The organism is Pedobacter alpinus (assembly GCF_042684645.1).
Taxonomy (GTDB): Bacteria; Bacteroidota; Bacteroidia; order Sphingobacteriales; family Sphingobacteriaceae; genus Pseudopedobacter; species Pseudopedobacter alpinus.
In genome coordinates this window covers 173,015-230,685 of the sequence record NZ_JBHULV010000028.1, presented here as the reverse complement: position 1 = coordinate 230,685, position 57,671 = coordinate 173,015, and the positions used below count along the sequence as shown (strand labels likewise).

At 32.3% G+C, this 57,671-nt stretch carries 47 protein-coding genes, 1 tRNA gene and 1 CRISPR repeat array (1 of these 49 cut by a window edge); of the genes, 29 read left to right on the top strand and 19 right to left on the bottom strand.

Annotated elements, in window-relative coordinates; genetic code table 11:
• Window positions 1–60: 60 nt before the first annotated feature.
• The gene (locus ACFSSE_RS09865; RefSeq protein WP_379043891.1) at window positions 61–2,217 is read right to left on the bottom strand and encodes a cation:proton antiporter; all 2,157 of its coding nucleotides are present in this window, start codon (window positions 2,215–2,217) and stop codon (window positions 61–63) included.
• A 740-nt stretch (window positions 2,218–2,957) separates the two neighbouring features.
• Here ACFSSE_RS09865 and ACFSSE_RS09860 point away from each other — a divergent pair.
• From ACFSSE_RS09860 to ACFSSE_RS09800, 13 genes are all read left to right on the top strand, one after another.
• A complete protein-coding gene (locus ACFSSE_RS09860) occupies window positions 2,958–5,015 on the top strand; it encodes a BatA domain-containing protein (RefSeq protein WP_379043888.1) in 2,058 nt (685 codons plus the stop codon).
• A gap of 9 nt (window positions 5,016–5,024) precedes the next feature.
• The gene (locus ACFSSE_RS09855) at window positions 5,025–6,287 is read left to right on the top strand and encodes a dihydroorotase (protein ID WP_379043885.1); all 1,263 of its coding nucleotides are present in this window, start codon (window positions 5,025–5,027) and stop codon (window positions 6,285–6,287) included.
• A 15-nt stretch (window positions 6,288–6,302) separates the two neighbouring features.
• A complete protein-coding gene (locus tag ACFSSE_RS09850) occupies window positions 6,303–6,971 on the top strand; it encodes a hypothetical protein (RefSeq protein ID WP_379043882.1) in 669 nt (222 codons plus the stop codon).
• Window positions 6,972–6,982: 11 nt separating this feature from the next.
• Window positions 6,983–7,543, top strand: a complete 561-nt coding sequence (locus ACFSSE_RS09845) for a DUF4199 domain-containing protein (protein WP_379043879.1) — start codon at window positions 6,983–6,985, stop codon at window positions 7,541–7,543.
• Window positions 7,544–7,676: 133 nt separating this feature from the next.
• Complete coding sequence (locus ACFSSE_RS09840; RefSeq protein ID WP_379043876.1) at window positions 7,677–8,633, top strand: glycosyltransferase family 2 protein; 957 nt, start codon at window positions 7,677–7,679, stop codon at window positions 8,631–8,633.
• A gap of 167 nt (window positions 8,634–8,800) precedes the next feature.
• Entirely contained in the window at window positions 8,801–9,769 is a 969-nt protein-coding gene (locus ACFSSE_RS09835) for a glycosyltransferase (protein ID WP_379043873.1), read from the top strand.
• The gene (locus tag ACFSSE_RS09830; protein WP_379043870.1) at window positions 9,766–10,554 is read left to right on the top strand and encodes a hypothetical protein; all 789 of its coding nucleotides are present in this window, start codon (window positions 9,766–9,768) and stop codon (window positions 10,552–10,554) included. The genes ACFSSE_RS09835 and ACFSSE_RS09830 overlap by 4 nt, the downstream gene beginning before the upstream one ends.
• A gap of 22 nt (window positions 10,555–10,576) precedes the next feature.
• A complete protein-coding gene (locus ACFSSE_RS09825) occupies window positions 10,577–12,082 on the top strand; it encodes a GH3 auxin-responsive promoter family protein (RefSeq protein ID WP_379043867.1) in 1,506 nt (501 codons plus the stop codon).
• Between the two features lie 81 nt (window positions 12,083–12,163).
• Window positions 12,164–13,327 (top strand): 1-deoxy-D-xylulose-5-phosphate reductoisomerase, encoded by a 1,164-nt coding sequence (locus ACFSSE_RS09820; RefSeq protein WP_379043864.1) that lies wholly within the window; start codon window positions 12,164–12,166, stop codon window positions 13,325–13,327.
• Window positions 13,328–13,356: 29 nt separating this feature from the next.
• Window positions 13,357–14,682, top strand: coding sequence for an RIP metalloprotease RseP (gene rseP, locus ACFSSE_RS09815; protein ID WP_379043861.1), 1,326 nt, complete (start codon window positions 13,357–13,359; stop codon window positions 14,680–14,682).
• 138 nt (window positions 14,683–14,820) lie between these two features.
• A complete protein-coding gene (locus ACFSSE_RS09810) occupies window positions 14,821–15,351 on the top strand; it encodes an iron-sulfur cluster co-chaperone HscB C-terminal domain-containing protein (RefSeq protein ID WP_379043858.1) in 531 nt (176 codons plus the stop codon).
• A 24-nt stretch (window positions 15,352–15,375) separates the two neighbouring features.
• A tRNA-Leu gene (locus ACFSSE_RS09805) sits at window positions 15,376–15,455 on the top strand.
• Between the two features lie 275 nt (window positions 15,456–15,730).
• Window positions 15,731–16,819, top strand: coding sequence for a glycosyltransferase family 4 protein (locus ACFSSE_RS09800; protein WP_379043855.1), 1,089 nt, complete (start codon window positions 15,731–15,733; stop codon window positions 16,817–16,819).
• Window positions 16,820–16,997: 178 nt separating this feature from the next.
• On the opposite strand, the gene ACFSSE_RS09795 is transcribed toward ACFSSE_RS09800, so the two are convergent.
• Both ACFSSE_RS09795 and lon read right to left on the bottom strand, forming a co-directional pair.
• Window positions 16,998–17,942: a lipid A deacylase LpxR family protein gene (locus ACFSSE_RS09795; protein ID WP_379043852.1), complete on the bottom strand. Its 945-nt coding sequence runs from the start codon at window positions 17,940–17,942 to the stop codon at window positions 16,998–17,000.
• A gap of 60 nt (window positions 17,943–18,002) precedes the next feature.
• Window positions 18,003–20,483, bottom strand: coding sequence for an endopeptidase La (gene lon, locus ACFSSE_RS09790; RefSeq protein ID WP_379043849.1), 2,481 nt, complete (start codon window positions 20,481–20,483; stop codon window positions 18,003–18,005).
• 237 nt (window positions 20,484–20,720) lie between these two features.
• Between lon and ACFSSE_RS09785 the strand changes: the two genes are divergently transcribed.
• Complete coding sequence (locus tag ACFSSE_RS09785; protein WP_379043846.1) at window positions 20,721–21,344, top strand: tetratricopeptide repeat protein; 624 nt, start codon at window positions 20,721–20,723, stop codon at window positions 21,342–21,344.
• A 7-nt stretch (window positions 21,345–21,351) separates the two neighbouring features.
• Here ACFSSE_RS09785 and ACFSSE_RS09780 read toward each other — a convergent pair whose 3' ends face one another.
• Window positions 21,352–22,719 (bottom strand): NAD-dependent succinate-semialdehyde dehydrogenase, encoded by a 1,368-nt coding sequence (locus ACFSSE_RS09780; RefSeq protein ID WP_379043844.1) that lies wholly within the window; start codon window positions 22,717–22,719, stop codon window positions 21,352–21,354.
• A gap of 62 nt (window positions 22,720–22,781) precedes the next feature.
• Between ACFSSE_RS09780 and ACFSSE_RS09775 the strand changes: the two genes are divergently transcribed.
• Window positions 22,782–23,684: a YitT family protein gene (locus ACFSSE_RS09775; RefSeq protein WP_379043841.1), complete on the top strand. Its 903-nt coding sequence runs from the start codon at window positions 22,782–22,784 to the stop codon at window positions 23,682–23,684.
• A gap of 112 nt (window positions 23,685–23,796) precedes the next feature.
• Here the strand turns inward: ACFSSE_RS09775 and ACFSSE_RS09770 are convergent, their stop codons facing one another.
• Window positions 23,797–24,324, bottom strand: coding sequence for a T9SS type A sorting domain-containing protein (locus ACFSSE_RS09770; RefSeq protein WP_379043838.1), 528 nt, complete (start codon window positions 24,322–24,324; stop codon window positions 23,797–23,799).
• Between ACFSSE_RS09770 and ACFSSE_RS09765 the strand changes: the two genes are divergently transcribed.
• Complete coding sequence (locus ACFSSE_RS09765; protein WP_379043835.1) at window positions 24,317–24,475, top strand: hypothetical protein; 159 nt, start codon at window positions 24,317–24,319, stop codon at window positions 24,473–24,475. The two genes, ACFSSE_RS09770 and ACFSSE_RS09765, sit on opposite strands and share 8 nt — an antisense overlap.
• 181 nt (window positions 24,476–24,656) lie before the next feature.
• On the opposite strand, the gene ACFSSE_RS09760 is transcribed toward ACFSSE_RS09765, so the two are convergent.
• The 3 genes from ACFSSE_RS09760 to ACFSSE_RS09750 all read right to left on the bottom strand — a co-directional run bounded on the left by ACFSSE_RS09760 (window position 24,657) and on the right by ACFSSE_RS09750 (window position 26,755).
• Window positions 24,657–24,962: a M4 family metallopeptidase gene (locus tag ACFSSE_RS09760; protein ID WP_379043832.1), complete on the bottom strand. Its 306-nt coding sequence runs from the start codon at window positions 24,960–24,962 to the stop codon at window positions 24,657–24,659.
• Window positions 24,878–25,927 (bottom strand): M4 family metallopeptidase, encoded by a 1,050-nt coding sequence (locus tag ACFSSE_RS09755; RefSeq protein ID WP_379043829.1) that lies wholly within the window; start codon window positions 25,925–25,927, stop codon window positions 24,878–24,880. The genes ACFSSE_RS09760 and ACFSSE_RS09755 overlap by 85 nt, the downstream gene beginning before the upstream one ends.
• Window positions 25,928–26,302: 375 nt before the next feature.
• The gene (locus tag ACFSSE_RS09750; protein ID WP_379043825.1) at window positions 26,303–26,755 is read right to left on the bottom strand and encodes a hypothetical protein; all 453 of its coding nucleotides are present in this window, start codon (window positions 26,753–26,755) and stop codon (window positions 26,303–26,305) included.
• Between the two features lie 192 nt (window positions 26,756–26,947).
• Here ACFSSE_RS09750 and ACFSSE_RS09745 point away from each other — a divergent pair, with 192 nt between their 5' ends.
• Complete coding sequence (locus tag ACFSSE_RS09745; protein ID WP_379043822.1) at window positions 26,948–27,502, top strand: YitT family protein; 555 nt, start codon at window positions 26,948–26,950, stop codon at window positions 27,500–27,502.
• A gap of 46 nt (window positions 27,503–27,548) precedes the next feature.
• Here ACFSSE_RS09745 and kdsB read toward each other — a convergent pair whose 3' ends face one another.
• From kdsB to trpS, 3 genes are read right to left on the bottom strand one after another with little or no spacing between them, the layout of a single operon-like run.
• Entirely contained in the window at window positions 27,549–28,316 is a 768-nt protein-coding gene (gene kdsB / locus ACFSSE_RS09740; protein ID WP_379043819.1) for a 3-deoxy-manno-octulosonate cytidylyltransferase, read from the bottom strand.
• A 10-nt stretch (window positions 28,317–28,326) separates the two neighbouring features.
• The gene (locus tag ACFSSE_RS09735) at window positions 28,327–28,941 is read right to left on the bottom strand and encodes a deoxynucleoside kinase (protein WP_379043816.1); all 615 of its coding nucleotides are present in this window, start codon (window positions 28,939–28,941) and stop codon (window positions 28,327–28,329) included.
• Window positions 28,942–28,988: 47 nt separating this feature from the next.
• The gene (gene trpS, locus ACFSSE_RS09730; RefSeq protein WP_379043813.1) at window positions 28,989–29,984 is read right to left on the bottom strand and encodes a tryptophan--tRNA ligase; all 996 of its coding nucleotides are present in this window, start codon (window positions 29,982–29,984) and stop codon (window positions 28,989–28,991) included.
• A 40-nt stretch (window positions 29,985–30,024) separates the two neighbouring features.
• Between trpS and ACFSSE_RS09725 the strand changes: the two genes are divergently transcribed.
• From ACFSSE_RS09725 to ACFSSE_RS09690, 8 genes are all read left to right on the top strand, one after another.
• Window positions 30,025–30,765 carry a lysophospholipid acyltransferase family protein gene (locus ACFSSE_RS09725; protein ID WP_379043810.1) on the top strand — a complete coding sequence of 247 codons (741 nt, stop codon included), beginning with the start codon at window positions 30,025–30,027 and terminating at the stop codon, window positions 30,763–30,765.
• A gap of 114 nt (window positions 30,766–30,879) precedes the next feature.
• Window positions 30,880–31,170 carry an Asp-tRNA(Asn)/Glu-tRNA(Gln) amidotransferase subunit GatC gene (gene gatC, locus ACFSSE_RS09720; RefSeq protein WP_379043807.1) on the top strand — a complete coding sequence of 97 codons (291 nt, stop codon included), beginning with the start codon at window positions 30,880–30,882 and terminating at the stop codon, window positions 31,168–31,170.
• 66 nt (window positions 31,171–31,236) lie between these two features.
• Window positions 31,237–31,959, top strand: coding sequence for an ABC transporter ATP-binding protein (locus ACFSSE_RS09715; protein WP_379043804.1), 723 nt, complete (start codon window positions 31,237–31,239; stop codon window positions 31,957–31,959).
• A 129-nt stretch (window positions 31,960–32,088) separates the two neighbouring features.
• Window positions 32,089–32,637: a cob(I)yrinic acid a,c-diamide adenosyltransferase gene (locus ACFSSE_RS09710; RefSeq protein WP_379043801.1), complete on the top strand. Its 549-nt coding sequence runs from the start codon at window positions 32,089–32,091 to the stop codon at window positions 32,635–32,637.
• Window positions 32,638–32,714: 77 nt separating this feature from the next.
• Entirely contained in the window at window positions 32,715–32,936 is a 222-nt protein-coding gene (locus ACFSSE_RS09705) for a DUF2795 domain-containing protein (RefSeq protein ID WP_017258669.1), read from the top strand.
• Between the two features lie 178 nt (window positions 32,937–33,114).
• A complete protein-coding gene (locus ACFSSE_RS09700; protein ID WP_379043798.1) occupies window positions 33,115–33,267 on the top strand; it encodes a lmo0937 family membrane protein in 153 nt (50 codons plus the stop codon).
• A 115-nt stretch (window positions 33,268–33,382) separates the two neighbouring features.
• Window positions 33,383–33,616: a CopG family transcriptional regulator gene (locus tag ACFSSE_RS09695; protein ID WP_379043796.1), complete on the top strand. Its 234-nt coding sequence runs from the start codon at window positions 33,383–33,385 to the stop codon at window positions 33,614–33,616.
• On the top strand, window positions 33,613–33,945 hold the full coding sequence (locus ACFSSE_RS09690; RefSeq protein ID WP_379043793.1) for a type II toxin-antitoxin system PemK/MazF family toxin: 333 nt from the start codon (window positions 33,613–33,615) through the stop codon (window positions 33,943–33,945). Before ACFSSE_RS09695 ends, ACFSSE_RS09690 begins: the two co-directional genes overlap by 4 nt.
• Here ACFSSE_RS09690 and ACFSSE_RS09685 read toward each other — a convergent pair.
• Together ACFSSE_RS09685 and queA are read right to left on the bottom strand one after the other, a co-directional pair.
• Window positions 33,935–34,624: a 2-C-methyl-D-erythritol 4-phosphate cytidylyltransferase gene (locus tag ACFSSE_RS09685; protein WP_379043790.1), complete on the bottom strand. Its 690-nt coding sequence runs from the start codon at window positions 34,622–34,624 to the stop codon at window positions 33,935–33,937. The genes ACFSSE_RS09690 and ACFSSE_RS09685 overlap by 11 nt on opposite strands.
• A 52-nt stretch (window positions 34,625–34,676) precedes the next feature.
• Window positions 34,677–35,726, bottom strand: a complete 1,050-nt coding sequence (gene queA, locus ACFSSE_RS09680; RefSeq protein ID WP_379043787.1) for a tRNA preQ1(34) S-adenosylmethionine ribosyltransferase-isomerase QueA — start codon at window positions 35,724–35,726, stop codon at window positions 34,677–34,679.
• 255 nt (window positions 35,727–35,981) lie between these two features.
• Here queA and ACFSSE_RS09675 point away from each other — a divergent pair, with 255 nt between their 5' ends.
• The gene (locus ACFSSE_RS09675) at window positions 35,982–37,229 is read left to right on the top strand and encodes an ABC transporter permease (protein ID WP_379043929.1); all 1,248 of its coding nucleotides are present in this window, start codon (window positions 35,982–35,984) and stop codon (window positions 37,227–37,229) included.
• 259 nt (window positions 37,230–37,488) lie between these two features.
• On the opposite strand, the gene ACFSSE_RS09670 is transcribed toward ACFSSE_RS09675, so the two are convergent.
• The 4 genes from ACFSSE_RS09670 to ACFSSE_RS09655 all read right to left on the bottom strand — a co-directional run bounded on the left by ACFSSE_RS09670 (window position 37,489) and on the right by ACFSSE_RS09655 (window position 40,290).
• Window positions 37,489–37,860 (bottom strand): hypothetical protein, encoded by a 372-nt coding sequence (locus ACFSSE_RS09670; RefSeq protein WP_379043784.1) that lies wholly within the window; start codon window positions 37,858–37,860, stop codon window positions 37,489–37,491.
• A gap of 32 nt (window positions 37,861–37,892) precedes the next feature.
• Window positions 37,893–39,245 carry an MATE family efflux transporter gene (locus ACFSSE_RS09665; protein ID WP_379043781.1) on the bottom strand — a complete coding sequence of 451 codons (1,353 nt, stop codon included), beginning with the start codon at window positions 39,243–39,245 and terminating at the stop codon, window positions 37,893–37,895.
• Between the two features lie 84 nt (window positions 39,246–39,329).
• Window positions 39,330–39,803, bottom strand: coding sequence for a GNAT family N-acetyltransferase (locus tag ACFSSE_RS09660; RefSeq protein ID WP_379043778.1), 474 nt, complete (start codon window positions 39,801–39,803; stop codon window positions 39,330–39,332).
• Between the two features lies 1 nt (window position 39,804).
• On the bottom strand, window positions 39,805–40,290 hold the full coding sequence (locus ACFSSE_RS09655) for a DUF4442 domain-containing protein (RefSeq protein WP_379043775.1): 486 nt from the start codon (window positions 40,288–40,290) through the stop codon (window positions 39,805–39,807).
• Between the two features lie 272 nt (window positions 40,291–40,562).
• Between ACFSSE_RS09655 and rlmF the strand changes: the two genes are divergently transcribed.
• The 3 genes from rlmF (at window position 40,563) to ACFSSE_RS09640 (ending at window position 43,980) form a co-directional block, all read left to right on the top strand.
• Complete coding sequence (gene rlmF, locus ACFSSE_RS09650; protein WP_379043772.1) at window positions 40,563–41,552, top strand: 23S rRNA (adenine(1618)-N(6))-methyltransferase RlmF; 990 nt, start codon at window positions 40,563–40,565, stop codon at window positions 41,550–41,552.
• A 10-nt stretch (window positions 41,553–41,562) separates the two neighbouring features.
• Window positions 41,563–42,786 (top strand): DUF2254 domain-containing protein, encoded by a 1,224-nt coding sequence (locus tag ACFSSE_RS09645; RefSeq protein ID WP_379043769.1) that lies wholly within the window; start codon window positions 41,563–41,565, stop codon window positions 42,784–42,786.
• Window positions 42,787–43,005: 219 nt separating this feature from the next.
• Complete coding sequence (locus ACFSSE_RS09640; RefSeq protein WP_379043766.1) at window positions 43,006–43,980, top strand: sterol desaturase family protein; 975 nt, start codon at window positions 43,006–43,008, stop codon at window positions 43,978–43,980.
• A gap of 459 nt (window positions 43,981–44,439) precedes the next feature.
• Here ACFSSE_RS09640 and ACFSSE_RS09635 read toward each other — a convergent pair whose 3' ends face one another.
• Both ACFSSE_RS09635 and cas2 read right to left on the bottom strand, forming a co-directional pair.
• Window positions 44,440–44,640 carry a hypothetical protein gene (locus tag ACFSSE_RS09635; protein ID WP_379043763.1) on the bottom strand — a complete coding sequence of 67 codons (201 nt, stop codon included), beginning with the start codon at window positions 44,638–44,640 and terminating at the stop codon, window positions 44,440–44,442.
• Window positions 44,641–44,959: 319 nt separating this feature from the next.
• A CRISPR array of direct repeats spans window positions 44,960–57,224; the repeat unit is 46 nt; unit sequence GTTGTGATTTGCTTTCGTTCTTTGCAAAACTGATATTTACAACAAC.
• A gap of 124 nt (window positions 57,225–57,348) precedes the next feature.
• A protein-coding gene (gene cas2 / locus ACFSSE_RS09630) for a CRISPR-associated endonuclease Cas2 (RefSeq protein ID WP_379043757.1) crosses the window boundary here: on the bottom strand, window positions 57,349–57,671 show its 3' portion. 7 nt of this gene lie beyond the right edge of the window; the window shows 323 of its 330 coding nt (coding positions 8–330); its start codon lies beyond the right edge, outside the window — the gene reads right to left on this strand; it ends in the stop codon at window positions 57,349–57,351.

Genomic DNA, 57,671 nt, shown 5'->3' with positions numbered 1-57,671 from the left:
TTTGTTTGAGGGCAACCACAGAAGAGAGGAATATAAAATTGTGTCAACATTCAAAAGAAATCAATTTCTTCTAAAAATTCTGAAAATACCTTTCCTAACTTTCATAATGGTTTCTAAACCTTTAGATAAAGATTCGCCACGCATATCATTGTACTCGTTATAAAGGTTATTATTTTTTTCTGTTTGCGGATAAACCAAAAGTTTATTGTTATCTGGATAGTACTTATCTAACCTGTTTTCAATTCCATCTAAGTCGCTAGCATGTGAAATAGCACCTTTTCTGGCACTAATCATAAAAATTAAATCAGTATTTTTAATTTCAATTTGAAGTGGTAAAATAGCATCCCAATTTACTTGATTATTAAACTTTGCTAATAAATTTTGTTTGTTTTGCTTTAAAAAACTTTGAATATTTTCTTGTGTTCTTTCATTGCAGATAAAAAGCACCGGAATACTTAGCTCCTTAGCAAACTGTGTTACTTTACTAAACCAAACATTAAAGCCATGCTCAAATTCTGATAGTGGTAAGCAAATTACCACTATACGTTTTTGTAATACCAAAGCATGGTTAATTTGGCATGCAAATACATCTTTATTTAAAGAGTCTATAATGCCTTGGGTGTGCCCTTCACCTAAAAATTTATTCAAAAAAGATACTTTTTGAGGCCAACCAGATAGCACTAAATTTGCTGACTTTTCTCTCGACATTCTGGTAATTCCACCTACAACATTATTGTCAATAGTGGTAGCAATATCTAATTCTATTTCGCTTGCAGCCGCATACTTTATCGCTTCGGAAAGTTTTTTCTTAGCTTTTTTAAGGTTAATTTCTGCCGCATCATTATTTTCTACAACAGAAAGTAAACTAATAGGATGATTAGATTTTTTTTGTCTAAATACTGATATTAAATCAATAATAAGTTCTAAATTATCGAAATTAGAAAGAGGTACTAAAACACTTTCATCTCTGTTTTTATCTATTTGCTGTATGCTATCTATGTTTTCATCATGCTCTAAAAGCACAATTTTTTTAGCCGAATTTTCTGTAGTAAAAGAAGCAATTAAACAGGTAATTAAAATTAAAATAATTGTTCCGTTTAAAATATATTCATCTAAAATACCTTCTTTATAACCTACTAAAATAATAGCTAAAGTTGCGGCAGCATGGGCACTACTTAATCCAAAAATAATTTGCCTTTGTGCGCTAGAATATTTGAAAATTAGTTGCGCCACTAATGCCGCAAGCCATTTACCAAAAAGTGCAACAATTGTTAATACAGCTGCTACTATTAGTGTATTAGCACCTTTAAAGATAACGCTTAAATCTACCAGCATACCTACACTAATTAAAAAGAAGGGTATAAATATGGCGTTTCCAACAAATTCTACTCTATTCATTAATGCCGATGAATGTGGGATGAGTTTGTTTAAAGCTAAGCCAGCCATAAACGCTCCAATTATGGGTTCAACGCCTGCAACTTCTGCTAAAAATGCCGCAAAAAACACAACAGACAGTACAAAAATATAATGCGATGTTTTCTCACTTTCTAATCTTGAAAAAAACCATTTTGCAACTCTAGGAATAATTAAAAACATAATGGCCATAAAAATGGCTAATGACGATACTAATTTTATCCAAAACTGAGTGTTTAGGCTACCTTGCTCGGCACCCATTATCACAGCTAAAATAATTAATACAGCTGTATCTGTTAAAATTGTACCACCAACAACTACTGCTACGGCTTCATTTTTTGATATACCAAATTTACTGATGATTGGGTAGGCTATTAAAGTATGCGTAGCAAACATGCTAGCGGTTAATATACTGGTATTGAGTTGGTAGCCCAAAACATAATAACAAATAGGTAAACCAACAGCAATAGGTATAGAGAAGGTGAGTAAGCCAAATATTAAACTTTTATCCCTATTTTTCTTGAAATCGCTCATGTCAAGCTCTAGCCCAGCAATAAACATAATGTACAAAAGGCCAATGGTAGAAAAAAGCTCGATAGCTGATGTTTTTTCTAAAACATTAAATCCATGCGGGCCAATCACCATGCCTGATACGATAAGACCAATTATACCTGGTATTTTAATTTTTCTTAATAAAATAGGCGAAAGTAAAATGATAAAAAGAATGGTAGAGAATACCAATATGGGATTCTTTAAGGGCAAATCGAATTCTGTGAGTAGGTGGTCAATAAACCCGTTATCCATATAGATTTTTAATATTTGCGAAAATACGCTTTGAACATGAATTTAGTTTAAATTTTTAATCAATTTTAAATATTCATTTATTTTGTTTCACTAGCAATAATTCGATTTTTTTTTCTCCCACAGATTTATTTTGTTTATTTCTTTGCTGTTTTTGTGGCTAAGTTTTTTTTCTCCCGCAGACTTCCAAGATTAACACCAATTTATAACCATCCAACTCTGTGATCTCTGCGCCCTCCGTGGTTAAGAAAAAACTTTTAGTACTCTAAGTGTTTAAGTTGTTTTTCTCCCGCAGATTTCGCTGATTTACGCAAATTCCTCACCATTCAACTCTGTGATCTCTGTGCCCTCCGCGGTTAAATAAAAAATCCTTAGGTGTTAAATAGCCTCCACAAATTAATAAAGATTTCAGTCTGTTTTTCTTTGTGCGCTTTGTATTTTTCTTTGAGAACTTTGTGGTTATAGCTCCCGCAGACTTCCAAGATTAACACCAATTTATAACCATCCAACTCTGTGATCTCTGTGCCCTCCGCGGTTAAATAAAAAATCCTTAGGTGTTAAATAGCCTCCACAAATTAATAAAGATTTCAGTCTGTTTTTCTTTGTGCGCTTTGTGTTTTCCTTTGTAAACTTTGTGGTTATATTTTTTTCTACTGCATTTTTTTAAAAAACCATCCCAACAAAAATCAAAAAAACAACAAGCGTATCATCCATCATGTCAAAAATATATATATTTGAAAACAATGAGGTTTCTCTTTCCTGAGTTTCTGTATGCTTTATCTTTAGTTGCCATACCGGTAATTATTCACTTATTCAATTTCAGAAAATTTAAAAAGGTTTATTTCAGCAATGTTAACTTTTTAAAAGAGGTTCAAATACAAACATCAAGCAGTCAAAAGCTAAAAGAGCTTTTAATTTTAGCTTGTAGAATTTTAGCCATCATTTTTTTAGTGCTTGCTTTTGCGCAACCTTATTTCCAAAAAGAATCAGCAGTAAATGCTTATCAAAAATCTGTTGTTAGTTTTTATTTAGATAATTCTTACTCTATGGAAGCAGTAAATAAAAACGGAACGCTGTTGGATGAAGGAAAACGTAAAATAAAAGATTTGGTAGCCGCTTACCAGTTAAATGATAGGTTTCAATTACTCACCAATAATTTCGACGGAAAAGCACAAAGATTGCTTACCAAAGAAGAATTGTTAGACGCTTTAAACGATGTTAAAATTGCGCCTTACGTTAGAGATTTTCAAGCTATAATAAACCAGCAAGAAGCAGTTTTGTTAAAACAACAAAATAGTAACCGCCAAGCTTATTTAATTTCTGATTTTCAGCAACAGCAAAATTTTAAAACACCAATAACAAAAGACAGCACTTTACAATTAAACCTGGTGCCTTTGTTAGCTAATAATTTGCCCAATATTTCGGTAGATTCTGTTTACTTTTTAAGCCCAATTCATAAAGCTAAACAAAGCGAAAGTTTGGTGGTAAAGCTGAGCAATCACTCGGCAAAAGCGGTAGAAAATATCCCTCTAAAACTGAATATTAATAAAGTACAAAAAGCCATAGCAAGTGTAAGTATAAAACCTAATTCTTACAGTTTAGATACTTTGCGTTTTTCTGATTTAAGCGGAACATGGCAACAAGCAGTATTAAGTATTAAAGATTATCCAATTACATTTGATGACGAGCTGAACTTTGTTTTTGAATTACAAAAGCAGCTTTCTGTTTTAGCAATTTACCAAGATGAGCCATTAAAAAATATAGAATTTGCATATCAAACAGATGCCTTTTTTGATTTTTCTGCAGTCAATCAATCACAAATAAACTATGGCGCTTTAGCTACAAAGCAAGCTTTAATTTTAGAAAATTTAAAAGAAATACCAGGCGGTTTAGCCCAACAGCTTAAACAATATGTACAAAAAGGGGGTAGTTTAAGTGTTTTTATACCGCTCAACGCTGATTTAGAAAGCTATAAAAAATTTCTACAAAATTTAGGTACAGATGTGCCTTTGGCCTTGCAAAAAGAAATATTAAATGTGAGCAAACTAAATTTGCAACATCCCATTTTTACTGATGTTTTTGAGGGCAGTCCAAAAAATATAGATTTGCCTATTGCAAAAAGTTATTTTAAAAGCTCAAACTTTAGTAAAACTACCAAACAGGTTTTAATGTTTGGCGGTAATCAAGGTTTATTTAATAATTATCAAATTGGTAATGGTAAAGTTTATATATCTTTTTTGCCTTTAGAAACCGAGGCTTCAAACTTTGTACAACATGCACTTTTTTTACCTATTCTGTTTAAAACCGCATTGTTGGCTAGCAATTTTAATACGCTGTTTTACACCATTGGAGGCTTGCAAAATGTAAATTTAAAAAATGTAATACTATCTGATAAAGAAGTGTTGCATGTAAAAGGAAACGGTTTTGATATTATCCCCTCTTATCAACAAAGCGCAGCTGTAAGTAGTATTTATTTTGCAGACCAGTTAAACAAACCAGGCTTTTATAATGTGTTTTTAAAAGATAGTTTACAACATGTTTTTGCTTTAAACGAAGATAGAAAAGAATCTGATCTTAATTTTTATAACCTTACAGATTTAGAAAACATTTTTCAACTATCAGGAAATCAGATAATTGAATCGAAAGAAAAAATTACAACACAACAAATAAAAGAAGTTAATTTAGGCTGGTCCTTATGGAAACTTTGCCTAATTTTGACCTTAGTATTTTTGGCAGCAGAAGTTCTGCTCATCAGGTTTTTTAAAAACCAATATGTTAAATCAAAAACCATTAAATATTAGCACATCATCATGCTTAATAGTATTATCATAAAATCTTGTACCATAGTTGATCCAAATTCTAAACATCATAACCAAAAATGTGATGTATTAATAGAAAATGGAATTATTGTTAAAATAGGAGAAAATTTAACAACCAATGCCGATATTATTGATGGCTATGGTAAATTTTTAGCTCCCGGTTTTTTTGATATGAATGTTAGCCTTGGCGAACCGGGTTTAGAAACTAAAGAAGATTTTAAAACAGGAAGTAAAGCCGCAATGGCTGGCGGTTTTACTGGTTTAGCGGTTATGCCGCATAACAATCCGGTTACTGATTCAAAATCGCAGATAGAATTTTTGGTAAATAAAGCCAAAGGTAATTTGGTTGATATTTACCCTTATGGCACTATTTCGCAAAAAAGAGAAGGTAAAGATTTAGCAGAAATGTATGATATGCACCAATCTGGAGCAATTGCTTTTACAGATGGGGACAAAGCGGTACAAGATGCTGGCTTAATGGAAAGAGCTTTACTTTATGCCAAAGGCTTTGATGCCTTGGTTTTATCTTATGCAGAAGATTTTTCTATTGCCGGAAAAGCTAAAATGAATGAAGGTGCAATGAGTACACTTTTAGGCATGAAAGGCAACCCTAATTTAGCAGAAGAGTTAATGATTATTAGAGATTTGTATTTGGCTGCTTATACAGATGCGAAGGTGCATTTTTCAACCATATCTACCGCACATGCTGTGGAGTTAATTGCCGATGCGAAAAAAAGGGGAGTGAAGGTAACTTGCGATGTAGCTGCACATCATTTGGTTTTAACTGATGAAGCTGTGGCCGGTTTTGATAGTAATTATAAAGTTAAACCACCGCTAAGAACCAATATTGATGTGGATGCATTAATTAATGGAATTAAAGACAACGTAATTGATGCAGTAGTATCGCAACACCAACCACAAGAAATAGAATTTAAGCAAGTAGAGTTTGAGATTGCTAAATACGGAATGATAGGTTTACAAACCACCTTACCTTTATTGTTTAAAGCCGGTTTAACAGCACAACAAATTGTAGGAAAGCTATCTTTAGCACCTCGTAAAATTTTAGGATTACAAATTCCTGAAATTAAAGAAGGAGAAACTGCTAACTGCGTGTTGTTTGATAGCAGCGAATGGCTTTATGAAACTCAAAATAATTATTCAAAATCTGCAAACAGTCCTTTTTTAAATCAAAAATTAAAAGGAAAAGTTTGGTTAACTTGTAATAATCAGCAAGTATATTTATCTAACAATTAAAACGCTAATAATATTATGGATAGCAAAGTAAAAAATGCCCTCGAAAATTTGTTCAACACATTTACGGCACTAGAAAATGTTCCTGGTCAAAAGGAATTAGCAGCACTAACAACAATTTTTGCTGGCGACCAAGATTTTATGAGCAAACTTAATGCAATGGATAAAGTTTTTGACGATTCTGCCCAGTTAGATGCCATAAGAGAAGTAACTTTTGATTTGTTGTTGATTAACTTTTTTGCCGAAGATGCAAAGAAATTAGACGAAGATTATTTAGAATCTCCAGAGTGGGAGCAAATAGAAGAAGAAACTTTAAACAGAGGAACAGAACTTTTAAACCTACTGCTTTACCTAAACGAATGTGAAGACGAAGAAATTGAACCTTCTTTAGATGATTATTTAAAAGAATTTTTATTGGTAGAAGAAGACGAGTTTCAAGACGAACACCGCATTTACGAAGATATTATTGCCAACCAAATTTTAATGGAAAGCGATATGAAAGAAATTGCAAAAGTTTCTAAAAATTTATCTGACGAATCGGAAATTAAGGATATTTTTTATCCAGTAATGGCTTATTTTTACAACACTAGCCCAACTGACGAAGAGATTAAAGAATTTAAAAACTTAAGTGAAGATGCACCTTTTGATGCCGCTATTTTATCATTAATATTAAACTTTAAACCTTAAACCTTAAAAATATGATAACAGATTTAAACAAAAATGCAATTAACAATGGTGTAATTATAGCAATATTAATGATTGCTATACAATTATTAACCTATTATGCAGCCCCTCAATTATTAGGTGCAACTTGGTATGGGATTGTAATTACAGTAGTTTCAGTAATAGTTTACATCTTTTTCGTTTTAGATTTAAGAAAAAAAATTGGAGGCTTTTGGTCTTTTAAAATAGCATTAAAAGGAATTTTTATCATGTCTTTGATTGCAAATTTAGCCAGTAGCGTTTTCAACTTTGTTTTTTACCGTTTTGTAGAACCTGGTGCTTACGAAAAAATAAAAGGCTATGTTGTTGATGGAATGACTTCAACTTTCGAATCTATGGGAATGACTGGAGATGCGTTAGATAAGGCTGTAGAAAGTGCTGCCGAAAGTTTGAAAGCACAGTATATGCCAACTCCAGTAGATTTTTTAAAGAATTTAGTGATTGCTATTATGGTAGGCTTTGTATTATCATTAATTTTTGCAGCTATATTTAAAAAAGAAGCTCCAATGTTTGCGCCAGTTGAAGAAGCAGATTAGGAATAAAAATTAAATTATATTTGACAAATTTTTGTCTAAAAAAAACGCTTGTGGCTTACCACCGAGCGTTTTTTTGTATTTAAAATAAATGCTTTATGCTTTTAGCCTTAAGCTATTAGCTAAATTAAAAAAAATGGATATTTCTGTAGTTGTACCTGCATATAATGAAGTGGAATCTTTACCAGAATTAACATCGTGGATTAAAGATGTAATGCAAAAGCATGGTTTTTCTTACGAAGTGATCATCATTGACGATGGCAGTAACGATGGTACTTGGGATAAAATTGAAGAATTGAACCAAGTTGATGCCGCTGTTAAAGGCATAAAATTTAGAAGAAATTATGGTAAATCAGCTGCTTTAAATGTAGGCTTTGAAGTCGTAAAAGGCGATGTGGTGATTACTATGGATGCAGATTTACAAGATTCTCCAGATGAAATACCAGAACTTTACAGAAGAATAAAAGAAGAAAAACTCGACTTAATATCAGGCTGGAAAAAGAAACGTTACGACCCGCTAACTAAAACCATCCCCACTAAATTTTTTAATGCAGCCACCCGTAAAATGTCGGGCATAAACAACCTTCACGATTTTAACTGTGGTTTAAAAGCTTACCGTAGTGAAGTAGTAAAAAATATTGAGGTTTACGGCGAAATGCACCGTTATATTCCTGTTTTAGCCAAATGGGCAGGTTTTAAAAAAATTGAAGAACAAGTTGTTGAACATAGAGCCAGAAAATACGGCACTACAAAATTTGGTTTCAGTAGGTTTATCAACGGCTTTTTAGATTTACTTTCTATATTTTTTGTAGGTAAATTTGGTAAAAGACCTATGCACTTTTTTGGAGCTATGGGTGTGCTTAGTTTTTTAATAGGAACTATTATGGCCTTGTGGATTATTGGCGAAAAGCTATACCATATAGCAAAACATATTAAAATTGAAAGAGAAGTAACAGAACAACCTTTGTTTTACATTGCTTTGGTGGCCGTTATTTTAGGTTCACAATTGTTTTTAACAGGTTTTGTTGCCGAGTTAGTTTCCAGAAATTCTAGTAACAGGAATAATTACCAAATAGAGAAAGAAGTGGTTTAGTTAGTTAGTTAGTTAGTTAGTCTTGTTAATTTGGTTAACTTTTAGTTTTAGATGCTTAAGGATGTCCCTAGATTATCCAATTAAATAGGTTTTATTCGCTCAATCATTTACTCAATCATTCAAAATTCTATCATTCACTCATTAGTTACCCTCTCATTAATTGGTTCATGTTCTTCTCCATCATCATTCCACTTTACAATCGCCCACAAGAAATAAAAGAATTGCTACAAACCTTGGTTAATCAAACTTACATGGCGTTTGAGGTTTTGGTAATAGAAGACGGATCAACTCTAGATGCTAAAAATATTGTAGCTTCATTTAACGATAAATTAGATATTAAATACTTTGTAAAACCAAATGAAGGACAAGGATTTGCCCGCAATTATGGTTTCGAAAGAGCCAAAGGAGATTACTTTGTCATTTTTGATTCTGACTGTTTAATCCCCGCAAATTATTTAGAAAATGTAAAAAACCATCTTTACAACCAAAATTTAGATGCATTTGGTGGGCCAGATGATGCTCATCCTTCTTTTACACCTTTGCAAAAAGCCATCAGCTATTCAATGACGTCTGTTTTTACAACCGGAGGCATTAGAGGGAAATCAAAAAATGCAGGAGGCCAATTTCATCCACGTAGTTTTAATATGGGTTTATCACGTAAAGTTTGGGAAAAAGTTGGTGGTTTTATCATTACCCGTTTGGGCGAGGATATCGAATATTCAATCAGAATACATGAAGCAGGTTTTGTGATTGGCCTAATTCCTAATGCAAAAGTTTTTCATAAAAGACGCACCAGCTTTACAGCATTCTGGAAACAGTTACATTTTTTTGGACGGGCCAGAATTAATATCACAAAATTTTTTCCATCCACTTTAAAATTGGTTCATTTTTTTCCAGCAATCTTTACCTTGGGTTTGCTTTTTTCATTGATAGCCAACGTTTTTAGCTGGCAAATTGCCGTAATTTGTAATTTGTTAATCATTATTTATTTTGTGTTGATATTTTTTGACGCTTGGAATGAAAATAAATCGATAAAAGTTGCATTTTTGAGCATCTTTACTTCCTTAATTCAGCTTACAGCTTATGGCTTCGGATTTATGCAGGATTATATAAAGAAGATTATTTTTAATAAATGATAGATTTTTTAAAAGACAGCACATTTTCTGTTAACGAAGTAATTTCTAAAGCTTGGGAAATTACAAAAAACAACTATTTTTCTATCGCTTTAATGTGTTTTTTAATGTTTGCTACCTTAAGTATTTCAAGCCTATTAGCTATATTTTTAAAAGACATTAATAAAGTGTTAAATATGATATTATTCGTCATATTCATTAGCAGTTATTTAGTGTGTAATCTTTCTTTGTGTAAATTCATTTTTCACTTGTTAGATAATGAGACAGGAGAATTAACCTTGTCAGAAACTTTACCTACAAAAAAGCAAATCATTAATTTTTTGTTAGCCAGTTTTTATTTTTCGCTTAGTATTTTAACGGTTTACGTTGTTATAGCAATGCTTGTATTTCCTTTTATTTATACAGGTATAAATTTTCAATTGCTGGTTAATCTTGCCATCTCTGTTGGTTTAATTGCTATTTTAATTACATGGTTGCGTATTTCATTTTTCCCTTTCTTTATTATCGATAAAAATGCCAGTCCTTTTACTTCTTTAAAATTAAGTTTGGCCATTACAAAAGGTAATTTTTTTAAAATTTTGTTGTTATTATTTGTATTAGGTTTTTTTCAAGTATTATACTTGTTATTAAACTATTTTAATTTTACAGTAATTGCAACGTTTGTAAATATTTTAAGTTCTTTTATTATTATTCCATTATCAAGTGTGGCACTTACTATTGCATACCGTAAAATGACCGATGAATATGGTAGTGAGCAAGAACCTGATATATTGCATAATATTATATAAGTAAAAATTATAAAAAGAAAATATGGGAATAAAAGCATTAATAAGTAAGCCATTTGCTGCATTTACTATAAGTAAAATGAACAAATGGAAATACAATGCTGTTGCCGCACAAGAAAAAGTACTTCAAAATTTAATAAATACTGCCGCCAATACTCAATTTGGTAAAGATCACCAATTCAGCAAAATAAAAAGCCATCAAGATTTTATACAACACGTACCTATAAATGATTATGAGGATATTAAGCCCTATGTGGAGAAAGTTGTAAAAGGCGAAGCAGATATTTTATGGCCAGGTAAACCACTTTATTTTGCTAAAACATCTGGCACTACATCGGGTGTAAAATATATTCCAATTTCTAAAGAATCTATGCCAGAGCATATCAAAGCTGCCCGTAATGCTTTGTTATGTTACATTTACGAAACCGGAAAAACTGATTTTTTGGATGGAAAACTGATATTTTTACAAGGCAGTCCCGTAATGGATAAAAAAGCTGGAATTTCTTTCGGTCGCTTATCTGGCATTGTGGCTAACCATGTTCCAAAATATCTTCAAAAAAACCGTTTACCAAGTTACGATGTTAATTGTATTGATGATTGGGAAACAAAAGTGGATGCAATTGTTGAAGAAACCTTAAATGAAGATATGCGTTTGATATCAGGTATTCCGCCTTGGTGCCAAATGTATTTTGATAGGTTATTAGCAAAAACAGGAAAGCAAAAGATTAAGGATATTTTTCCAAATTTTAAGCTGTTTGTTTACGGAGGTGTTAATTATGAACCTTATAGAGCCAAATTAGAAGAAAGCTTAGGTTTTAAGATTGATAGTATTGAAACATACCCAGCTTCAGAAGGTTTTATCGCTTTTCAGGATAGTCAAAAAGAAAAATCTTTATTGCTTTTAGCAGATGCGGGTATATTTTACGAATTTATTCCAACGGATGAGTTTTTTAACGAGAAACCTAGTCGTTTAAATTTAGGAGAGATAGAATTAGGTAAAAATTACGCCATTGTGATGAGCACCAATGCAGGGCTTTGGGCTTATTCTTTAGGCGATACCATAAAGTTTGTATCTAAAAATCCGTATAAACTTTTGGTAACTGGCAGAATAAAGCATTATATTTCGGCTTTTGGAGAGCATGTCATTGGCGAAGAAGTAGAACACGCTTTATTAACCGTTGCAAAGCAAGAAAATGTAGAAATTACAGAATTTACAGTTGCACCTCAGGTAAATCCCCAAAAAGGAGAAATGCCTTACCACGAGTGGTTTATAGAGTTTGTAAATCCTCCAAAAAATTTAAAAGAATTTGCGGTTAAAGTTGACGAAGCTTTGCAGCAAAAAAACATATATTACAAAGATTTAATTAGCGGAAAGGTTTTACAACCTTTAATTATTAGATCATTAAAAGCAGCTTCGTTTATCAATTTAATGCGAACTGAGGGTAAATTAGGTGGACAAAATAAAGTGCCACGTTTAGCCAATGATCGTATTTTAGCCGATAAATTAGAACAATACATTATAGAGAAATAAAAAGTAGAGAGTAGAAAGTAGAAAGTAGAAAGTTTAGCCTAAGAAACTAACCACCTAACAAACTAACCAACTAATCAAAAATTGCATCAATCCATAAAAAATATAGCCATTTTAGGCTCAACTGGCAGTATCGGAACACAGGCTTTAGCAGTTATAGCAGCTAATCCGGATTTGTTTTGTGTACAAGTTTTAACTGCACAAAGTAATGTTGAGTTATTAATAGCGCAAGCATTAACTTTTAAGCCAAAAGCAGTAGTAATTGGCGATGAAGCTAAATATCAGGAATTAAAAGAAGCCTTAAAAAATTTAGATATTGATGTGAAAGCTGGACAAGAAGCTTTGTGCGAAGTGGTAGTAATGCCACAACTGAACATGGTACTTACAGCTTTGGTTGGGTCTGCTGGTTTAAAACCTACAATTGCAGCAATTAAAGCCGGTAAGGATATCGCTTTAGCTAATAAAGAAACTTTGGTGGTTGCTGGCGAGTTAATCAATAGCTTGGCTAAAAAATATCATGTTAAAATTTTACCGGTAGATTCTGAGCATTCAGCAATTTTTCAGTGTTTGGTAGGAGAGGAGAGTGACATTGAAAAAATATACTTAACTGCATCTGGTGGGCCATTTAGAGGCAAAGATTTTGAGTTTTTGGCTAATGTTACTAAAAATCAGGCACTCAAGCACCCAAATTGGGTAATGGGTGCAAAAATCACTATCGACTCGGCTACATTAATGAACAAAGGTTTAGAGGTGATAGAAGCTAAGTGGTTGTTTGATTTAGCAGTTGAACAAATAGATGTAATTGTACACCCACAATCTATTATTCATTCCATCGTTCAGTTTCAAGACGGTTCTATGAAAGCACAAATGGGTGTACCAGATATGAAATTGCCTATACAGTATGCAATGGCTTACCCAAAAAGAGTTCAAAACAATTTTAAACGTTTCAACTTTTTAGAGTACCCAACCTTAACTTTTGAACCTGCAGATATCAAAACATTTAGGAATTTGGCTTTGGCTTTTGAGGCGTTAAACCAAGCAGGCAACATGCCCTGTATATTAAATGCTGCAAATGAAGTGGTAGTAGCTGCTTTTTTGAATGAAGAAATGGGTTTTTTACAAATGAGTGAGGTAATAGAAACTTGTATGGCAAAACTCGATTTTGTGCAGGAACCCAGCTTAGAAGATTATTTTGAAACAGACAAACAAACTCGCATTTTTGCGAAACATTTAGTAACAAATATTTAATAGAAAAATCAAATTATAAAAAATAGGAAATGGATGTAGTAGTAATGATTGCCCAACTAATTTTGGGCTTATCTATTTTAATTGTGTTGCATGAATTGGGTCACTTTTTAACCGCAAGATATTTTGGAATTAAAGTAGAGAAGTTTTATTTATTTTTTGATGCATGGGGTTTCAAATTATTTAGTATAAAATATAAAGATTGCGAATACGGTATTGGTTGGTTGCCTTTAGGCGGTTACGTTAAAATTGCTGGTATGATAGACGAATCTATGGACACTGAAGCAATGGAAGCGCCAATGCAACCTTGGGAATTTAGGTCTAAACCAGCTTGGCAACGCTTAATTGTAATGTTAGGTGGAGTAACTGTAAATGTCATTTTAGGTATTTTTATCTTTTGGATGTTAACCTTTAAATATGGCGAAACATTTATCCCAAACAACCAATTACAGCATGGTATTTCGCCAGGTATTGTGGGTAAAGAAATAGGTTTACAACCCGGAGATAAGGTAAAAGAAATAAATGGTAAAGAGCTGGTTCGTTTTGACGATTTAAGAAGTTCGGATGTGCTTTTAGGTAACTCTAGTTTAACTATTTTACGTGATGGTCAAGAAAAGCAAATTCAAGTACCTGCTGATATTTTAAACGTAGTTTCTGATTATGGTATAGATGAATTTGTATCGCCACGTATCATTTCTAAAGTAGGCGAAGTTACACCAAACGGAATAGCAGAAAAAGCAGGCATAAAAGCAAATGACCAAATTTTAGAAGTTAACGGAAAAGAAGCTGTTTACAGCGACCAGCTAAGAACTATTTTAGCTGACAACAAAAATAAACAAGTAGAGATTTGTGTTTTAAGAGCAACGGAAAAAGTGATTTTACCTTTAAAAGTTTCTAATGAAGGCACTATAGGTTTTGCTTTTAATTTAGATGATATTAAAACAGAAACTCAGAATTTTACTTTTATAGAGGCTTTGCCTGCAGGTGCTTCAAAAGCATGGGGTTCTTTAGTTGATAACGCTAAAGGTTTAGGTAAAGTAGTAAAAGGCGAGGTTAAAGCCAACAAAGCTTTCTCTGGCCCTGTAGAGATTGCCCGAAAATTATATGGTGGTACATGGGACTGGGTTAAATTTTGGAGTATTACTGGTTTACTATCTATGGCATTAGCTTTAATGAATTTATTACCTATCCCAGCTTTAGATGGTGGCCATGCAGTATTTTTATTAATTGAGATGATTAAGGGAAAACCACTAAGTGATAAGTTTATGGAAAAGGCTCAAATTGTAGGTTTTGTACTTTTAGCCACCTTAATGGTTTTTGTTTTAGGTAACGATATTTTTAAAGCATTTACTAAGTAAGGTTTTAAGTTTTAGGTAATAGACTATAAGTAAAAAGTGTTTATGTTAGCAAATATTGCTAAGGTAAACCCGACTTTCACAAGCTATCTCCGTCCTTGTGACTTAAAACTTACAACCTATAACATATAACTTGCAAATATGGATTACTTCAAATTTTACGATATACCCCTTTCTTTTTCGCCAGACCAAGCTTTGGTGAAAAAGAAATTTTATGTGTTTAGCAAACAATACCATCCAGATTTTTTTGTAAATGAATCAGAAGAGAAACAGCAGGAAATTTTAGAATTATCAACTTTAAATAATAAAGCTTTTCAAACACTCTCTAACCCAGATAAGTTGTTGCCTTATGTTTTAACATTAAAAGATGTACTAATTGATGGAGAAAAATATAACCTTCCTCAAGATTTTTTAATGGATATGATGGACGTAAATGAGGCCATTATGGAGCTTGAATTTGAACAAGATGTTACTAAATTGCTTGAAGCTAGAAAAAATGCTGACCAAATTGAAACTAATTTAAATAGCGAATTAGGTTTGTTAACTGTTGATTTTGAGAATCTTAATGATGATTTAGCTAGAGAAATCCTCCTAAAAATTAAGGATATTTGGTACAGAAAAAAATATTTGTTGCGAATACGAGAATCTATTGATAAGTTTGCAACCCGCTAACAAGCCAAGGTTTGTTAAAGGAATGCCCAGCTGGCGGAACTGGTAGACGCGTCGGTCTCAAACACCGATAGGAAACTGTGCCGGTTCGATTCCGGCGCTGGGTACAAATTTAATTGAAAACCGCCGCTATGTGTTTAGGGGCGGTTTTTTGTTTTCAAAATGTTTCTTAAATGGTGTTTTTATATAAATTTCAACCTATTGTTTCCTAACGAAATGCCTCTAACTTAAAAGTTAGGGAAGATTTTTTTTAATAAATTTGTAGAAAATCAATATTTTGGATTCTATATAATTATCATTAATACTTGCTGAAGAGCTTAGTTAGTTTGAAATTAATGACGGTAAAGTTTATTTGCTAATAAAATTGAGCTATTTTTAAAAAATGAAAATATGCCATATTATAGCTAATTTATATGCAGGCGGGGCGCAAACCTTTGTGGTACTCTTAGCTGTAGAGCAAAAGCAAATGGGCCATGATGTTTCAATTATTTTAATTGATGCATTTAATAGCTCTACCTTCGAAAATTTTTTAACCAATCAATTACAAAAGCATCAAATTCCTGTTTATTCTTTGGATAGAAAACCGGGTAAAAACTTTTCGGTTTTTAAAAGTCTTTTTAAGTTAAACACCTATATAAAACTACTTAAACCAACTATTTTAAATTCGCATTTACAATTTACGCATCTAATTGTATCGCTTTATTTGAAAATATTTAGACAAAAAAATCAGTTGATACTAACTATACACAATGCACCAGAAATATGGAATTTTCAAACCCTGCAAACTAATTTAAAAACCCCATCAATTTATTGTTCGGGTTCTTCTTTAGCTACTAGTATTACCAGAGATTGTAAAAAACTAGTGATTAGTAATGGCATTAAAAAGCCGATCATATTACCTTTAGCGCAACAAATTTTTGAAAATTTTAAAGTAAATACCAGCCATAAATTAATTTTAATGGTGGGTAAATTATCGCATCAAAAAAACTACCCATTAGCTGTTGAAATTGCTAAGCATTATCAAAATAAAAATGTTTCTTTTTTAATTTGTGGTATTAAAGAAGAAACCGCCAACCAAGATTTAGCATTATTTGAAACCGTAAAGAATATTCATTATTTAGGAATTAAAGTACCGCAAGAAATTTATAGCTTAATGTATTATTGCGATTGTTTTTTAAATACTTCGCACTATGAGGGTTTACCAATTACTTTATTGGAAGCGTTTTTTATAGGTACACCTTGTATTTTATCAGATATTTTACCTCACCATGAAATTGGCGACACTATGCCCGCTTGTTATTTAGCAAATGGTTTTGATTCTGATACTTTTATAGAAAAAATTGATGTATGCTTACAGCTTAACCAAAGTAAAGAAAGCGTTTTACAGCTTAGAGAAAACCAACTTCAAAAATATTCCATAGCCGAAACTGCTAAGCAGTATATAAGTTTTTACGAAGAGGTTTTGGGTTAGTGGTTATGTAATTGACATAATTTAACCTGATAACAATAGGGATAAAGGTTGCGAAATGTGTAGTCTGTTTATTTTTGAAGGTGTAATCTATGTATGGTATTGTAGCACTAAACTTATACATTTCTAAATAAAATCTACCATGTAAAAAATTACGAAGTGGATGATTATTTTAAACATTTTAAAACCTATAATACAAATCTAAAGAGCCATATTGCTCAGATTTTCTTAAGTTTTCTATCTCTTTAGTTTTAAAAACAACAGTAAAGTTAGCTGTCCACCTATTTTTGGCATAAGCTATGCCAATATCTTGAGCAAGCACAAATCGTTTCGGATTAAAAGAAACAGGTCCTTTATCATCTCTAAATAAACCACCTTGTATGGTGGCATTATATGCAACAAAATTTAAACTTGGTTTTAAATAGAAATAAAATTCTTGTGGCTTTAAATTTTGTTGCTGTTTTGTAGCAACATTACTTTGCGTTGCCACCGAATGGTAAAATGGGTTTAAACTTCCGGTTCTTACTAAAATACCAACATTTAAGCCGCTGTAAGTATTGCCTAAATTTGCTTTAATAGGTAATGATAAATCTAAATTTTTACTTTTATTTCGTGTTAAAAAGTAATGAAAATTTGCCACAGCATTAAAACCAATTTCGTTATTTAGTTGAAACTGCCAACCAGATATTGGGTAAAAGCCAACAGTTTCATGTAAAAATGTTTGTAACTCTTCTCCTTGCGCATCAGGACCAATTGTGCCAATTTGTGTTTCAATTTTAACGCTATTTTCATTTTTTTTTAACCATTGCAAGCTTCCGCCTAGGTATAAATATGCGGTAAATGGTCTATCTATGTTTTCAATAGCTGTAACTTGACCAGAAAAAGCGTTGTACATTTCTTGCCCTAAACTTACACTCCATATTTTTTTTGTACTGGTATCTCTTTTGTTTTCAAAAGCTTGCTTAAAACTTATAAATAATCCGTTGGTATAATATCTGTCTTGTTTAGTGCCTAAATAAGCATCATTTTCAGATTTAAAGCCCAATTCGCTTTTGTAAAAATTATTTTGCGCAGCAGTGTTAAAAGTTAAAAGAATTAAAAAAGAAATAAAAAAAAGAAAGCGCATAAAAAAAGCCGAAAGAATTCGGCTTTAAATTTACAATAATAATTTAGTTTGCTTTTGCAATTAACTTACAGATTCTTGTTTTTTTTCGTCTCGGTAAACAATATTTAAAGCATTTTTAACTTTGTTAGGCATTAAAGCCAGTTTTACAACATCAAGCATATTGCTCACGTAATGAAAACTCATGTCTTTTATATAGTCTGCTTTAATTTCTAAAATGTCTTTTTCGTTAGATTTACACAAAATCACATCTTTAATATTTGCTCTTTTTGCTGCTAATATTTTTTCTTTAATTCCGCCAACAGGCAATACTTTCCCTCTCAAGGTAATTTCGCCGGTCATAGCTAAGTGGTTTTTAACTTGGCGTTGCGTAAATACAGATGTTAAAGCTGTTAACATAGTTATACCAGCAGATGGTCCGTCTTTAGGTGTTGCTCCCGCTGGTACATGAATGTGTAAATCCCATTGGTCAAAAACTCGGTAATCAATACCTAAATCTTCTGCATGCGCTCTTATATAGGCCAAAGCAATCACGGCCGATTCTTTCATTACATCTCCTAAATTACCGGTTAAAGTCATTTTACCTTTACCTGGGCTTAAACTTGCTTCAATAAATAAAATATCGCCACCAACAGATGTCCATGCTAAACCTGTAACTACACCAGCAACATCATTGCCTTCATAAGCATCTTTATCAAAAAAAGCTGGGCCTAATGTTTTTTGTACATCTTCGTAAGAAAAATTGGTGTTATATTCTTCTTCCATGGCTATTTTGGTTGCTGCGCCACGTACTACAGAGCCTATAGTTTTTTCTAAACTACGTACACCAGATTCGCGAGTATAATCTTCAATTATTTTCTCAATAATGGTTGGTTTTAAGGCAATGTCTTTCGCTTTTAAACCGTGTGTTTCTTTTTGTTTGGGTAGTAAATGCTTTTTAGCAATTTCTACCTTTTCTTCAATGGTATAACCATTTACTTCAATAATTTCCATCCTATCTAGCAAAGCGGGCTGTATAGAACTTAATGAATTTGCAGTTGCAATAAACATAACATTAGATAAATCGTAATCTAATTCAACAAAATTATCGGCAAAAGCATTGTTTTGTTCAGGGTCTAAAACTTCTAAAAGTGCAGAAGAAGGGTCACCTCTAAAATCGTTACCAACTTTATCAATTTCATCTAAAACAAATACTGGGTTTGATGAACCAGCTTTTTTTAATGATTGAATTACCCTACCTGGCATTGCACCAATATAGGTTTTACGATGACCGCGAATTTCCGCTTCATCTCTAATACCTCCCAAAGCCATACGCACATATTTACGACCTAATGCTTTTGCAATAGATTTACCAAGTGATGTTTTACCAACTCCCGGAGGGCCTACCAAGCATAAAATTGGGGCTTTCATATTGTGTTTTAACTTTAAAACAGCTAAATACTCAATAATACGTTTCTTTACCTTATCTAAACCATAATGGTCTTTGTCTAAAATCTTCTCGGCTCTTTTTAAGTCGAAATTGTCTTTGGTAAAAGTTCCCCAAGGCAGGTCTAATAAAACTTCTAAATAATTAATTTGTACAGAATAATCGGCTGCAGCCGGATTCATACGAGCTAGCTTATCTAATTCTTTATTAAAATGAATAGAAGTTTCTTTGCTCCATTGTTTCTTACTTCCTTTTTTTCTTAAATCATCAATTTCCATATCTGGTGAGTTGCCTCCCAGTTCTTCTTGTATGGTTTTTAATTGTTGATTTAAAAAATAATCTCTCTGTTGCTTGTCTAAATCAACTTTTACCCTGCTTTGTATTTGGTTTTTAAGCTCTAACATTTGCAGTTCGGCACTTAAATGGGTAAGTACCAAATTAGCTCGGTCTCTTAAATTGGCAACTTCTAACATCAATTGCTTATCAGCAACTGTTGCATTCATGTTAGATGAAATAAAATTGATTAAAAATGGTAAACTATCAATATTTTTAATTGCCAAAGCAGCTTCTGATGGGATGTTTGGCGAAAATTGAATAATTTGCATGGCTAACTCCTTTACAGAAGCAACCATTGCTTTAAATTCTTTATCAACTTTAGGTCTTATTTCTACAAATTTTTGAACGCTAGCTTTAATATAGGGTTCAGATTGATTTAACTCTCCTAATTGAAACCTGTTTTTACCTTGTATAATTACAGTTGTGTTGCCATCTGGCATTTGTAGCATTTTTACAATTACCGCCACAGTACCCACAGTATTTAGCTCTTCAAATGTTGGGTCTTCTACATTAACATCCTTTTGGGAAACAACACCAATTATTTTGTCACCTTTATATGCATCTTTTATCAATTTAATTGATTTATCTCTGCCAACAGTAATAGGAATTACTACTCCCGGAAATAAAACAGTATTTCTTAATGGAAGTATTGATAATATCTCTGGTGTTTGTTCATTATTCATTTCCTCTTCATCTTCCGGTGACATCAAAGGAAAAAACTCTGTATCTTCATTTATTAATGGCGAAGCTTGGTGAAAGTCGAACTGATCAAAATTACTCATGTATATATTTTATGTTGAAACGCCAATTTGACAGTGTTTGCTGTAAAGTAGGCTTTTAAATTTAAGACAGTATATTTCACAAGCTTTATGCCAACGCTTTTTTAAACAATAATTTTAAATTTTGACTAAAAATATGATGAAAATACGTCAGGTGTGTGATTAAGAAATATATTGCAAAAATTAACGTTAATAAATTTATAATATTAAATTTGAATTTAAGGGCTTTGCCTAATTTTAATGAAAACACATCTTATTTTATTATTTATAAGCTTCACTTTTGGTGCTAAAACAGTTTTGGCACAAACCACACCTTACGAAAGGATGGGACAAAAAGAAATGAGTGGAGGTAACTTTACTGCGGCTGCAAATTATTTTGAACAAGCCTACGTAAAAGACAATTCTAATATGAATGCATTGTGGTTAATGGGTTATTCTAATTACCACGCTTTAGAGTATAGAAAATCTATAGATGCTTTTAATAAATTAATTGCAATGAAACCGACCGAAACCGCTGCGTATTATTACAGAGGTAAGGCTAAAGTACTTTTATCTGGAACTATAAAAGATTATAAATCTACGGAGAGAGGAAAATTAATACATGGCGCTATAAAAGATTTCACTACTGCTTTAGATTTTACTCCTTCAGATTACAAATTGTATCAGAACAGAGGCTTAGCTTATCAAGAATATGCAATTTACAGAAGCCAAAGGGTTGCAGATATTTACAATAAAGTTGCAGCAATAAATGCTGCAAACGCATCTATCGCTGATTTTCAAAAAGTTTTAGAAGAAGGAGGCTTTCGTCGAGATATTAATGCACAAATTGAAAAATCGAAGCAATTACTAGCTGACATTAAATAGGTTTAAATTATTTTACCGATATAGTTTTAATGTTCATAAACTCTAATAAACCATACAAACTTAATTCGCGGCCATAACCAGATTGATTGATACCGCCAAATGGCAATCTTGGGTCTGATTTTACGCCTTCATTTACAAAAACACTTCCCGCTTCAATCTCATTTTGTGCAATTGAATTCCCTTTTTTGGTGTCTTGCGTAAATACTGCTGCGCCCAATCCAAAAACGGTGTCATTAGCTATTTTTATGGCTTCTTTGGTGTTTTTTACAGTAATTATTGCCGCAACTGGCCCAAAAAGTTCATCATCGTAAGCAGGCATTCCTTTTTTTACATTTGTTAAAATGGTAGGCGGATAAAAAGCTCCCTTTAATTTTGGTATTTGGCCACCTAAAATACATTTTGCCCCTAGTTTTATAGATTGTTTAACTTGTTTATGTAATTCGTCTCTAAGTTCTGTACTTGCCATTGGGCCTAAATCTATTTCTTTAAGCATAGGGTTGCCAACTTTTTTTAACTGCATTTTGGCTTTAAACAGTTTCAGGAAATCTTCTTCTACAGATTTTACCACAATAAAACGTTTTGCTGCTATACAACTTTGCCCACTGTTTATCAGTCTGGCATTTACACAAGCTTCCGCAGCTTGCTCTAAATCTGCATCTGCTAAAACTAGGTAAGGGTCGCTGCCGCCTAATTCTAAAACACATTTTTTTAATACCGAACCAGCTTTCTCCGCTACTTTTTTACCAGTAGCGGTGCTGCCAGTTAAAGTAACTGCTTTTATTAATGGGTTTTCAATAATCTGATTCATATTTTTACCACTCACCAATAATGTTTTAAAAACATTTTTAGGAAAACCAGCTTTAATAACCAGCTTTTCTATCAGTAACGCACAGCCAGAAACGTTTGAGGCATGTTTTAAAACACCGCAATTACCAGCCATTAAATTAGGAGCTAAAAACCTAAATACCTGCCAAAACGGGAAATTCCAAGGCATAACAGCTAATACTAAACCAATAGGTTTAAAAGTTATATAGCTTTTAGAAGCTTCAGTTTTAATGAGTTCATCTTCTAAAAATTTTTCGGTGTTTTTTGCATAATATTCACAAACTAAAGCACACTTTTCAATTTCTGCTTCGCCAGCTAAAATAGTTTTACCCATTTCTTCAGTCATTAGGTTTGCTATTTTACTTTTTTCTGTTTTGAGTAAAGAGGCGAGATTTAACATTAATTCCGCTCTTTCTTTGTAGCTTGTTAAACGCCATTTTTTCCATGCAATGTCACTTTTTCTAATTTCGACTTCAATTTTCTTCGAATCAAACTCCTCATAGTTTTTAATAAGTTTGTTATTGTATGGATTTATACTTTTTAGGGTCATTTTTTTAGTTTTTTTTATGATAAAATATGTTTTTATAGATTGAATTTTATCTTTGTTAAGATATGGGATTTAAAAGAAAAATACAATTAGCATACCGAAAAGCTGATTTTGCTACAATTATAAAAGAAACTGCTTTTATATTGTTGGGTATAACATCTGCTGCTTTCGGATTAAAAAGCTTTTTACTACCCAATCATTTTTTAGATGGCGGAGCAATGGGAATTTCATTGCTTTTAAATATTAAGACCGGGTTTTCATTAAGCTTTTTAGTTGTTTTAGTAAATATACCTTTTGTACTATTAGGCTTAAAGCAAATATCTAAGTCTTTTGCTATAAAAACTGTACTTGCCATAGCGGGTTTAGCTTTAATGCTAACATTTGAATTTTTTCCTATTATAACTTCCGATAAATTACTGATAGCTGTTTTTGGAGGTTTCTTTTTAGGTGGTGGTATTGGTTTAAGCATTAGAGGGGGTGCCGTAATTGACGGAACTGAGGTTTTAGCACTATTTATTTCCAGAAATGTAAGTTTAAGCGTAGGCGATATCATCCTTTTATTTAACATTTTAATTTTTAGTGTTGCAGCTTGGGTAATAGATATCGAAACTGCCTTATATGCCATTCTAACTTATTTATCTGCATCAAAAACTATTGATTTTATTATTCACGGTGTTGAAGAATATATTGGTGTAACTATAATTTCTCAAGAAAACGAAGAAATTAGACAAGCCATTACTAAAATTATGGGTAGGGCAGTAACTATTTATAAAGGGGAAAGAGGTTATGTTAAAAATTTACAACCAGATGAAATAGACATAAAAATTGTTTTTACGGTAGTTACCAGATTAGAAGTAACGAAGCTAAGAAACCTAGTTAAGAACATAGATAAACAAGCTTTTATTGTAATGCATACTGTAGATGATACGTATGGTGGCATGGTTAAACAGAGGCCGTTGCATGGGTAGGTTGTAAATAAATAAAGCTCCAATTAAGGAGCTTTAATGAGAAGGACTGACCAAGTGAGTTTTCCTGATCGTAACCCTAAATTTTTAATATTAGATACTTACCTTGTATATTTTATCTTCGCACTACAAGAGGTTTCCTAACTTGTTTAGTGCCATCAGTAATATCTAAATAATAAACATCTGGAATTAAATCTGATATATCTAAGGTTGTATTTATATTATCTTTAGAGTACTCAACCACTTTTTTTACATTACCAACTTTATCTATTACTCTTATTTGTGTAATTGCTGTCAAACTTGAGACACTAGTGGTTGTTTGGTTCGTTTGTTCTAAAAGTATATCTGCAAGCTTTATATTAACTGTTGTTGATGCAGGATTTGGAAATAATTCTACATTAGAAGATGATCTACTTCCGTAACAAATAGGTGAATAATTACCACCATAAACAGGAGCTGTTGCTCCGCAACTTGTTACTGCTACTACAGTTAATCCTTCACCATCTGATGTACAAGGCCAATTATAAGTAGATAAGAAAGAGCCGGGAGTAGTTTCTACTAACTGACCATTAATATACCAATCATATCTTATAGCATTGGGATTTTCTGGACTTACTTGTGCCAGTAAAGGTTCATTGGTCATAGGAGTAGAGTATATCCATGTTATAGAGGGATTATCCCATGGTTCGCATGGGCAAAAAGATATTGCATTAGTTCCACAACTATTGCTTGTAGAGGCCACTATTGCACCACTATTTCCATTAGGAGATGATATAGTTACAGTATTTGATTGAGTTGTATAAGGTGAACTATTTCCATTGATTAATAACCCATTAGTAGTAGTCCAAGTGACGTTTGAATATAATGGAAAGTTACTACTTACTATTACCGTATTACAATCTTGTGTGAAAGCTTGACTTAAAGAATATGGACTAGACCATGCAGACCCTACGCCAACTGCATACCAAGCATTAGTTACTTGAATAACTCATTTGAACAGTTACCAAATAATTGAATAGCAGCTTGGATACTCAATTGCCTGCAAAGCGCATAGTTTGCCGAGGAATTATTCATTAATAATTTAGTTCTATAAGCTATTGCTGCGCCAGTATTTATCCCTAAACCATTTACATTAAAGTTATTATTAATGTCGTTAGTACCGCTACCTCCATCTGATAATAAAAAGAACCAATAGTTTAATACTCCACTATTAGTATGTACTCCACAAAAATCATTTCCATTTTGTCCACCAGTTGGAGTACAGCCATTTGTATTAACCAAAAATTCCCCAAATAAGTATCGGGTTGGTTAAACATATTAGGATTAGACATATTACGTATAGCACCAATATTCAGATCCTCACCAATTAACCATCTTTGTTTTTGGGGTGTACGCCAAGCTTCTACACAAGCACCCCAAATATCTGCAAATCCTTCATCTAATGCACCAGATTCTTTTTCATAAGCTAAGTTGCCCGTAAATTTGTCAATCCCATGTCCAAATTCATGAGCGCAAACATCTAAAGTGGTAACATTGCCACCACTTATCCCATTACCGTAATACATATTATTGTTATTATTATTCCAAAAAGCATTGACTGGGTTAGTACCAACATTCACATTAAAATAACTATTTATTTGCAACCCAGCATTGTTTATGCTATTTCGTTGATGCACTGTATTCCAATAGTCAAATACTGTCTCTGCTCCCCAATGCGCATCAAATCCGGCTCTCAAATTACCATATTCTGCAAAAGTCCAATTATTATCGTTATCAGATAAATCTGTCGCACCATTCACTTCAAGTCCTCCAAAATTATTATTTCTAGTATGAATAATCACATTATTAGGACCTCTGGTTTCTCGCAAAATGAATGGACCGCCAAGATTTGTGGCATCTGTTGTAATATTTTGAGTGCCATTGTATTGAGTTTGTGCTGTACCAGGAAAATTAATATTACAAATTGTACTTTCTGATCCTAAAAATTCGCCATTAAGCGCACTTATGTACACATTTTCTGCTCTGAAACTGCTTTTAGCTTCAAGATGAACTTCATAAGCTAGTTGATATTTTTCAATTTTATAGTTAAAATAATAAATCAAAGGACTTGACAGTAGTTTTTCATCATTTGATTTAACTTCTTCATTAAAATATTTTTGAGCATTTTTTGTAAAAAGTAATTTATTTTTTTCTATTAAAGATTCCTCCTGTAAAAAATCGGCAAAAAAACCATGTATAAATTGCAAGTTGTTGTTATCAAAATTAATTAGGAGTTCACCTCCTCTTAATTTAATACCATTTTTTTTAATTTGAAATTTGTCCTGAAAGTTGCCTTTTCCAAATTCTTGGGTTTCAATTTTAACAAAAGTTAAATCATTATTGTTTTTGGTTATTTATTTTAGTAAGTTTAACTTTTGAGCATTATATTAGAGGCTATCCTTGATTTAAAAGTTGCATATTGAATTGCTCCATTTTTTTGAATGATATTTTCAAACTCAATTTTTTTTTGTGAAAATAATTTTGAAAATGATAAACATAAGAGTATTGCGATACAAAGGGTTGTGTTTGTCATTGCTAAATATTTAAGTTTTAAAAATTATTTGTATTCACTGTCTGATTATTTAGGGGATTTTTGTCATAGTATAACTTTCACTATTCATACGATTACTTGTAAGAACTAAACTATCTTTTAAATTATAATCGTAAATCCATTGACTATTTGGTCCGCCAAAAATTGGAAATTCAATTATTACAGCAGAAAAATTAAATTCAGTATTTTTTCTTTGATAAGTTGCTATACCAGCTGCAGTAATATTATTGTTAAAACTTAGATAAACACTATCATTAGCCAATACTTTAAAATATGAATTAGGTGTAGGAGTTTTTATAAATCCTGAGTATCCATATCCATAAGTATGATGTATTTTCCAATTTCCAACTAGTGATACTCTAACTTCTGCAACAGATTTATCTCTCAATAACACAGGGTCATCTGTTGTGATATTGCGTTTGTCTTTTTTACAGGATTGTAAAATTAAGCTTGTAAGGAAGAAAAAAAGGATTACATGTTTCATAATGGTAATATTATAGGGTTAAATAAGTGAATTTTAAGTTAATACGTAAGGATTTACTTTAATGATACAGTTTAAAAATTTATTTGTAATTATTAATTTTAAGAGAAAATTAACTAAGTATTTTTAATTTTTTTTAGATATTTAAGGTTAAAAAATTATTTACATTTTAGCTATATATCCTCGCTGCTCGCCATGTTTAGCTTAGAGCATAGCGGATTGTTGAATAATTTGGATTTAACAATTCGCATAAAGGAAATTTACAGAACTCAGGTTTTTCTGAATAATGGCTTGTTTATATCCAGAAACGTGAGTTTAAGCGTAGGCGATATCATCCTTTTATTTAACATTTTAATTTTTAGTGTTGCAGCTTGGCTAATAGATATCGAAACTGCCTTATATGCCATTCTAACTTATTTATCTGCATCAAAAACTATTGATTTTATTATTCACGGTGTTGAAGAATATATTAGTGTAACTATAATTTCTCAAGAAAACGAAGAAATTAGACAAGCCATTACTAAAATTATGGGTAGGGCAGTAACCATTTATAAAGGGGAAAGAGGTTATGTTAAAAACCTACAACCAGATGAAATAGATATTAAAATTGTTTTTACGGTAGTTACCAGATTAGAAGTAACCAAACTAAGAAACCTAGTTAAGAACATAGATAAACAAGCGTTTATTGTAATGCACACTGTAGATGATACGTATGGAGGCATGGTTAAACAGAGGCCTTTGCATGCTTAAAAAATAAAGCCCTAAAAGGGCTTTATTAAGAATTATATTTTGTGAGCTAATTTTGCTTTTTTTTTTCTAAATCAATTGCCAAAATAGCTTCCAAAACCCTATCAATATCTTCTGGCACATCAATAGCTAAACTTTCGTTTCTGGTAACTGCTACCTTAATTTTGCAACCATTTTCTATCCAGCGTAATTGTTCTAACATTTCCGATTTTTCTAAATCGCCAATTTCCATACTAGAAATAATACCTAAAGTAGAAGTTCGGTAGCCGTAAATACCAATGTGCTTATAAAATTTATGGTTATTCAAATAGTCTTTAGGTTCAATATTTTTTAAGTAAGGGATAACCTGACGGCTAAAATAAATAGCGTCAAAATTTTTATTGATAATCACCTTTGGGGTGTTATAATTAAAAAGCTCTTCTTGTGTTTCTATTTTTTTAACCAAAGTGGCTAAATCTGTAGAAATGTCATTAAAGCAATTTGCTAATAAATTAATTTGAGAGGGGTCTATTAGAGGTTCATCACCTTGGATATTAATAATGGCATCATAACCAGTCATTTTATTGGCAACCTCTGCACAACGGTCTGTTCCGCTTAAGTGCTTGCTTGATGTTAAAATTACGTTTCCTTTAAAAGCCTTTACGGCTTCAAAAATTTGCTCATCATCTGTAGCAACTACAACGTCTGATAATGAAGTAGCTTTTTTTGCTTGCTCATAAACTCTTTGAATCATACTTTTGCCCGCTAAATCAATTAATGGTTTACCGGGAAAACGCGTTGAGGCAAATCTGGCAGGTATGATACCTAAAATCTTCATAAATTATTATTTAAAAAAGACCGTTAATCTCTCTTTCAATACTTTCAATTATAAAAGCTAAATCATCAGGGTTATTTGTAAAATCAAGCTTGTCCTTATCTAAAATCAGTAAATTTCCTTCGCTGTAACCTTTAATCCATTTATCATATTTCTCATTAAGTTTTTGCAAGTAATCAATTCTTATACTTGCTTCGTACTCTCTACCACGGCGTTGTATGTTTTCTACCAATGTTGGTACAGATGCTTTAAGGTAAATCAGTAAATCTGGTGGATTTATAAATGAAGTAATATTGTCAAAAATTGAACGATAGTTGTCATGATCTCTAGTGGTCATCAATCCCATTTCATGCAAATTTTCGGCAAAAATATGTGCATCTTCATAAATGGTTCTGTCTTGAACAATCGTTTTTTCGCCTTTCTGAATCTCTTTTATCTGTTGAAAACGAGTATTTAAAAAGTAAATTTGCAAATTAAAGCTCCACCTTTTCATATCGCTGTAAAAATCCTCTAAATAAGGATTATTATCTACCGCTTCGTACATAGCTTCCCAACCATAATTTTTAGCCAGCAACTCTGTTAAAGTAGTTTTTCCTGCTCCTATGTTTCCAACAATAGCTATATGCATAATTTCAATTTTAAATAAAATGGTGTTATATGTGTTTAAATCTACTATTAAAAAGTTCTAAAGCCAATAATTTCTCTAACTTCTTTAATTGTTTTTGATGCACTCTCTCTGGCTTTTATTGCACCATGCTTTGCAACTTGTCTTAATAATTTGCTATCCCCAGAGATATATTCAATTTTTTCTCTAATTGGTTGTGTAGCTATAATAATATCTTCGGCTAATTGTTTCTTAAAATCACCGTATCTTATTTCACATTTATTATATATTTCTTCAAAATGCGCAAGTGTATCTGGCGTTGATACCACTTTCATAATGTCGAATAAATTTTGAATTTCTTGAGGCTTTTCTTGATTGTCTTGCGTTGGGCCAGCATCAGTAACTGCTTTCATTACCTTTTTTCTAATAATTTCTGGACTATCAGCTAAATAAACAGCATTATTTTCCCCTTCAGATTTCCCCATTTTACCTTTACCATCTAAGCCTGGTATTTTAACCAATTCTTTTGCATAGTTAAATGCATAAGGTTCTTTAAAATAATCTGTTTTATACAAATGGTTAAACCTATTTCCAAAAGTTCTGGCCATTTCTAAATGCTGTTCTTGGTCTTTTCCTACTGGTACTTTGGTAGCGTGGTGTATTAAAATATCTGCTGCCATTAATACGGGGTAAGTTAATAAGCCAGCGTTAACATTGTCTGCATTTGCTCTTATTTTATCTTTAAAAGATGCACTTCTTTCTAGCTCGCCTACGTAAGCATTCATATTCATGTACAAATATAATTCGGCAATTTCGGGCACATCAGACTGTATGTAAAGCGTCGCTTTTTCTGGGTCTAAGCCAGCAGCTAAATACTCTACTAATACTTGTTTTATGTTTCCATGAAGATTATCTGGCGTAGGATGAGTAGTTAATGAGTGGTAATCGGCAATAAAGAAAAAACAATTATGCTCTTTTTGCATTTTTACAAAATTACTAACCGCACCATAATAATTTCCTAAGTGCAGTTTACCTGTAGATCTAACTCCGCTAACAATAGTTTCCATAATGTGGCGAAAGTACAGAAAATTTCTATTTTTGAGAGCGATGATACAATTTTTGAAACAAGGTTTAAGATATTGGCATTATTTAATGGTAATATTTACATTTGGAATAACGTATCCATTCGTATATCTCTTTTCAAGAAGCTCCAAAACTTACACTCAATTAAATTCTGTTAGAAGAATTTGTTCTTTTTTGCCTACTTTTTTTAGTGGATTTATATTTAAATATGAGTTTGAAGAAGAAATAGACTGGAATAAAATTTATATTATTTGCCCTAACCACGCCTCAAATCTCGATATTTTTACCATGAGCTTGGTAGCAAAAAACAATTTCTTTTTTTTAGGTAAGCAAGAGTTGCTAGATAACCCAGTTACAAAAATATTTTTTAAAACAATTGATATCCCAATTAACAGGGAAAGTAAAATTTCTTCTTTCAGAGCATTTCAAAAAACTGCTGTAAGAATAAAACAAGGAATGTCGCCAATTATTTTCCCCGAAGGAAAGATTGGTGAAGAGTTTCCTCCAATATTACACGAGTTTAAAAATGGTCCTTTTAGGTTAGCAATAGAACATCAAATAGCAATTATACCAGTAACCATACAAGATAATTGGAAATTATGGTGGGATGATGGTAAAAAATATGGGTGTAAACCGGGTATTTCAAAAGTTTACATTCATAAACCAATAGAAGTATCAGGTTTTAATTTAAAAGATGATGAAATTTTAAAGGATTTGGTTTATCAAAAAGTTAATTCAAAACTTAATTACCCGCCATCATTTTAAAAAACAGCTTTTTTATAAGTTATTAAGAGAGCCGAAAAATAATATTAAATTGCACAAAGTTTAATATGATTAGCATTAAAGCAGATGTTCTGCAAAAGGCAATAAAAATCAGAAATGAAAATAGACAAACAAACAGTAGATAAAATTGCGCATTTAGCCAGACTAGAATTAACAGAAGTTGAAAAAGAGCGTTCTATTGAGGAGTTAAGCGAGATTCTTAGCTTTATGGAAAAGCTTAATCAATTAGATACAACCGGGGTTAAACCGCTTATTTACATGAATGATGCTGTAAATGTTTTAAGAGCAGACGAAGTTATACAAGAACTTACCAGAGAGGAAGCTTTGCAAAATGCACCTCTAAAAAACGAAGAATACTTTAAGGTGTCAAAAGTTATTCAGAAGTAATTTGCTAAAAATCAAAAACCAATGTAACAAAACCTGTTGCTTAGATGTCTATAAAAGAAAAAGAAAATGCAACCATTAATAACTATAAATGATTTAGGGCGTAAATATGTAATTGGTGCAGAGGTTATACATGCGCTTAAATCAGTTTCTCTAACTATTAATAAAGGAGAATTTGTTGCTTTAATGGGGCCTTCTGGTTCGGGTAAATCTACTTTAATGAATTTATTGGGCTGTTTAGATACACCAACAAAAGGTGAATATATTTTAAACGGCATTAATGTTAGTCAAATGACAGACAGTGAATTAGCTGAAGTAAGAAACAAAGAAATAGGGTTTGTTTTTCAAACATTTAACCTTTTGCCTCGCTCTACAGCACAAGATAATGTTGCTTTGCCATTAATTTATGCAGGTATAAAAAAGAAAGACAGAGATGCAAGATCTCTATTAGCTTTAGAAAACGTTGGTTTAGGAAACAGAGTGCACCACAAGCCAAATGAGCTTTCTGGTGGGCAAAGGCAAAGAGTTGCTGTTGCTAGGGCTTTAATAAATAATCCTTCTATTATTTTAGCCGATGAGCCAACGGGTAACTTAGATACAAAAACATCTATTGAAATTATGGGTTTGATTGAAGAAATTCATTCAAAAGGAAATACAATAATTATAGTAACTCACGAAGAAGACATAGCTCAGCATGCCCACCGTATAGTAAGAATGCGAGATGGTTTAATTGAAGAAGATTACTTAAATCAGGATATTAAAACGGTTTCTTCTAAATTGGAAGAGATGTAATATGTTTTTTTTTTAGTTTAAAGGGCGAGTAATGTGTGACTCGCCTTTTTTATTAAACAATTTTTTGAAAAGGTTGTTAAGCTGTTATTAAACAAGCTTAATAATTATTGAGGTTAAAAGATAATTACGATGAAAATATATACCAAAACAGGGGATAAGGGTTTAACATCTTTAATTGGAGGCACAAGAGTTCAGAAATATCATTTACGTATAGAATCTTATGGAACAGTTGATGAGCTAAACTCTTATATAGGTTTAATTAAAGACCAAAACATTGGTGAGGATGATAAAACTATTTTGAAAGAAATACAAGATAGGTTGTTTACAGTAGGTTCTAGTTTAGCCGCAGATCCAGAGAAGTCTAAAATGAAAATTCCGGATTTGTTAGAAACAGATGTTGAGTTGTTAGAACAGGAAATGGACAAGATGAACGAATTTTTACCGCCTTTAAAACATTTTATTTTGCCTGGAGGAAACACTACGGCCTCCTATTGTCACATTGCCAGATGTGTTTGCCGAAGAGCGGAAAGACAAGTGGTACACTTGGCAGAAATAGAATGGGTTGATGAAAAAGTTATTGTTTATTTGAACAGACTTTCTGATTATCTTTTCACTTTAAGTAGAAAAGTAGTTTTTAACAATAAAGCCGACGAAAATATATGGATTCCAAGGATTTAAAAAATGTTGAAAACTTTTTTAGTAAACCTTAAATTTTAAATTAGTTTTGCAAAACATTAAAACAAAATTCTAAGATTATGTATTGGACATTAGAATTAGCATCTCATTTAGAAGACGCTCCTTGGCCAGCCACCAAAGACGAATTAATTGATTATGGAATCAGATCAGGTGCTCCTGTAGAAGTTATAGAAAACTTGCAAGCATTAGAAGATGATGGAGAGCCGTATGAAAATATTGAAGAAATTTGGCCAGACTATCCTACAAAGGACGACTTCTTCTTTAATGAAGATGAATACTAGAAAAAAAGGACTCAATAATTATTGAGTCCTTTTTTTGTATAAAAAAAAGTACAACTGTTTTGCTCTTAAACACCTTTTAAAGGTGTTTTTTACGTTTTGTCAAATTTTGGTCTGCTTTTAGATAAGGTATAAATATATCAAACACATTAATTGTTAAACTTTATAAAAAAAATTAATCATGGGAAATTTACTTTATTTAATCGCAGTAGTTTTAATCATACTTTGGATATTAGGTGCTTTTGTATCACCTTTTGGAGGTAATTTAATACACATTCTTTTAGTAATTGCAATTATAGCAGTACTATTAAGAGTTATTAGAGGGGCAGCTTAAGTTATTAATAACACTATATAGAAAGCGAAATATCTAAAGATGTTTCGCTTTTTGTATTTATGATTTATAAATATAATTTGTAAATTTGTGTAGTGTTTTATTTAATTTAGTATGTATGACAACGTTTACAAGTACACTCCCAAATGATTTAATGGAAATGCTAACACAAAAAGCGTTAGCATTAAAACTTCCTAAAAATAAATTGATAGAGAAAGCCTTGCGTATATATTTAGATCAACTTACCAAAGCAGAGTACATCAAATCTTATAAATCATCAACAGATGATGATGAAATTTTAAGCATTGCTGAAGAAGGAATGGTAGATTATTTTAAACAATTAGAAGATTGAAGCAAGGCGAGATTTGGTACGCAAGTTTAGATCCTACCAAGGGAAGCGAACAAGCAGGTTACAGGCCAGTAGTTATTTTAAGTGGTAATTTGCTGAATAAATATTTGCAAGTTGTTATAACCGCACCTTTAACCACAAAAATTAAAAACTATAAAGGAAATCCGATCATTAACCCTAATATTGATAATGGCCTAGAGGATATTTCTGAAATATTGGTTTTTCATATCCGTTCTGTATCTAAAAACAGATTAATAAAGAGGGTAGGAGCAATACGTAAAAGCGAATTAGATTTGGCAATAAGCACACTCAACGATATTCTTAGGTATTAATTTTACTGTTAATTATCGCTTCAGCTAAAATTAAATCTTCTTTAAAGGTAATTTTAAAATTAAACTCATCTCCTTTTTCTAAATTAATTGAAAATCCTGCTTTTTCAACTACTGAGGCGTCATCTGTAAAGAAAGAATCGAAATTTTGTTGATAAGCTGTTTTTAGTTGATTGTAGTTAAATGTTTGAGGGGTTTGAACCAGATAAATCTCACATCTTTTTAAAGCTGTTGATTTGCTGTTTTGAAGCATCCTAACAGAATCTTTAACGGGCGCTGCTGCAATTGCATTTCCGTTTATTAAAGCATTTTTAAAGCAGTTTGAGATAGTTTGTTGAGAAACTAATGGCCTAACACCATCATGTATCGCTATTATTGAATTTTCTTTATTAATTAATCCTAATCCGTTTTTAACGGAGTGAAATCTTTCTGTGCCACCATTTACAACTTGGTGTGGTGTTTTAAATTTATGTTTTGCTACTAAAGCATTCCACAAATCATAATCAGCTTTTGCAAGTACTAAAATTATAGACGGTTTGTTTTCGTTAGTGTAGAAAGCATCAATGCTATGCATTAAGATGGGTTTACCATTCAGTTCTAAAAATTGTTTTGGAATATCACTATTCATTCTGCTACCGCTACCGCCAGCAACAATAATTGCATAAAAATTATAATCCGTCATTTAAAAGCTAATTAAACAAAAAAGACCGAAATTTCCGGTCTTTTTAAATTTTTTAGATGATTAACATGGCATCACCATAGCTATAAAATCTGTATTTCTCTTTAACAGCTTCTTCATAAGCTTTCATTACGTAATCATAACCTCCAAACGCAGCAACCATCATTAACAATGTTGATTCTGGAGTATGAAAATTAGTAATCATGCTGTTTGCTATGCTAAAATCATAAGGTGGGAAAATGAATTTTGAAGTCCAATCATTAACCGGTTTAAGCGTGTGGTTTGCAGATACCGCAGATTCAATTGTTCTCATTGCGGTTGTACCTACAGCACAAACTCTTCTTTTTTCTTCAATGGCTTTATTCACCATGTTAGCAGCTTTTTCTTCAATGATGATTTGCTCTGAATCCATTTTGTGTTTGGTCAAATCTTCAACTTCAACTTGGCGAAATGTACCTAAGCCAACATGTAAAGTAACTTCTGCAAAATCTACTCCTTTAAGCTCTAAACGTTTCATTAACTCACGGCTAAAGTGTAAACCTGCTGTTGGTGCTGCTACTGCGCCTTCATTTTTCGCAAAAATGGTTTGGTAACGTTCTTTATCTTCTGCCGTTGGGCGGCGATTGATATATTTAGGTAAAGGTGTTTCTCCTAAAATCTCAATATTTTGTCTAAATTCTTCATCAGTACCATCAAAAAGGAAACGTATAGTTCTTCCTCTTGATGTAGTATTGTCAACCACTTCGGCAACTAATAAATCATCATCGCCAAAATACAGTTTATTACCTACTCTAATTTTACGAGCTGGGTCCACCAATACATCCCATAAACGAAGCTCTTTATTTAATTCTCTTAACAAGAAAACTTCAATTGTGGCACCGGTTTTTTCTTTATTTCCGTATAATCTTGCCGGAAAAACTTTGGTGTTGTTTAAAATCATCACATCTTTTTCTTCAAAATAACCAAGAACGTCTTTAAAGATTTTATGCTCTATTTTTCCGGTTTTTTTATCTAAAACCATTAAACGTGACCCGTCACGGCTTTCTGAAGGTGTGTGAGCAATTAGAGACTCTGGTAAATGGAATTTGAATTGTGATAATTTCATGCTTTTTATTCAATATTTTGGAGCGCAAAGTTATGAAAAATATATTCAAATAATTAATTACTTGTTTTAAGCTATTTTACAGAAATTTTCATACCCTAAACCAACATAATTTTCTCCTCATTGGTTTTGCATTAACATCATGTTTTTTTTGAATTAGCTTAATTGTAATTATTATTAATGTAATTTAGAACAATTGATTTTTTTTAAAAACAATTAGTGTAACTAAATTAGGTTTAGATTGTCTTAGTTGTAATGATGCTATTTTTAAAACTCTTTCGTGAAAGTTTCATTTTTGCTTTTGATGCATTAAGGCAAAATAAAACCCGTACTTTTTTATCATTGTTAGGAATTACCATTGGTATTTTTACCATTATTACTGTATTTGCAGCTGTTGATACATTTAGAGGTAATTTACAGACCAGCGTTGATAAATTAGGCAGTAAAACTATTTACATTCAGAAATGGCCTTGGGGAGGTTTTGGAGATTACCCTTGGTGGAAATACATGCAACGCCCACAACCAAGTTTAAGAGATTATGAAGCTTTAAAAGTACGAGCAACTACGGCAGAAGGCTTATCTTATGAAATAAGCATGTCTAACAGGACTTTAAAATATAAAAGCAATAGTATAGAAGGTGCGCAAATTTCTGCGGCATCACATGATTATAATAAAACCTGGAACTTTGATTTATCTGAAGGCAGGTATTTTACAGATAACGAATCTAATAGCGGTTCGCCGGTATGTTTAATTGGATCTGATTTAGCAGAAGGACTTTTCCCAAACCAAACTGCTGCCGGTAAAGCTGTAAAAGTTTTAGGGCGTAAAGTTACTGTTATTGGTGTTTTTGCCAGAGAGGGAGAAGATTTATTAGGTGTTTCTTCTGATAAAACCTTATTAATACCCTTAAACTTTGCCCGTAATTTGGTTGATGTACAAAGCGATAGGTACGGACCACAAATAACTGTTAGGGGTAAAGAGCAATATAGTGTTACTGATGTAGAAAGTGAATTGAGAGGTTTAATGCGCTCTATTAGAAGAACTAGGCCTGTTGAAGATGATGATTTTGCGTTAAACAAAACAACTATTTTATCTGGACAATTAGACCAATTATTTGGAATTGTGGATGTTGCTGGTTGGATAATTGGTGGTTTTTCAATTTTAGTAGGTGGTTTTGGCATCGCTAATATTATGTTTGTTTCTGTTAAAGAGCGTACAAACATTATTGGTATTCAAAAATCTTTAGGGGCAAAAAACTATTTTATTTTAATGCAATTTTTATTTGAAGCGATTGCATTGTGTTTAATTGGTGGCTTAATTGGTTTAGGTGTGGTTTATTTAATGACCATAATAGCAACCTATGGTTTTGATGTCAAAATTATTTTAGATGCTGGTAATGTTATTAGAGGAATTAGTATTTCTGTTATAATTGGTGTAATATCTGGTTTTTGGCCTGCATTTTCGGCATCAAGATTAGACCCGGTAGAAGCCATTAGGTCAAAATAATTGTTAGAAAGGCTTAAAGCGAAATGCTCAAAGCTTAAAAAAAATGTTAATTTGATTCTGAAATAAGTTAGAGCCTGTTTAAATTTGTATTGTAAAAATGTTTATAGATTATTTTTGAGCGAAACAAGGCAAATTTTGTAGAGATAGCCGGAAGCTATCTAGAAAAATTTAACGAAGTTGCAGCCAAAAATAAGCATAAACAAATTATTAGATAAATTTTAAACAGGCTCTTAATATAAACTATATAACTCAAAAGGGTTTAACAAATTTGTGTTGAAACCCTTTTGTAAATAAACTCTAAAAGTCTTTTATTTATTTCTTGTTGATTGTTGTGGTATTCTATCAATTCACTTTTGGTAAATAATCCTTTTACCATACCAATTAAATCTTTTTTAAAAGCAATATCTTTTTTTAAGCTTTTTGAAAATAAGTCTTTTTTTAAAGTACTGTCTAAAGCTAAAAAGCCTTTATGTTTATTGCTTAAAAAGTAGATTGTACTTTCTACTAAAAGATCGTTTTGAAGTTTTAAAATTTGTCTTAATACTTCTTGAAACCTATTTAAAGGTTGCGGCAAATCTCCAAAATCAATAAAAGGTCTTAAGGCTTGTATATTTTCATCTCTGTTATCCATCAGTTTAAAAACCAATTAATTTTGAAAATGTTTTAAGCAATTAATGCTTGCTTTTTAACCAAGTTTCTAAACCTACAATACAATAAAATAGCGGCAGCAGTTAATGCCAAGGATAACGAAATCCATATTCCTATAGGTCCCATTTCAAAGGTGAAGCCCAAAATATAACCTAAAGGCAAGCCTATAACCCAATAGGCTATTAGTGTTATTATGGTTGGTATTTTAACATCAGATAAACCTCTTAAAATGCCAACGCCAACAACTTGAATACCATCTGATATTTGAAAAAAAGCAGCCACAATTAATAATTGCGAAGCTATTAAAATTACACTTTCGTCTTTAATGTATATCCACGGTAGTATAGTATTGCAGGTTAAAAATACAAATGCGGTAATTAGCATGTATATAATTACTAAATGGTAAGAGCTGATAGCCGATAACTTTAAGTCTTTAAAATCGTTTTTACCCAAAGCATTACCAGCTTTTATGGTGGCTGCAACTCCAATTCCGCTAGCTCCCATATAAGTAAATGCGGCTAAATTGATGGCTATTTGGTGCGCTGCTAATTCTTGTGCGCCAATCCAGCCAACCATAATTGCAGCACCAGAAAAAGCGCCTATTTCAAAAAAATATTGCAATGATATTGGTAGACCCAATTTAAAAATCCTTTTAATTTTAGTAAAATCGGGTTTTTGTATTCTGAATTTTTCTATATATGGGGTAAAATTTTTTGATTTTATAACGTAGTAAGCCATCCCAATTGCCATAAATATTCTGGATATTAAAGTGCCAATACCTGCACCAACTAATCCCATTGCCGGAAACCCAAACCAACCATAAATTAGCAAAAAATTAAAAATAATATTGATGATATTACCGATAATGGATACATACATGGCTTGTTTAGTATATTCTAAGCCTTCTGCAAATTGCCTAAAGCTTTGGTAAACCATTAAGGGAATAATAGAAGCACCAATAATTAATAAATAATCTTTAGTGGCAATTTCAACATCAGTTGGCTGGCCTAAAATTGATAGCTTTTGAGCAATTAGGGCTACCATAGCAAATAAAATAATACCAGTAATTACACTTATGATTACACCTTGCTCTAAATATTTACCACAGATAGATTTATTATTTTTGCCATTTTCTTGAGCTACCAAAGGCGTTATACCTTGTGATATGCCAATTCCACTCACTAAAAACACCCCTAAAATACTATTTCCTAATGCGCAAGCCGCTAATGGTATAGTGCCAAGTTGGCCAACCATTACACTATCCGCAACCATTGTAAACATGTGGCCTAATTGTGAAATTACCACAGGATAAGCCAATGAAAAATTGCTTTTGTAAAACGGAATATATTTGCGAAACCTTGCAATCATTATTTTAAAATTGACCCGCAAAGGAAAGTATAATAAATGAATTTTAGCAGAAGTTTAAGCTAATTGGGTAAGCTATTTTAATTATTACTCTGAAATGTTTTTTAAAGGATATGGATTTAGAATTTCCATAAATCTTTCGGGTTTAACTAAACTTTCAAACCCAAATTTTTGATAAAGTGTTTGGGCATCAGCAGTAGCTAACAAAAAACGTCTTAAATTTTTAAAATCGGGGTAATTTATAATGGTTTGCATTAACCATTTTGATAAACCTTGTTTTCTGTAGTTAAAATCTATAAAAACATCGGCTAAATAAGCAAAAGTGCTATAATCGCTTATTACTCTGGCAAAGCCAACTTGTTTGTTCTGGTGGTAAACACCAAAACAAGTAGCAAATTCAATTGATGTTTGGAAAGTTAAATAGGGGAGGTTTTTTGCCCAATAAGATTCTGTTGTTAAAAAATTATAAATATAATTAAGGTCTAATAAAGTTTTATCTGTATTTATAGAATAACCTTTATCAATATAAATATCATCATTTAAAAAAACTTTAACTCCCATATTAATAAGCAATAGTGTGGTGTTCGCCAGCTAATAAATTACGCACATAAACTTCATTTTGCACCACTGCACAAAGTGTTCCTTGTTTGTTGTAAATTTCTATTGGGTAGGTTTTTATAAATTTACCTACTGTTTTAAGGTCTTTCTCTACATCTAAAATATCAGCATCTGTAATGTTTATTTTAAAATACAAATTTGTGTTTCCTGGTTTTAGATATTGAATGTGCGCACTTTTTAACCATACCCTAACTTTAAAACCTTTTTTTGTGAGTATTTGATCAAAAAGTATGGCGAAAAACGGGTCGGAGGCGGCAAAGATAGTCCCACCGAAAATGGTTTTGTTATAATTTATATTTAGTAAACTTTTATTAATTTTTACCTCAACAGATTTAAAATTGTCTCCAAAATTTATAATCCATATTCTTTGAAAAAACAACGGTGGATAAAATCTTAATACCCATTTAAGGGTTTTTGGACTTACTTTCATATTGTATCAAATATCAATAATTTGATTAGGATTGTGAAATTATATTGAGGCCAAAAGCAAAATGTAAAAAGTTTTAAAGCTATATACTAATTTTATATTATTTAACTTTTGGATTAAAAGTTAAACTAGTAAATGATGTTAATGAGGTCCAAAACCAATGTCAAGTATTTTACCAAACAATTTTAAACAAGCTCTAAATATTTCATAAATTAATTATTGCCTCAATATAAATAGCTAAATTGCGAGTTCTAAGAAAAAAAAGAATAGCAAATATGGCTCAGAAGAAAGCAAAAAGGAACGTTAAAGAAAAAACTAAAGCTAAGTTGCACCCAAGAAATAAACACATTGGAAGGTACGATTTAGATGCACTCACTTTAAGTTTTCCTGAGTTAGGAGATTTTGTAAAAGAAAACCAATACGGAGATAATTCTATTGATTTTGCAAATCCGGATGCTGTTAAAGCATTAAACAAAGCACTTTTATTACACTATTATGGTGTTAAAGGTTGGGATATTCCAGATAATTACTTGGTGCCACCAATTCCAGGTAGGGCAGATTACATCCATAACGTTGCTGATTTATTAGCTACTAGCAATGGCGGAGAAATACCAACAGGTAAAAAAATTAAATGTTTAGATATTGGTGTTGGGGCAAATTGCGTGTATCCTTTAATTGGTAACCACGAGTATGGTTGGTCTTTTATTGGTGCAGATATTGACCCAGTTTCTATAGCATCTGCCACCGCAATTGTTGATGCAAATCCCGATTTGAAAACAAGAATTAAATTCAGACATCAGCCTAATCATAAAAATATTTTCCCAGGTGTTTTAGAAAAAACAGAACGCATACATTTAAGTATTTGTAATCCTCCGTTTCATGCAACTTTTGGCGAAGCACAAGCTGCCGCTTTAAAAAAACTGAATAACTTAAATAAAGAAAAGGTAACAGAAGTAACCTTAAACTTTGGCGGACAAAGTAAAGAACTTTGGTGCCATGGTGGCGAGGGTAAATTTGTGAAAGATATGATTGCTCAAAGTGTAGAATTTTCAAATTCTTGTCTTTGGTTTACCACTTTAATATCAAACCAAGCCAACTTACAAGCAGCCTATGCACAACTAAAACAGGTGGAAGCTGTTGATGTAAAAACTTTAGCCATGGGGCAAGGCAATAAAATTAGCAGAGTTTTAGCTTGGACTTTTCAAACTCCAGAAAGGCAACAATTGTGGTTTCCTAAAACGGAATCAGTTATTGAGCAACCATAAATAAACAAAAATGTTGAATAATTTAAGGTATTGGTTTATAAATAAGTTTCAAAAAGTATTAAACAGTATCTCTTTTTATCCGGCATTAATAGGTTTATTGTTTTTGGTTTTAGCCATCCTGATGCTTGGTTTTGATTTTTCTATACAAGGGAAAAATGTAAAATCGTACATTTCGTGGCTTAATATTAAAGATGCTACAACAGCCCGAAGTATTATTTCGGCAATTGCTGCTGGTATTATCTCTTTGGCTGTTTTTAGTTTCTCTATGGTGATGATTGTGCTTAACCAAGCAGCATCACAAATGAGTAACCGAGTTTTAGATAAACTGATTGGGAACAGGTTTCAACAAATTGTATTAGGCATTTACATTGGCACAATTGTTTATGCCTTCTTTTTGTTAAGCACCATTAGAGATATTGATAGTGGGTTGTACATTCCTTCTTTAAGTATTTATTTGCTTATTATCATTACCATTTCTGATATTTTTCTTTTCATTTATTTTTTGCATTACATCACTCAGTCTGTTAAATATGAGGTTATTGTTAGGAGAATATTTGATAACACTTTTAATGTATTAAGAAACAATTGCGCTGCTAAAACTGAACCCACAGTAGAGATACAAGTGAATAGCGAATATTTTCTACATACCAATAAAACAGGTATTTACGAAGGTTTTGATAGCAGTTCTTTTTTAAAGATTTGCGAAAAGCACCAACTGATTATAGAAATTTTAGTTACCCCGGGCACAAGTTTATTAAAAGGTTCTCCTTTTGCTAAAATTGATAAACAAGTTGATAAAGATGTGGAAGAAGATATCGTCTCTTCTGTTTTTATAAACGAATCAGAATCTATTGATGTGAATTTTTTCTACGGTTTTAGGCAATTAACAGAAGTTGCGCTAAAGGCTTTAAGTCCGGGTATTAATGATCCTGGTACAGCAATTATAGCTATACGCTCTTTGTTCGAGTTATATGCATATCGTATAAATCACCATCCATTATCTTTTATAGCCAACAAGGATGGTAAAGCTTGTGTTTTGGTTAAGGTGCTAAACTTTGATAAAATTTTTGCAGATACCATGGCACCAATCTGGAATTATGGTAAAACGGACAGGATGATACAAGAAGAGTTACTTTTATTAATTCCGCAATTGCAAAATATAGGTGTTAAACATCAAACAGTGAATGTCTTGTTGGAAAATGTGAAGATAGAGCATAAAAAGCAGTTGTTTTAGTGTTTAACGTTTGGATGTTAAAAGAAAAAGACACCAAAAATTAGTAAAACTAGAGGTTTTGCATAAAATTCGATATTAAACGCAACGTATATAGTTAAAATTACTATATTAGAGCATCTTGATACTTACTTTAAGTAAAGATTTGTTAGGTTTATATTTTACTACCATTCAATTTTCTTGAATAATCACTACCAAATACTTTGATAATAATTTTTTTCTATGAATATTTTTGGGGCATCACCTATTGATTTAAATACTTTAACAAACTTAAGCACAGAAGCTCCGGAGATAATTGTTTGGGCGGCACCTTTTATGTTTCTATTTGTGCTAATAGAATGGTTTGTTTCGCGTAAACAACACCCAGAGATGTATAACAAAGTAGAAACTATTGCATCTATATTTGTAGGTATTGGAAATGTTTTTATTGCCTTTCTTTTAAAATTTGGACTGTTTTTTATTGTAGTTGCTGTTTACAATTTACTGCCATGGCGAATGTTTTTAAACTGGTGGATGGTTATCCCATGTTATGTTCTTTTAGACTTTTGTAGTTATTGGTCGCATCGTATATCTCACCATCAAAGGTTTTGGTGGGCCACTCATGTTGTACATCATAGCGGAGAAAACTATAACCTAACCGTTTCATTTAGGTTAAGTTGGGTGCAGCATATTAAAATTATATTCTTTTTGCCAGTTGCATTGTCTGGTTTTCACCCCTTGGTTTTCTTTGTTGCTAATCAAGTTGCAGTACTTTTTCAGTTTTGGGTTCACACAGAATACATTAAAAAATTACCTCCATTTTTCGAATACATTTTTGCGACTCCATCTAACCATCGGGTACATCATGGCTCACAAGAGAAATACATTAACAAGAATTTTGGAGCCACATTTATCATTTGGGACAGAATTTTTGGCACTTACGAACCAGAGGATGAAAAAGTAATTTATGGACTAACTCATAAATTAGAGAAAAAAGGAAATCCGTTTTATATCAATTTCCATGAATTTATTGATATATGGAAGGATATGCGTGATGCAAAAGGCTTTAAAAAGAAATGGTTTTTCCTATTTGGAGACCCTTCAGATATTTACCACGAAAAACTTAAATCTTTTAACCATTTAGAGCAGAATAATTCTGTTAAAGACGAATCTGTTACGCCAAATCACTTTCATTTGATTAAAGAAAATGGAAATTAATATCAGGAAGTTTAAATATTGATCTCAAATTTATTATACAATAAGTTAGAGATGTGGTTCTAATTTCTGTTCAACCTGCTATCTTCATCCTACGTTTATCTCTTAGTCGTCCTATAGTAGTCCTTTAGTTGAAGGAGTGAATGAACTTATTAATGGCTCCGTAGGAAGTTGTGATTTGCTTTTTTCATTATTGTTTAATGATTTTTAAAGGCATTCAAGAATTCCGCAAGCTCCATTATATTTTTTAAAAAACTGATATTTACAACAATTTGTCAGGCAGGAGCGGAGTCGAAGCTTGATGTTGTGATTTGCTTTTTTCATTATTGTTTAATGATTTTTAAAGGCATGCAAGAATTCCGCAAGCTCCATTATATTTTTTAAAAAACAGATATTTACAACAATTTGTCAGGCAGGAGCGGAGTCGAAGCTTGATATGGTGATTTGCTGTTTTCAAGATTTCTATTGTTTTTTAGGGGCTTTCAAGAATTTCACAAGCTCCATTTCGTTATTTGCAAAACTGATATTTACAACAACAATGTGCCATCCTTCCTTTTGCCAATATTGTTGTGATTTGCTTTCGTTCTTTGCAAAACTGATATTTACAACAACGATTTCACAACATACATAGACCCGGCAAAAGTTGTGATTTGCTTTTTTCATTATTGTTTAATGATTTTTAAAGGCATTCAAGAATTCCGCAAGCTCCATTTCGTTCTTTGCAAAACTGATATTTACAACAACTAATGTTCCCGCTGCTGTTGTACTCCTCCAGTTGTGATTTGCTTTCGTTCTTTGCAAAACTGATATTTACAACAAGTTGGTTTATTCTGTTAATTACAATACTTTGGTTGTGATTTGCTTTTTTCATTATTGTTTAATGATTTTTAAAGGCATTCAAGAATTCCGCAAGCTCCATTTCGTTCTTTGCAAAACTGATATTTACAACAAGTTTTCGATGTAATGGGCAACAGGTTCCCAAGTTGTGATTTGCTTTCGTTCTTTGCAAAACTGATATTTACAACAACCTTTGGTATGCTCACTTACGCCATGGTAAAGTTGTGATTTGCTTTCGTTCTTTGCAAAACTGATATTTACAACAACAATAAAAAGTAAAGATTGGGAATTTTTACGTTGTGATTTGCTTTCGTTCTTTGCAAAACTGATATTTACAACAACAGAAGAATTTATTTCTTTGTGTAAGTTTTCGTTGTGATTTGCTTTCGTTCTTTGCAAAACTGATATTTACAACAACATGTTGAATTTATAGAAGAATAGGATGCAAGTTGTGATTTGCTTTCGTTCTTTGCAAAACTGATATTTACAACAACAAATGCTGGTGAACATTGGGTTGATTTAGGGTTGTGATTTGCTTTCGTTCTTTGCAAAACTGATATTTACAACAACGCTTAGATGCGGTAAACGTAGGAGCATCAGTTGTGATTTGCTTTCGTTCTTTGCAAAACTGATATTTACAACAACAGCAGCACCACCATATAGTATTTCTTCTGTGTTGTGATTTGCTTTCGTTCTTTGCAAAACTGATATTTACAACAACCATTGCATTTTTTTATACTTAGAAAATTCAGTTGTGATTTGCTTTCGTTCTTTGCAAAACTGATATTTACAACAACATGTTCTCTTAATTTATCTGACATAATACGGTTGTGATTTGCTTTCGTTCTTTGCAAAACTGATATTTACAACAACTTTTAATATACAAGAAATATTTCTCACCTTGTTGTGATTTGCTTTCGTTCTTTGCAAAACTGATATTTACAACAACACTTACTGAGAATGGCATTGCAAATAAACAGTTGTGATTTGCTTTCGTTCTTTGCAAAACTGATATTTACAACAACTCTTAGTTATCCAAGTTCAATCTATCATAAGTTGTGATTTGCTTTCGTTCTTTGCAAAACTGATATTTACAACAACACAAGTACATACAACCGCTATTATTATAAAGTTGTGATTTGCTTTCGTTCTTTGCAAAACTGATATTTACAACAACATATTTCTAACTGTTTGCTCTTTTGCTAAGTTGTGATTTGCTTTCGTTCTTTGCAAAACTGATATTTACAACAACATCAACAAAAAGCATAATCGTTTCAAATTAGTTGTGATTTGCTTTCGTTCTTTGCAAAACTGATATTTACAACAACATTATCTTCTATTTTGCCGGACGCCCCGTCTGTTGTGATTTGCTTTCGTTCTTTGCAAAACTGATATTTACAACAACCATACGCTACGGGTCGAACAGGGTCAAATAGTTGTGATTTGCTTTCGTTCTTTGCAAAACTGATATTTACAACAACCAAACTCACCTAAAAAATGAAACACACCGAGTTGTGATTTGCTTTCGTTCTTTGCAAAACTGATATTTACAACAACAGAGCAGCATTATATAGTAAGCGGGGATGTGTTGTGATTTGCTTTCGTTCTTTGCAAAACTGATATTTACAACAACATTACATCGTGTGAGGTCGCATCTGTAATAGTTGTGATTTGCTTTCGTTCTTTGCAAAACTGATATTTACAACAACAATCATTAGTAAAAACGTCCTGTATTTTATGTTGTGATTTGCTTTCGTTCTTTGCAAAACTGATATTTACAACAACACGCTGGTATTAAAATACCCATCACCAGCAGTTGTGATTTGCTTTCGTTCTTTGCAAAACTGATATTTACAACAACACAAGTACATACAACCGCTATTATTATAAAGTTGTGATTTGCTTTCGTTCTTTGCAAAACTGATATTTACAACAACTCCCCATAGTATTTCCCTATCCTCTTCGCTGTTGTGATTTGCTTTCGTTCTTTGCAAAACTGATATTTACAACAACTATTGTAAGGGTTTCTTTTTTTGTTTGCAGTTGTGATTTGCTTTCGTTCTTTGCAAAACTGATATTTACAACAACCTAATCCAGTTGCGGTTACATTTAATCGCAGTTGTGATTTGCTTTCGTTCTTTGCAAAACTGATATTTACAACAACCTAATCCAGTTGCGGTTACATTTAATCGCAGTTGTGATTTGCTTTCGTTCTTTGCAAAACTGATATTTACAACAACTTCTCAAATATAATTTCGCCCTGCTTAGCGTTGTGATTTGCTTTCGTTCTTTGCAAAACTGATATTTACAACAACAAGATGAAATTTTTTGAACGTGGCATATCAGTTGTGATTTGCTTTCGTTCTTTGCAAAACTGATATTTACAACAACTATTAATAAATTTGGTACTTAGTTAAATTGGTTGTGATTTGCTTTCGTTCTTTGCAAAACTGATATTTACAACAACTTTAAAACCGATAGGTTCTGCTAATCTTGTGTTGTGATTTGCTTTCGTTCTTTGCAAAACTGATATTTACAACAACCCTACACACAACAGTACCAAGCGAAGATTCGTTGTGATTTGCTTTCGTTCTTTGCAAAACTGATATTTACAACAACTACAGATCTGTTGAGCGTATTTATTTTCAAGTTGTGATTTGCTTTCGTTCTTTGCAAAACTGATATTTACAACAACTGAAATCTCTGTTTCCGTTTTTTGTTCAGAGTTGTGATTTGCTTTCGTTCTTTGCAAAACTGATATTTACAACAACCATCGCTATCATCAGGCACAAGGCTAATGGGTTGTGATTTGCTTTCGTTCTTTGCAAAACTGATATTTACAACAACAAAGCACGAAAAATGAGCAACAAAGGAATGGTTGTGATTTGCTTTCGTTCTTTGCAAAACTGATATTTACAACAACTGATAAAAACTACCAACACGGTAAAGTTTGTTGTGATTTGCTTTCGTTCTTTGCAAAACTGATATTTACAACAACTTTAACTTGAATATTTGATGAATTACCAATGTTGTGATTTGCTTTCGTTCTTTGCAAAACTGATATTTACAACAACGATACCTTTTTTATTAGTATTAATTAAATTGTTGTGATTTGCTTTCGTTCTTTGCAAAACTGATATTTACAACAACCAATTGGTGGTGGTTCTGGAGGTAGTTCAGTTGTGATTTGCTTTCGTTCTTTGCAAAACTGATATTTACAACAACGGAACAAAAGCAACAGCACAACGGCAATTGTTGTGATTTGCTTTCGTTCTTTGCAAAACTGATATTTACAACAACTCTAACGTAATGTGTACATACTTCTTAGGAGTTGTGATTTGCTTTCGTTCTTTGCAAAACTGATATTTACAACAACATTAAGTTCAGAAGAATACAGGTATTGTAAGTTGTGATTTGCTTTCGTTCTTTGCAAAACTGATATTTACAACAACTTTACCCTCTTTGTTAGTAATAACCCCGTTGTTGTGATTTGCTTTCGTTCTTTGCAAAACTGATATTTACAACAACAAAATACAGTCAATTCTTTCAATGTCGTTTGTTGTGATTTGCTTTCGTTCTTTGCAAAACTGATATTTACAACAACCCGATCAGAAACGATATTGAAGCCCATTAGTTGTGATTTGCTTTCGTTCTTTGCAAAACTGATATTTACAACAACTTTTTACTGATGTGAAAATGCTCATAGTCTGTTGTGATTTGCTTTCGTTCTTTGCAAAACTGATATTTACAACAACGCTGCCATCGGTTAAGGGTTTAATTCAATTGTTGTGATTTGCTTTCGTTCTTTGCAAAACTGATATTTACAACAACCAACCCCAGCAGTAGGCACATAATTACCCAGTTGTGATTTGCTTTCGTTCTTTGCAAAACTGATATTTACAACAACAACAAGGTCTCCCATATTCAGAGATAACTTGTTGTGATTTGCTTTCGTTCTTTGCAAAACTGATATTTACAACAACCAAACCCGTAAATTCTTGCTGGTGTTGTGTGTTGTGATTTGCTTTCGTTCTTTGCAAAACTGATATTTACAACAACGCTAAAGAAATGATAGATATAATGTTAAGTGTTGTGATTTGCTTTCGTTCTTTGCAAAACTGATATTTACAACAACGAATTCGTAAAGGATAAATTCATAACACTTGTTGTGATTTGCTTTCGTTCTTTGCAAAACTGATATTTACAACAACAAGAAGTTTCTCACTCTGTCACCTGCTCTTGTTGTGATTTGCTTTCGTTCTTTGCAAAACTGATATTTACAACAACCAAAGCGCTAAAAAATGATGTTAGCGGATAGTTGTGATTTGCTTTCGTTCTTTGCAAAACTGATATTTACAACAACGCAAGTAAAAACAATACCCTCGCCAACCCGTTGTGATTTGCTTTCGTTCTTTGCAAAACTGATATTTACAACAACTATCAACTGTCCAGCCATTACCTAACATTCGTTGTGATTTGCTTTCGTTCTTTGCAAAACTGATATTTACAACAACAAATTAAAATAAATGTTGCAATATTTTGCAGTTGTGATTTGCTTTCGTTCTTTGCAAAACTGATATTTACAACAACGTTAGTAGGTCTAACGGTTGCGATGGTGGTGTTGTGATTTGCTTTCGTTCTTTGCAAAACTGATATTTACAACAACAGTTGGTTAGGTTTAGGTTCAGCAGCTTATGTTGTGATTTGCTTTCGTTCTTTGCAAAACTGATATTTACAACAACAGGCAATTTGCAGGTATTATAAAGTTTTTAGTTGTGATTTGCTTTCGTTCTTTGCAAAACTGATATTTACAACAACATCGTTTACTTCTTGCGAGCAATCAACATCGTTGTGATTTGCTTTCGTTCTTTGCAAAACTGATATTTACAACAACTACAAAATTGGATGAATTTCGTCATAAAGTGTTGTGATTTGCTTTCGTTCTTTGCAAAACTGATATTTACAACAACATCAGCACAATAGCTCAAAAGCAATGCCAAGTTGTGATTTGCTTTCGTTCTTTGCAAAACTGATATTTACAACAACAATTGGGGGTTTTCTGCGTTATTCATCATTGTTGTGATTTGCTTTCGTTCTTTGCAAAACTGATATTTACAACAACTTAGAATCAAAAACAAAACCTAAGCCAACTGTTGTGATTTGCTTTCGTTCTTTGCAAAACTGATATTTACAACAACTCGAGAGAAAGAGTGTTGACATTAGAACAAGTTGTGATTTGCTTTCGTTCTTTGCAAAACTGATATTTACAACAACTAATTTATTTGTCAATAGGTCTAGCGACAGGTTGTGATTTGCTTTCGTTCTTTGCAAAACTGATATTTACAACAACTTAAGTTCAGAAGAATACAGGTATTGTAAGTTGTGATTTGCTTTCGTTCTTTGCAAAACTGATATTTACAACAACTACGTGAGCTGGAGCAGTCTTAGCCTTGCAGTTGTGATTTGCTTTCGTTCTTTGCAAAACTGATATTTACAACAACACAACCAAACCTATGATATTTTTCCTTATAGTTGTGATTTGCTTTCGTTCTTTGCAAAACTGATATTTACAACAACTATCAACTGTCCAGCCATTACCTAACATTCGTTGTGATTTGCTTTCGTTCTTTGCAAAACTGATATTTACAACAACCTTTTATGGTTGTTGTTCCGCCTGAATAGTGTTGTGATTTGCTTTCGTTCTTTGCAAAACTGATATTTACAACAACAACCCAACCGCAATCCGATGACTGTCTTAAGTTGTGATTTGCTTTCGTTCTTTGCAAAACTGATATTTACAACAACAAAGCCTTCCAGCATTTCTGCATCTTTCTTGTTGTGATTTGCTTTCGTTCTTTGCAAAACTGATATTTACAACAACAGTAGTAGTGTCAAAATACAATAGTACATCGTTGTGATTTGCTTTCGTTCTTTGCAAAACTGATATTTACAACAACATTTTTATAAACCTTAAGCATATTAAAAGAGTTGTGATTTGCTTTCGTTCTTTGCAAAACTGATATTTACAACAACCATACGCTACGGGTCGAACAGGGTCAAATAGTTGTGATTTGCTTTCGTTCTTTGCAAAACTGATATTTACAACAACATAAGTGGTCGTTTAAAACATCGCCATTCCGTTGTGATTTGCTTTCGTTCTTTGCAAAACTGATATTTACAACAACATCGGTGGCTTAGTGAGCCTTTTTAAATTAGTTGTGATTTGCTTTCGTTCTTTGCAAAACTGATATTTACAACAACTTAAATCTAGTCATTACCCATTCTTTAGTGTTGTGATTTGCTTTCGTTCTTTGCAAAACTGATATTTACAACAACGGTAACAGTCACAGGTTATGTTCGATTAAAGTTGTGATTTGCTTTCGTTCTTTGCAAAACTGATATTTACAACAACAAACATAGTTCCGCCTGACACATCTAGTTTGTTGTGATTTGCTTTCGTTCTTTGCAAAACTGATATTTACAACAACGATATAATGTTAAGTTATATCATGGTTACCGTTGTGATTTGCTTTCGTTCTTTGCAAAACTGATATTTACAACAACTCTTAACTCAAAATACATTCGCATCATAAGGTTGTGATTTGCTTTCGTTCTTTGCAAAACTGATATTTACAACAACTTTAGTTGCTAATTTAAAACACAAAAACATGTTGTGATTTGCTTTCGTTCTTTGCAAAACTGATATTTACAACAACCGATCCAAGGAAAATCACTAGCGGACAATAGTTGTGATTTGCTTTCGTTCTTTGCAAAACTGATATTTACAACAACGGATTAGTATAGGCATATTGTTCTTGTGTTGTTGTGATTTGCTTTCGTTCTTTGCAAAACTGATATTTACAACAACTTGATGCAAATCAATAAGAGCTTCAAGTGTGTTGTGATTTGCTTTCGTTCTTTGCAAAACTGATATTTACAACAACGAGCGTATTTAAAAAGAATTTTCCTAAATAGTTGTGATTTGCTTTCGTTCTTTGCAAAACTGATATTTACAACAACAGCTGTATTTGGTTTAAATATTACTCCAGAGTTGTGATTTGCTTTCGTTCTTTGCAAAACTGATATTTACAACAACAGTTGAGGATTGAGCAGATAATACACCGGAGTTGTGATTTGCTTTCGTTCTTTGCAAAACTGATATTTACAACAACTATCATTTAATAATACATCGCTATCTCCCTGTTGTGATTTGCTTTCGTTCTTTGCAAAACTGATATTTACAACAACCTCAGGGCAAAACCATTTATACATCAATTCGTTGTGATTTGCTTTCGTTCTTTGCAAAACTGATATTTACAACAACTTACACCATGTAAAGTCGCATCTGTAATATGTTGTGATTTGCTTTCGTTCTTTGCAAAACTGATATTTACAACAACGGAAGCCTTGTAAAGTTTGCCATTCCGCATGTTGTGATTTGCTTTCGTTCTTTGCAAAACTGATATTTACAACAACATTTTGAAGGCTTGTAAAACTTCCGCTTTGTTGTGATTTGCTTTCGTTCTTTGCAAAACTGATATTTACAACAACAACTCTTTACCACTACCAATGGCTTTGTCTGTTGTGATTTGCTTTCGTTCTTTGCAAAACTGATATTTACAACAACTTCATTACGAAGCGGTCAGGTAGCCTTGCTGTTGTGATTTGCTTTCGTTCTTTGCAAAACTGATATTTACAACAACCAAAGCGCTAAAAAATGATGTTAGCGGATAGTTGTGATTTGCTTTCGTTCTTTGCAAAACTGATATTTACAACAACGAAGCCTTATTTCTTCGAGAATAAAACTTGGTTGTGATTTGCTTTCGTTCTTTGCAAAACTGATATTTACAACAACCTCGTGAGGTAACTGGGTCTTCGGTAAACCGTTGTGATTTGCTTTCGTTCTTTGCAAAACTGATATTTACAACAACACTTTGTCGCTTTGTAATCCTTTTACTTCAGTTGTGATTTGCTTTCGTTCTTTGCAAAACTGATATTTACAACAACAAAAGCCGAAACAACAGGAAGCACTTTCCAGTTGTGATTTGCTTTCGTTCTTTGCAAAACTGATATTTACAACAACGTGTAAAGTAACTTTACACGAAAAAACACCGTTGTGATTTGCTTTCGTTCTTTGCAAAACTGATATTTACAACAACAACTACCACAATTTATACTCACGTTAGTAAGTTGTGATTTGCTTTCGTTCTTTGCAAAACTGATATTTACAACAACACGGAAAGCGCAAGCCACGTATTCGTTTGTGTTGTGATTTGCTTTCGTTCTTTGCAAAACTGATATTTACAACAACAACCAATTGAATTATATGATTGGATTTTTGTTGTGATTTGCTTTCGTTCTTTGCAAAACTGATATTTACAACAACAGTTAAAGCTTCCTCGTTGGTTAAGCCTTTGTTGTGATTTGCTTTCGTTCTTTGCAAAACTGATATTTACAACAACAAGATTGCTTAATACTGTAGATGGCAAATTGTTGTGATTTGCTTTCGTTCTTTGCAAAACTGATATTTACAACAACAAATGATATTGTTTATTTATACGGTACATTGTTGTGATTTGCTTTCGTTCTTTGCAAAACTGATATTTACAACAACGCCTCGTATTATTTACTCTCAATCATTCTAGTTGTGATTTGCTTTCGTTCTTTGCAAAACTGATATTTACAACAACTCTTTCCCGTCATACTCTGGCCAGTCATTAGTTGTGATTTGCTTTCGTTCTTTGCAAAACTGATATTTACAACAACAAACTGCAGTGCATAAAGATGCTGGAGATTGTTGTGATTTGCTTTCGTTCTTTGCAAAACTGATATTTACAACAACACAAATACGAATTGGAAAATATCAGTTGATGTTGTGATTTGCTTTCGTTCTTTGCAAAACTGATATTTACAACAACAGTAGGTGATGAAGGTACTTGTTTGGAGCCGTTGTGATTTGCTTTCGTTCTTTGCAAAACTGATATTTACAACAACGAATACTCGAAAAGCAAATTACAATAACGGGTTGTGATTTGCTTTCGTTCTTTGCAAAACTGATATTTACAACAACATGTTTGTTTTTTGATATTGCTATAAATTGGTTGTGATTTGCTTTCGTTCTTTGCAAAACTGATATTTACAACAACAATAGAGTTTTAGTAAGCAGACCGAAACCAGTTGTGATTTGCTTTCGTTCTTTGCAAAACTGATATTTACAACAACATATAAACATAAACCAAAGGTAAATATAAGTTGTGATTTGCTTTCGTTCTTTGCAAAACTGATATTTACAACAACTTATTTACCTGATGCAGCTGCTGCAAACTTGTTGTGATTTGCTTTCGTTCTTTGCAAAACTGATATTTACAACAACTCTCTAATGTGTGAGGTAATGCGCATTTCTGTTGTGATTTGCTTTCGTTCTTTGCAAAACTGATATTTACAACAACGGGTTAACGTTGATAGAGCCAGTAATATCCGTTGTGATTTGCTTTCGTTCTTTGCAAAACTGATATTTACAACAACTAAATAAGATTTTGTTAAGCCCCAAACCTAGTTGTGATTTGCTTTCGTTCTTTGCAAAACTGATATTTACAACAACAAGTTTCCAGAACAAATGTGAGCAGAAGTTGTTGTGATTTGCTTTCGTTCTTTGCAAAACTGATATTTACAACAACGATTAATGTAAAAGAGCAAAGCGTAATTACGTTGTGATTTGCTTTCGTTCTTTGCAAAACTGATATTTACAACAACATTTATGAATAAAATCAGCCATGTAAATATGTTGTGATTTGCTTTCGTTCTTTGCAAAACTGATATTTACAACAACTATTGGGTTTTATGGAACAATACCGAAACAGTTGTGATTTGCTTTCGTTCTTTGCAAAACTGATATTTACAACAACTTGGTTTCTGTGGTTGCACAACCTGTTTCTCGTTGTGATTTGCTTTCGTTCTTTGCAAAACTGATATTTACAACAACAAATACAAAACTTTAAATTAAGATAAAATGTTGTGATTTGCTTTCGTTCTTTGCAAAACTGATATTTACAACAACTTAAACTCATATTTGAGAGTAGAGCTATTCGTTGTGATTTGCTTTCGTTCTTTGCAAAACTGATATTTACAACAACTAATTGAAAATAATTTTATGAAACTTTCTGGTTGTGATTTGCTTTCGTTCTTTGCAAAACTGATATTTACAACAACCTTTTTTAAATCCATTAGGAAACAATTAGTGTTGTGATTTGCTTTCGTTCTTTGCAAAACTGATATTTACAACAACGTTTTTATTTCTATATAGTTTTGTTGTATCGTTGTGATTTGCTTTCGTTCTTTGCAAAACTGATATTTACAACAACAGATTGATAAGCTTTACGGAGATAAAATAAGTTGTGATTTGCTTTCGTTCTTTGCAAAACTGATATTTACAACAACATTCTCTTGCAAGGTCTTTTTGAACGCTCCGTTGTGATTTGCTTTCGTTCTTTGCAAAACTGATATTTACAACAACACTTTAAGGCAATCAATAAATGCAAGCCCAGTTGTGATTTGCTTTCGTTCTTTGCAAAACTGATATTTACAACAACGAATGATATTTTTAACGATAATGTTTCTTTGTTGTGATTTGCTTTCGTTCTTTGCAAAACTGATATTTACAACAACAGCTTTTCGTGTGGGTAAATAGTGCCAGTTGTTGTGATTTGCTTTCGTTCTTTGCAAAACTGATATTTACAACAACTAAATAGAATTAACGAACGTTCAGAGCAATGTTGTGATTTGCTTTCGTTCTTTGCAAAACTGATATTTACAACAACGATTAATGTAAAAGAGCAAAGCGTAATTACGTTGTGATTTGCTTTCGTTCTTTGCAAAACTGATATTTACAACAACAGTTTAGTAGCTTATATGAAAAGAGAAAGGGTTGTGATTTGCTTTCGTTCTTTGCAAAACTGATATTTACAACAACCTTTTTCTACTGGAGGTAGAGCGCTTGTTGTTGTGATTTGCTTTCGTTCTTTGCAAAACTGATATTTACAACAACAAAAGCATTGTCGCCAGCTTCTCCAATTTGGTTGTGATTTGCTTTCGTTCTTTGCAAAACTGATATTTACAACAACTAGTAGCTATTTGTGGCTAGCTCCTACAAAGTTGTGATTTGCTTTCGTTCTTTGCAAAACTGATATTTACAACAACATTGCTGATTAAACCAGAAGAAGCGGAGAAGTTGTGATTTGCTTTCGTTCTTTGCAAAACTGATATTTACAACAACAGAAAACGTTTTAATAATAGATAAAGTTCAGTTGTGATTTGCTTTCGTTCTTTGCAAAACTGATATTTACAACAACCGTTATGAAGTGCCGAATGTGTCGCTGTTTGTTGTGATTTGCTTTCGTTCTTTGCAAAACTGATATTTACAACAACCTCATGGGATTGGCTAATGCCTATTGTAGAGTTGTGATTTGCTTTCGTTCTTTGCAAAACTGATATTTACAACAACAATATTATATCTTTGTCGAAACAGAAATTTGTTGTGATTTGCTTTCGTTCTTTGCAAAACTGATATTTACAACAACGGAACGTTGGCAGGTAGAGGACAAATGAGCGTTGTGATTTGCTTTCGTTCTTTGCAAAACTGATATTTACAACAACACCTATTTGAAATACCATTACCAGTAAATAGTTGTGATTTGCTTTCGTTCTTTGCAAAACTGATATTTACAACAACTTCAGATTAGAAAATGATATAGTTATTGGAGTTGTGATTTGCTTTCGTTCTTTGCAAAACTGATATTTACAACAACAGCTTTTCGTGTGGGTAAATAGTGCCAGTTGTTGTGATTTGCTTTCGTTCTTTGCAAAACTGATATTTACAACAACCATTGCCTATAACGTTAAAACGCTTGGCGAGTTGTGATTTGCTTTCGTTCTTTGCAAAACTGATATTTACAACAACGCGGTGGTGGTAGTAGTGGTAGTGGCGGTGTTGTGATTTGCTTTCGTTCTTTGCAAAACTGATATTTACAACAACCGTAATCGTTCAAAGTTGCCTAATGATGAAGTTGTGATTTGCTTTCGTTCTTTGCAAAACTGATATTTACAACAACTTTGCATTGTCGTAATCATTCACTAAGCCTGTTGTGATTTGCTTTCGTTCTTTGCAAAACTGATATTTACAACAACTTTTGTTGACTAGCTAGTTACATTTTTTATGTTGTGATTTGCTTTCGTTCTTTGCAAAACTGATATTTACAACAACTATGAACTAAACATATCCGACCACGAATTGTTGTGATTTGCTTTCGTTCTTTGCAAAACTGATATTTACAACAACATTGCACCAGTACCTCAAGATTTGCCAATTGTTGTGATTTGCTTTCGTTCTTTGCAAAACTGATATTTACAACAACATAGGTCTGTTTATTTATCTGTTAGTCAGTTTGTTGTATCTAAAATTAGAATTAAAAAAATCGAGGTGTATTTAACTCCTCGATTTTTATTCTAATGAAAATTAAAACCTAGTTTTACAAAACTCTAAAATAACTCTAGCTGTTGCGGTGTATTGGGCAGTTCTTTTTCTTTTTTTCCGTAAAACAATTCCATCATTCCAAATTGTTTGTCGGTAACGGTCATAATTCCAATATGCCCTTTTTCTGGGAGTAGTTTTTTTACTCGCTTAATGTGTACATCGGCATTTTCTCGGCTACTGCAATGCCTTAAATAAATAGAGAACTGAAACATCGCAAAGCCATCACGTAATATTTCTTTACGAAACTTACTAGCGATGCTTCGTTCTTTTTTGGTTTCCGTAGGGAGGTCGAAAAATACTAATACCCACAAAATTCTATATTCATTAA

Coding starts and splice junctions, on each gene's coding strand:
- ACFSSE_RS09865 (WP_379043891.1), bottom strand. CDS start 2,217: ATGGATAACGGGTTTATTGACCACCTACTCACAGAATTCGATTTGCCC.
- ACFSSE_RS09860 (WP_379043888.1), top strand. CDS start 2,958: ATGAGGTTTCTCTTTCCTGAGTTTCTGTATGCTTTATCTTTAGTTGCC.
- ACFSSE_RS09855 (WP_379043885.1), top strand. CDS start 5,025: ATGCTTAATAGTATTATCATAAAATCTTGTACCATAGTTGATCCAAAT.
- ACFSSE_RS09850 (WP_379043882.1), top strand. CDS start 6,303: ATGGATAGCAAAGTAAAAAATGCCCTCGAAAATTTGTTCAACACATTT.
- ACFSSE_RS09845 (WP_379043879.1), top strand. CDS start 6,983: ATGATAACAGATTTAAACAAAAATGCAATTAACAATGGTGTAATTATA.
- ACFSSE_RS09840 (WP_379043876.1), top strand. CDS start 7,677: ATGGATATTTCTGTAGTTGTACCTGCATATAATGAAGTGGAATCTTTA.
- ACFSSE_RS09835 (WP_379043873.1), top strand. CDS start 8,801: ATGTTCTTCTCCATCATCATTCCACTTTACAATCGCCCACAAGAAATA.
- ACFSSE_RS09830 (WP_379043870.1), top strand. CDS start 9,766: ATGATAGATTTTTTAAAAGACAGCACATTTTCTGTTAACGAAGTAATT.
- ACFSSE_RS09825 (WP_379043867.1), top strand. CDS start 10,577: ATGGGAATAAAAGCATTAATAAGTAAGCCATTTGCTGCATTTACTATA.
- rseP (WP_379043861.1), top strand. CDS start 13,357: ATGGATGTAGTAGTAATGATTGCCCAACTAATTTTGGGCTTATCTATT.
- ACFSSE_RS09810 (WP_379043858.1), top strand. CDS start 14,821: ATGGATTACTTCAAATTTTACGATATACCCCTTTCTTTTTCGCCAGAC.
- ACFSSE_RS09800 (WP_379043855.1), top strand. CDS start 15,731: ATGAAAATATGCCATATTATAGCTAATTTATATGCAGGCGGGGCGCAA.
- ACFSSE_RS09795 (WP_379043852.1), bottom strand. CDS start 17,942: ATGCGCTTTCTTTTTTTTATTTCTTTTTTAATTCTTTTAACTTTTAAC.
- lon (WP_379043849.1), bottom strand. CDS start 20,483: ATGAGTAATTTTGATCAGTTCGACTTTCACCAAGCTTCGCCATTAATA.
- ACFSSE_RS09785 (WP_379043846.1), top strand. CDS start 20,721: ATGAAAACACATCTTATTTTATTATTTATAAGCTTCACTTTTGGTGCT.
- ACFSSE_RS09780 (WP_379043844.1), bottom strand. CDS start 22,719: ATGACCCTAAAAAGTATAAATCCATACAATAACAAACTTATTAAAAAC.
- ACFSSE_RS09775 (WP_379043841.1), top strand. CDS start 22,782: ATGGGATTTAAAAGAAAAATACAATTAGCATACCGAAAAGCTGATTTT.
- ACFSSE_RS09770 (WP_379043838.1), bottom strand. CDS start 24,324: ATGACCAATGAACCTTTACTGGCACAAGTAAGTCCAGAAAATCCCAAT.
- ACFSSE_RS09750 (WP_379043825.1), bottom strand. CDS start 26,755: ATGAAACATGTAATCCTTTTTTTCTTCCTTACAAGCTTAATTTTACAA.
- ACFSSE_RS09745 (WP_379043822.1), top strand. CDS start 26,948: ATGTTTAGCTTAGAGCATAGCGGATTGTTGAATAATTTGGATTTAACA.
- kdsB (WP_379043819.1), bottom strand. CDS start 28,316: ATGAAGATTTTAGGTATCATACCTGCCAGATTTGCCTCAACGCGTTTT.
- ACFSSE_RS09735 (WP_379043816.1), bottom strand. CDS start 28,941: ATGCATATAGCTATTGTTGGAAACATAGGAGCAGGAAAAACTACTTTA.
- trpS (WP_379043813.1), bottom strand. CDS start 29,984: ATGGAAACTATTGTTAGCGGAGTTAGATCTACAGGTAAACTGCACTTA.
- ACFSSE_RS09725 (WP_379043810.1), top strand. CDS start 30,025: ATGATACAATTTTTGAAACAAGGTTTAAGATATTGGCATTATTTAATG.
- gatC (WP_379043807.1), top strand. CDS start 30,880: ATGAAAATAGACAAACAAACAGTAGATAAAATTGCGCATTTAGCCAGA.
- ACFSSE_RS09715 (WP_379043804.1), top strand. CDS start 31,237: ATGCAACCATTAATAACTATAAATGATTTAGGGCGTAAATATGTAATT.
- ACFSSE_RS09710 (WP_379043801.1), top strand. CDS start 32,089: ATGAAAATATATACCAAAACAGGGGATAAGGGTTTAACATCTTTAATT.
- ACFSSE_RS09705 (WP_017258669.1), top strand. CDS start 32,715: ATGTATTGGACATTAGAATTAGCATCTCATTTAGAAGACGCTCCTTGG.
- ACFSSE_RS09700 (WP_379043798.1), top strand. CDS start 33,115: ATGGGAAATTTACTTTATTTAATCGCAGTAGTTTTAATCATACTTTGG.
- ACFSSE_RS09695 (WP_379043796.1), top strand. CDS start 33,383: ATGACAACGTTTACAAGTACACTCCCAAATGATTTAATGGAAATGCTA.
- ACFSSE_RS09685 (WP_379043790.1), bottom strand. CDS start 34,624: ATGACGGATTATAATTTTTATGCAATTATTGTTGCTGGCGGTAGCGGT.
- queA (WP_379043787.1), bottom strand. CDS start 35,726: ATGAAATTATCACAATTCAAATTCCATTTACCAGAGTCTCTAATTGCT.
- ACFSSE_RS09675 (WP_379043929.1), top strand. CDS start 35,982: ATGCTATTTTTAAAACTCTTTCGTGAAAGTTTCATTTTTGCTTTTGAT.
- ACFSSE_RS09670 (WP_379043784.1), bottom strand. CDS start 37,860: ATGGATAACAGAGATGAAAATATACAAGCCTTAAGACCTTTTATTGAT.
- ACFSSE_RS09665 (WP_379043781.1), bottom strand. CDS start 39,245: ATGATTGCAAGGTTTCGCAAATATATTCCGTTTTACAAAAGCAATTTT.
- ACFSSE_RS09660 (WP_379043778.1), bottom strand. CDS start 39,803: ATGGGAGTTAAAGTTTTTTTAAATGATGATATTTATATTGATAAAGGT.
- ACFSSE_RS09655 (WP_379043775.1), bottom strand. CDS start 40,290: ATGAAAGTAAGTCCAAAAACCCTTAAATGGGTATTAAGATTTTATCCA.
- rlmF (WP_379043772.1), top strand. CDS start 40,563: ATGGCTCAGAAGAAAGCAAAAAGGAACGTTAAAGAAAAAACTAAAGCT.
- ACFSSE_RS09645 (WP_379043769.1), top strand. CDS start 41,563: ATGTTGAATAATTTAAGGTATTGGTTTATAAATAAGTTTCAAAAAGTA.
- ACFSSE_RS09640 (WP_379043766.1), top strand. CDS start 43,006: ATGAATATTTTTGGGGCATCACCTATTGATTTAAATACTTTAACAAAC.
- ACFSSE_RS09635 (WP_379043763.1), bottom strand. CDS start 44,640: ATGAAAAAAGCAAATCACAACTTTTGCCGGGTCTATGTATGTTGTGAA.